This window comes from Adhaeribacter pallidiroseus (genome assembly GCF_003340495.1).
Lineage (GTDB): Bacteria > Bacteroidota > Bacteroidia > Cytophagales > Hymenobacteraceae > Adhaeribacter > Adhaeribacter pallidiroseus.
Genome location: NZ_QASA01000001.1, coordinates 576,714 through 634,384 on the forward strand (window position 1 = coordinate 576,714; position 57,671 = coordinate 634,384).

The following is a 57,671-nucleotide window of genomic DNA, read 5'->3' on the forward strand; positions in this document are numbered from 1 at the left end:
GCGTTTGCCTAAAAACATCGGCCGGGTTTTACTGGGTTTTGGATTAATCTTTTTCGGCTTGTACGTGATAGAAGATTCCGTGGCACCTCTGCGCCAAAGTCCTGAATTTGCCGGTTGGATGCTGGCTTTGGAAAAGCCGTTAAAAGGAGTAGGAATAGGAGCACTAGTTACCTTAATTATTCAGTCTTCTTCGGCTACGGTGGGCATGGTAATAGCCTTGGGTGCTAAAAAACTCATTACTATTACTGCTGGCATTGCCGTAATGTTGGGTGCCGAATTAGGTACTTGCTCCGATACCCTACTGGCCTCTATTGGCCGGAGCCGCCAAGCCGTTAAAACAGGTATATTTCACTTATTTTTTAATATTACTACCATTATCCTGGCCTTAATTCTCTTTACGCCGTTTGGGCAGTTAGTGCATTACTTATCCGGTGAAGCGCCACTAGAGCGGCAGATTGCGAATGCACATGTGTTATTTAATTGTTTGGGTGTTTTTATTTATATACCGTTCGTGCCTTTAACCGAACGATTAATTAATTTTGTTATCCCGGAGCAACACCCAACTACGTCGCCAGCCCATCTGGCTAATCCCGAGAAATAATTAAAAACCAACAGCAAGCTTACTGTTGGGCTGGGCAGCAACTATAGCTTTGCTTATTGGCGCAACGGGCAACAATAGAATAGAATTACTTACGCCACAACAAATATTTAATACAAAAACCTTAGCAAGTTCGTCATTTAAGTTTAAGCAAATGCTCCTGGAACTGCAGCAATTTATTTCCTGGGCTATCCTGGCTTGTACTAGTAATGCAATCTTTATCGAAGGGTAACTTTAAAGAAATACGCTCTTGAGTTGTTTTGTATACCTTTGCCATATTTTAAATGCTTTTTTGATTTCTCCGCATCGTACCAAAGGTTTTTTAGTAAGATCTAAATCAAAGCAGTATCAATGCGCCGTGTATTTTGAATTTATAGAATTCTGAATGGAAGGATTACTATTTACCATCTTTGAAGACTTGGATATTCCGGCTCTTAGCCACGAGGAATGCCAGGATAGCCTTTATTACCTCGAATTTTTACTGGAACAGGAAGATAATCCGGAGAGTTTTATCAAATACCAAATGTTAAAAATAAACCTGATAGACCGATTAAGCGAAATCAGTAAACCAAATAAACTAAGAAATAAAAGAGTTTAAGTTTTCTTTACATGTTTAAGCAATAAGGCAAACAGCCCGAAAAATTTAAAAATTTGCCCTTCGCAAACACTCACTGCTATTGGTATAATGTCTCTTGCATATTTAAACCCTTAAATATTACTATTTAATATAAAATAGGCCTTATTTAATTAACAAATTGATAACAGTGAAATTGCATTTGAGTAAGGGAGAACTCCGTACATTTAACCAGAAATAAACCGCTGTCTACTTGTATTTCTTTGAATTGAAAGCCAATGTACAGTTTAGAGGAGCCAGATCATTTTGGTTCATTGCGGTTTTAGCCAGAATATCCAAAGCAATTTAAATTTTTCCGGAAGTAAATAAACCTGTTAAACCGAGTCTAATACTATTATAAATATTGTTTTTGAGATTGCCGAATGCATAAACATCTTATTGGTAGATAATACTTTATCAGCAAAATTAAAAAATTATTAACTGATAAATAAAACAAGAACAGTTAACATCTATTTTAAGTGCGTACGTCGTGGGATAGTTTAAACGGATAAATTAGTTTTAAACTAGCATTTCGTAAAAAATCAGGACCTAGCCTTTACTACTTTTTTAAAAAATTGCTTCTACAAGCAGAGTGGAAATTTATTGTCTTTATCCAATAGTACTTTATCAAGAATGCATTAAAAGCGTTGGATTAGTTTATGAAACAAACTTTACCAGGTAAAATTAATTGTTACCCGATTAACATAAATAAGAGCTCTTATTTTTGTTTAACCACTTTATTTATTTTATCGGGCTTTTTCACCCTTGCTACTTCCCGGCCGGTTATTTTACCGGAAAAATTCTTAGTTACTAAAAAGGTAGTGCTGGCCGGCACCATTGCCGGCTCTTTACGCGATTACGAAACTAACGAAGCTTTAATTGGCGCTACCGCTGTAATAGAAGGTACCCAAATTGGCGCCTCTGTTAATACCGATGGCACCTTTACCATTAAAAACGTTCCCGAAGGACTGCATACGTTGGTTTTTTCTTTTATTGGTTATAAATCGGCGAAAGTACCCAACGTGCAGGTAAAAGGCGGCACCATTACCCGCGTCGATTACAAACTGGTAACGGACAACAGTACCTTAGCCGAAGTAGTAATCCGCGCGAAAGTAGTGCCGGAAAACACCACCGAACGTTTGTTAATCGACGAAATCCGCAATTCCCGGAGTATTCTGTCGGGTATTTCGAACGAGCAAATTACCAAGAGTTTGGACCGCGATGCGGGCGAAGTGGTGCGGCGCGTATCGGGGGTTACTTTGGTGAGCGACCGGTTCGTAATTATTCGGGGCCTGGACCCGCGCTATACTTTAACGCTACTCAACGATTTGCCGGCACCTAGCTCCGAAAGTGACCGCCGCGCTTTTTCCTACGATATGCTTAATAGCTCGGTGATTGACCGGGTAGTAATTGCTAAAACGCCGGCTCCGGAACTACAAGGCGATTTCTCGGGCGGGGTGGTTAAGGTGTATACGAAAAGCTTCGCGAATGCCCGCCAGTTGCAAATACAGCTCTCCGGCCAATTTCGACCGGGTTCGAGCTTCATGGATTATTACACCTCGCAAAGTGGTAAGTACGATCGTTTAGGTTTCGATGATGGCACCCGGAAACTACCGGCCAACTTACCCGATATTAAAAACTTTCCGGATGTAGAGCGCCAGAATAATGTGGATCAGGCCGCCGTGCAGGCAGCCAATGCGCAAATTGCCAAGTCTTTTCCGAACACCTGGAAATTACTGCGCCGCTACCAGGATTTCGACAAACGGGCCGTGGTGAACTATTACGATTCGTGGCATTTCGGGCAGCAGCGTTTAAACAGCCTCACTTCGTTGAGTTACACGCTCACCAACGAGTTTAACCGCATTAACCGACAATACGGCGAAATCCGGCGCTACAACGATCCGAACGTGCGAAGTTATCCTTTGCAAAGCAGCTTAGATTCTACGTACGTGCAGAGTGCCCGCATCGGGGCTATGCAAAATTTTCGCTGGAATTTTAACGAGCAGCATTCTATTGAATTTAAAAATTTGTTTAATCAACTCGGCCGCAACCAAACCTTAGTGCGCGAATACCGCACCGATGACGATGGTACCTACGAAAAAGAACTGCGCCGTAATATTCAATACAACTTCCGCAGCCGGGGCTTGTACAACGGCTTGCTGGCCGGCGATCACACCTGGGGAAAAACCAATCCTACCAAGCTAACCTGGCGTTTAGGTTACGCCCATACCACCGAGCAGCAACCCGACGTGCGGCGGTTTAATTTAGCGCGTCGCGAAAACTTACCCGGCGTTATGGATTCGAGTAATGCGCCGCAACCACCCGGCTATTACCGGCTCTTTTTAGCCGACCGCTTAAATTTACTCAATTCCCGGTTTTACTCCACTCTTCACGAAAATGGCTATACCGCCGCGGCCGACGCCGAACGTACCCTGGGTAAAAACAACCTAACCGTAAAAGCCGGCTTTTTCAGCGATTACCGCAAACGTAATTACGATACTAAGTTATACACCTATTACCTAACTAATACCAATATTACTGGCCCTTTAGCCGAGGACTTGGTTACGTTTAAAGAAAACAGTTTCCGGCCCGATTTAAACGGCCAGCGGATGTTTGCGCCCCGCAACTTCCGGGCCGATGGTTCCGGCTTTGGTTTTAACGATTACACCGGTTTGCGCGAAGCGCCGGGTTATACAGCTTCGAACGAGCAGCACGCCGGTTACGCTGCGTTAAATATTCCCTTACTGGGGCAATTAATCAATGTATACGGGGGCATTCGCCTGGAATACAATAAATTGGACGTGAGCGGCAATGCTTTTCCGTTTGGCTTGGTGCGGCGTGGCGAAGAAATGGTAGTGGATACGGTAGTACTGGCGGCCAAAGAAAAACTATACGCATTGCCATCGTTGAACATCAGCTACCGTTTTGTGCCGAAAATGTTGGTACGGGCGGCTTACGGCAAAACCCTGAACCGGCAAGAATTTCGCGAGGTATCGCCCACGGTGTATTACGACCTCGACCGGCTGGCTTATATCCGGGGCAATCCTTTCCTGGAAAATGCTACTATCCAAAACCTAGACTTACGCTGGGAATATTACCCGCAGGATGATGAAATAATATCGGTAGGAGCATTCTATAAACACCTCAAAAATCCCATTGAGTACGTTTCGCAGGCCATTTCGGGCTTTGCTAACGACGATATCACTTTTTTAAATACTTCTAAATCTACTGCTTACGGCCTGGAAGTGGAGTTTCGCAAGCGGTTAGCTTTTATTCCGGTTCCGTTTATGCAATACGTATCCGTAATTGCCAATGCTAGTTTACTAAAGACCCAAGTGGTTTTTCCGGATTCCCTTTTTACTAACAGCGCCGGCGATCCGCGTCGTTCCATCCGGCCTTTGCAAGGTTCTTCGCCTTACGCGATTAACGCGGGTATTTATTACGATAATACCAACGCCGGCACCCAGGTTACGGCCCAGTACAACGTAATTGGCCAACGGCTTACCACGGCGGGTAATTCTTTTACCGCCGAGCAATACGAACTGGCCCGCCATGTAATCGACTTAACCATTACCCAGCGGATAACACGTTTTCTGCAAGTAAAATTAGGCGTTCAGGATTTATTAAATCAACCTTTCCGGATTTACCGCGATGTGGTGCCGGATCAGAAATATAAACCTAATAAACTAGCCGAAATTCCCAGGTCGGACCAACCTACTTTTACATCTGACTACCTGGAAGCCACTTATAAGCCAGGTAGTTATTATTCTTTCGGGGTGCAGCTTACTTTTTAAGTTTGAATACCAACTCCCTACTAAAACAACGCTTTAGCTCTAATTTTTTAAAATATTTATCCCAGCCCTCCCTCTTACTTTATAAAACCACCAAAAATTTAAAAAATCTAAACTTTTTTCACTGATGAAAAACAATTTTCGCTTATTAAAGCTGTCTGCTTTTTGCGGATTAGCAATGGCTTTTGGCCTAAACTCTTGTAAAAACGAGCTGGAAACTCCCAAGTCAGCAGCCACTGAAGGTACCAGTGATGCCACGCTGGCTGTAGTAACCGTTGGAACCTGCGGCGCTAATACTTTAATTTCGAGTAACACTACCTGGTCCAGTGGCAATACCTACGTAATCCGGGGAAATATACGGGTTGTTAATTCTTCTACTTTAACTATTGAAAAAGGCACAGTGATTAAAGGTGAATGCGGAGCTAACTTAATTATTGAACGGAACGCGAATATTAATGCGGCGGGTACACCTTCTTTCCCGATTGTATTTACCTCTAACCAACCAGCTAACAAAAAGACCCGGGGTTATTGGGGTGGTGTTATTATTTTGGGTAACGGTATCACCAATCAAGGCACTAAAGTACCCATTGAAGGGCTAACCTCTACCTCCGGCACCGATTATGGTTTTTATGGCGGCACCAACAATGCCGATAACTCTGGTAAACTACAGTACGTGCGCATTGAGTACCCCGGTACCGAAGTATCGGAAGGCAATGAGATTAACGGTTTAACTTTAGGTGGGGTGGGTAATGGTACCATCATCGACCACGTACAAGTTCTATACAGCCAGGACGATGCTTTTGAATTTTTCGGTGGCGCAGTAAATCCGCGTTACTTATACGCTTACGGTAACTCCGATGATGATTTTGATACGGACTTTGGCTACGTAGGTAAAGTACAGTTTGCCGTTGGCGTAAAAACTGTTTCTTCGGAACCGGGAACCGGCGCGTCTAACGGTTTTGAATCCGATAACGATGCTACCGGCACTACCGCAACTCCCCGCACGAACCCCCGTTTTGCCAACGTAACTTTAGTAGGTCCTTGCTCTTCACCCGGCGACCCAGCGGTATTTGGTCAGGCTTTATTACTGCGTCGGAATTCGCAATTAGATCTTTACAATTCCGTTATCTCTCACTGGAACAATGCCATTACGGTGCAGGCTCCTTCTGCCATTGGCAACCCAGGGGTAGATTTAAAATCGATCTACGTGTATAACAACGGCAATCTGTCTCCTTCACCGTTGGCGGGGGTATATCGTTCTGGTAACGAACCTCGTTTCAGTCCGTGCCCAATCCCTTGCTACAGCACTGCTTCGGCTATTGCCTCTGGTTCTGGTCCGAAGTTAATTCCTTACTCTGATGTTACCGGCACCACCCCTCCGGGTATTGGTTTTGTGGCCACTAACTACCGGGGAGCTTTCAGTGCTAGTGCTGCTAACAACGACAACTGGAATTTACGTTCAGAAAACGCGAATTTTAAATGGTTAAGCTTTCCTTGCGAAGGTTATGCGCAATATTAATTTATAATAAGTAGCCGGTAGTTTTTCAGCCATAAGGCTTAAGATTGCTGGTACTTAACAAGTAGGTGGAAGGGTTACAAGCGGTTTTGGCATCGGCAGGTACCAAAACCGCTTGTAGTTTAATCTAATCCTGGCTACTCTTTTGTTTTTCTATTTATTCCAATCTGTTTTTCTTTTATATTATGCGAAATAAATTACTCTTAATGGCGGTAAAGCAGCCAATCCACTGGCGGATTGCCCTGGGAATGGTACTGCTGGTATTTTTTTCGGCCTGTAAAGACGACGAACCAGAATCCAAGCCGCTGCCGCCCACCATTACTTCTATTATGCCGGACAGCGCTTACGTAAACGACACGATCACTATTACCGGAACCAACTTCGACCCGGATCCTTTTAACATGTCGGTGCAATTTAGCGGCGTAGAAGCTTTTAACATTGTGGCGGCCAGTACCACGGCCATGCGGGTAAAAGTACCAAAAGGCGCTACCTCGGGTTTAGTTACCGTAACCATTGCCGAACAGACCAGCCCGGGAGTTAATTTTAAAATTTTAACGGTAATTCCTACTACTATTACTAGTATTTCGCCGCAGAGTGGTTACTACGGCGATACGGTTACCATTGCGGGCACCGGCATTGTGCCGGCTGATTTTACGGCGGGTACTTCTACGGTACTTTTTAACGGAGCTACGGCTTTACCAGCCGCTGCTATTATAAATCCCACGGCCAAACAATTGCAAGTAATTGTGCCCGACGACGCGCAAACCGGCCCCATTGGTTTAAATTTAAAAAACGGGACGGTATTGGAAACCGATACGTTTCGGCTCACCCCACCTTTGCCCACTGTTACAACTTTTACCCCAACCAGCGGGCCCGAAGGCACGCCGGTAACTATTACAGGGGCTAATTTAGGCGTGAGTTCGGCCAACGAAATTCAGGTTACTTTAAACGGAATAAATGCTGTTATTACCAGCCGTACTGCTACACAATTAAAAATAACCGTGCCAGCCGGCATGAAGCCTGGTAAATATCCATTTATAGTGAAAGTACGCAATCACGCCGCTACCAGCCCAACGGCCTTCACGGTAACTGCGCCGCCGGTGGCCAGCCAATACCTGTACTTTGCGCAAGGCAGCGAAATCCGGCGAGCCAGCATCACCGAAAAAGATGGTAAAGTAACGGTAACCCATGCGCCGCTTTTCACCGATTTAGGCGATGTATCCGATATTGTTATTGATAAAGCCGGCAACAAATTATACTGGTCCAGTATTGCTACCAACCAAATTATGGTGGGAAATTTAAATGGCAGTGGCAACCCGCAACTGGTATTTGAAGGCAACGACAACGTAGAAGTAAATTACCCAACGGGCCTGGCTATGGCGAACGGCAAAGTTTACTGGGCAAATCAAGGTTCTTCTTCCATTGCCCGGGCTAATCCGGATGGCAGCAGTCCCGAAATCCTTTTTGATGCCCAAGATAATGTTAACTACGCCCAGGATATCGAAATGGAAGTAGTAGGAAATAAATTGTACTGGACCAACGTAGGCACCGCGCAGATTTTACGGGGCAACGTAAACGGCAGCGGTACCACCGAGGAAGTTTTTGGCCCGGATGATAATTTACAATATCCCTTAGGTTTGAAACTCGATGCCAACTCGGGTAAACTATACGTGGCAGATAGCCCTACGGCGGGCGGAGTAGCGCCCACCGACCGTCTTTTATCTGGTAATTTAAATGGTACGGGCGGATTGACTGCTTTATTTGAATCCGGAGAAGGAGTGGAAGCCGTATTTGCCGTAGCAATTGATACCAAAGGCGGTTATATTTATTGGATTACCAATAATTACAGTGGCAACTCTAAGAACAGGCTCCTGCGTGGTAAGTTGGATGGTTCCGGCAAACCGCAAATTTTAATTGACAACTTAGAAAGTTTCGGCAACGCCATTGCGGTGCAAGTAGAATAGTAAAGCTCTCGTTATTGTTTTAAGTAAACAGACAAAAGTATTAAGATATTAGACACAAGACTTTTTTGATTTTAAATCATTAACGATCAATTATTTTAATAAATATAGACGAAACATTTTATGTAAGTTTAATTTTGTCCTTTTACTTAATATTATCAAATCTGTAATTAAAAAATAGTAGGTACAATAAAAAAGGAGCAGAATTTCTGCTCCTTTTTTATTGTACCAGTTAAGGTAAGTAGTTGTTCGTTTTTAGTTGTTCGTTGTTCGATCGTTAAGAAATTAATGATTAAGTACTTAAACGCAGGTTTTTATCAACTTAATTTTGTCCTGTTACTTAATTGCTTTTTTATTACTGTACTTTAATTATTTTCTTAGATTGAATAACCCCATCAATATTTACTACCACCACGTACATACCGGCTTTCAACTCAGAGCCATTAATAGGTAAAGAATGTTGCCCGGTAGTATACTTTTGAGCCCCAGCAACGGTCTTAATTTTGGTGCCGGATAGGTCAAAAAGTTCTACACTTACTTGCGATGGATTTTTTACTTCGAAGGAAATACTGCTTTGGTTTGCTACCGGCACGGGGCTAACGTTTATACCAACCGCATCGGTTGCTTTCCGGTAAGCGGGTTTGCCTAAATTATTTTTAAATGCGCTTAATTTTAAAAAATCGGCCATAATAGGGGTAAGCGCAGTGTTATCTAACAAGCCCCGACCCGTTATTTGTACCGCATGGCTGCCAGTGTTATCTTCGGCCCCCACCCAAATGTCTTGGGGCGTATGATTACCCGGAGTACCGCCCGCTTTGGTGCTATTTCCATTGGTTAACGGGTTAGAACCGTAAGCCACTACTATTCTCCGGCCGGTTGGAGAACTCGGCTCCGGATAGTATTTATTCTGGAACATTTTAAGCGTATATTCCGGAAACCAACCTTCGTCACCGCCATCGCCGCGTACCAAATTAGTAGGAGTCGCGTAGCTGGCTTCCAAAGCGTTGGACTTTTTAATCTGGCCCGCATAGGTTCTTATTTTAGTAGCATTACCCTGGGCATCTGCTTCGTCGTGCAAACCAGTTACGGCAAACCCACCGCACTCGTGGTCAGAAGTAGTAAAAAGTAACGTTTTGCCATTTACCGGAACGTTCATAAAGGATCTTCCTTCGGCTACGGCATAATCAAAGGCTAATACTTCTTTAATCATGTAATCAGAAGCGTACACGTTGGCCGTACGAGCCGTGCTGGGAGTAGCGGTGTAATTAGCTTCACCACCACCCTCGTAAGTTGGCTTATCGGCATCTACCTGGTACTGGTTGCCCCCTGCACCAGCTACCACCGAAATACCCCCGGTGTTGGCGTGCTCCAAATGGTCGATCCGGCCAGCTTCCACGATCAAAAAGAAACCTTTGGCTCCTCCTTTGGCTTTTAGTACCTTAATAGCTGTTTCGGTCATGTCGGCTAAAGAAGGTTCCCAAGGAGCGCTTGTTTGGCGGTCTTGTTCGTAATTCATGTGCGAATTATTAAACAGACCTAATAATTTATTTTCACTACCCGACGAAAACTGCGACATATCTAATTTCATTAGGGCATCGCGACTATTGACATAAGCATATTTCTTTTGTTTTTTAGCAAAGTCAACTAAGTCTACATCATCGGCCCGGCGACCGGAACCTAAGGTTACGTCAGTGCCCGTTTTTGGATCTTTAATCGGATTACCCTGGGCATCCACCACTGTGGCATAAGGGCTGTTTACTTTGGCTGGCATAAAGAACCGGGAGCCGCCCCCTAAAATTACGTCTAACTCTACGCCTACTTTCGGTTCGGGCAAAATCCAGTCGCGGCTGGCATTATACCGGTAAGCTTCGGTCGGGCTCGCGTTAAATATAGCTTTGTATTCATCCTGAGACGAAGCCAGGTACTGGGCGGCAATGTAGCTTTCCAAATCGCGGTACCAAATATGACTGGCAAAAGCGGCCGGCGTAGCGTGGGTTATGCGAGCAGTACTTACCAGCCCCACGGCATAACCTTGCTTTTTGGCGCTTTCCAAAATAGTTTCAATGGATTCCCCGCTGGAAGGGTCCAGCGAAATTACTTCGTTATCCTGCTTCCCACTTTTACCGGCAGCGTACACTGATGCTCCGGGGGCCGAATCGGTAATCCAGGAATTAAGGGAATGCGTGGTTACCGTAGCGCTGTATTTTAAATTGTCTAACGCTAATTTTTTAAAATTTGGATCAGAAGTAAACCGTTGACCTTCCCGGCCCTGGCCAAGAGCCATGCGGGTTGCTGTTTTGGGCGCAATCCCAAAGCCATCGCCAATGTAAATAATAACGTTGCGGGAATCCGTGCCGGCATTCTTTGCGTTTTTTTGGGCAAATACCCCTCCGCCCGAAAGCAGAAGCAAGCTTACGAGTAATAGTTTCTTTTTCATTAGAATTCAGTTAAGAGTTAAAGTTTGTAAAAGTTAGATCGTTTTAAACCAGAGAAAGCTGACATTGTAGATGCTACTATGGGGTAATAAAAAAAGTACAAGGAGATAAGAAGTAGTTGCTGAAAGAGTTGTACTAGTTTTATTCGAACTTACGTACTTGCCTAAGTTCAATCAACATTTAGATGTTATTAAATTGTGTTTTTTAATGAAATTTCTTAACAATAACTTTATATAGAATTTTAAATGAAGGCTTTATCTTGCACTTTATTTATTGATTTTTGTACACTTTGCTCTTAGATGGCTACTATATCTATTCCCAGTTTTTACCACGCAACCTTTTCCGCATACCGCTTTACTTTACTCTTGGGTTTAATTTGTTTTTTTGAAATATTGTCGCTGTCTGTATGCGGGCAAAGAGGTGAAAAAATAAAGGCAAATTATTATACACTAGAAAACACCGGGAATCCTATTGATTTGTATTTCTCTGCTAAAAAGACCTTTTTAATTACAACCAACGGTATTTATGAACGGGAGGAGAAAAAATTTTTAAAAAAATATACGGCTAGGGGAGCTATCATTTGTGCTTTAGAAGACGACTCCGTGTTCTGGATAGGCACCCCAACGGGGTTGTTACGGGTAAATAAAAAAACATTCAAAAGCACACCCGTGCAACTTCCTTTCGACGACAGGCAACCACAGATTACTACTATTCTAAAAGATTATGCGGGAACAATTTGGGTAGGAGCAGAAGCCTACGGTGTGTATAAATTGCAAAAAGGTACGTTCGAAAAAGTATTAGGTGTTTTTCCGGTTAACGCCGGTGCAGTTACTTCCGACAGTTCCGTTTGGATAGGCACCAATACTGGTTTGCATCAATGGAAGAATAATCAATGGGTGCGGTATAACGAAGAAGGCGTTACTAATTTTGAAATACCGGATAATGTGGTTGATAAATTAAAGGTAGATAACAAAAATAATTTGTGGGCGGTCCTTTCGGAAGGAGTTACGGTATTTGAAGCCAAGTCGCGAGCATTCACGCAGGAGGGGCATATTCCTGCTGTAAAGTTTATCGGGAAGCCCAATAATACTATTTACAGCATTATTTATGTAGAAAACCAAGGCTATGTATTTGCCACAGCCATGGGATTATTACTCTTGCCTGAAAACAAGGGTCAATTGCCTCCTTTAGAACAATCTTCCACATCGGATATAGTGGCTGATAACCAGTTATTATATTCCATTAAAATGCCTGGTAGTAACAGCGCTTTAAATTCTTCGGCTCATCCTTTGTTACTCAAAACCGCAAAAAGAAGTAAGATTTGGCTCATTGATAATCAAGGAATACAAGTATTCACAAACAAGGATTTTATTAAAGTACTGCAAGAATTTAAAAAGATAAAGCCTTGAGTAAATCAATAAATATAAAATAGTTATTGTTTTAGCGTCAAGTACAAGAGGGCAGGGATAAATAACGTGCGTTCGACCCAATAAAAGTAAAATTAAAAACAGAGCTTTTTCTCCTCTGGATTTGTCCTTCAGGAGAAAATTCTTTTACTTTTTAGCGAAATAGATTCCTCCCGAAGGACAAATTCAGAGGAGAAAAAGCCAGATAGCAAACGTTTATTCTTCTAGCAAATACTTCTATTGGGTTTTTGTACCAGCCAGGGTTTATCTCGAACTTCCGTTAAATATAGCTTCCTGAAAATGGATATGAATTACTTAACGTGTTTTAGTTTGCTGCGTCCGGAAGATGTTAAATAAACCGCGAATGCCAGATCTTGATTCCTGAAACTGTAAGAGTTGCCGCTAATTAAGGCAATCTACCCTTGGAAAGCTCGGATGTAAGCGTTTTTTAAAAGTAATTTATAATACTTTCAGCGGCTTAGCTTAATCTTTTGCGTCTTCGGGCAAAAGTTTTGCCTATTATTTAAAAAAACTAAATTTACCCTATGCAAATTGCTGAGGCCCGACATCTTGTTTTAAATAACCATAAAATTGCATGAAAAAGGCCCGGCTACTTGTCTTATTGTTCGTTATTTTCGGTAATTTTTGTTTTGGGCAACTATTACCTGACCCTCGAACTAAAACCATTATAGCTACTGTAGACCTACCGTTAGTTTAATCGATTCTCTGGATACAAATTCAAACTCTTTAATCATTCATCCGGATAATTTAAAAATTGTAAAAACCTATACCGATTCGCTGGGCCAGTTATCTTTCGGCGAAAAAGGGAAAAATGGCGTGGTGCTAGCCGCGTTAAAAAGTAAAACTAACTTATGGCGCCTGCCGACCGTGCTCGATTATTTTAAAATTTCGACCCGCGACCGGTCCTTAAAAGTACTGGTTGATCAAGCTTTGATTCATGCGCAGTTGTTTTTAGCAGATGTAACCTTAATCGAACGGATAGAAGTAACTAAACAAGAGGCATTTGCCCCGTACCGGTACAGCTTTAATCCCGATGAACGGTATTTAAATATTGTAACCCGCTAGGCAATCACAAAATAGCTGCTAACTTTCGCAATAAGTTTTTTGAATTAAACTCTTTTTTTGCTTCTGTAATTGTAAATCTGATTCCTGATTCCGGCTGGGTTCTTATACCTCCTTTTTGTTTTCTGCGTAAACAGAAGCCAATTTTAAATCAGAACTTATGGAAAAAAGACCAATAGGAAACTCCGGACTAACAGTAGCGCCCTTGGCATTTGGCGGCAATGTGTTTGGCTGGACCATCGACCCAGCTACTTCTTTTACTTTGCTGGATGCTTTTACCGCTGCCGGCTTTAACTTAATTGATACCGCCGATGTGTACTCGAATTGGGTGCCGGGCAACCAGGGCGGTGAGTCCGAAACCATTATTGGTAACTGGCTGAAACAATCGGGTAAACGCGATCAGGTAATTATTGCTACCAAGGTGGGCGGCGAAATGAGTCCGGGTAAAAAAGGGCTTTCTCCGAAACATATCCGGCAATCCGTAGAAGACTCTTTGCAAAGGCTGCAAACCGACTACATCGATTTGTACCAGTCGCACTACGACGACCCGGCCACGCCCTTGGAAGAAACGCTGGGAACTTACGGCGAGCTCATAAAAGAAGGTAAAATACGGGCCATCGGGGCTTCTAATTACACGGCCGAGCGGCTCGCCGAAGCTTTGCAAATAAGTAAACAAAACAACCTGCCGCGCTACGATAGCCTGCAACCCGAATACAACCTCTACGAACGTCAGGGTTACGAAAAAGAACTCGAGCCGCTTTGCCGGGAAAATAACATTGGCGTCATTAATTATTTTGCCTTAGCCAGTGGTTTTTTAACCGGTAAATATCGCTCCGAAGCCGATTTGGCCAAAAGCAAACGCGGACAAGGCAACAAAAAGTATTTAAATGAACGCGGCTTCCGTATTTTAGCGGCTTTAGACGAAGTAGCCCAAAGGTACCAAACCAATGCGGCCAGCATTGCCATAGCCTGGCTTCTTGCCCGGCCGGGCATTACGGCACCCATTGCCAGCGCCACCAGCCCGGAACAGTTACAAGCACTTACCAAAGCCGCTACGCTGCAACTGGATAAAGAAGCGGTGGAAATGCTGGATAAAGCCAGTGCAACCTAAGTAAAATTAGTATTTGCCGGTTGTGCGCCACCCGTATTACAATTGCTGCGGGTTGGCGCAACAACCGGTATTTTTTAAATTTTATACCTTAAGCATGCCCATTTCTTCCAAAATTTCTACGGCGCGTAAGGCACTTAGCTCTTTGTCTTTAATTTCCAGCATAATATCCACGTCTAAGCCATCGAGTTGCTGCAAGAAGTCCCGAAATAAGTCATCTACAATGCTGGCGGTGTGTTTGCCTTTGCGCTCTCCCGGCGACTGCGACGAGTAGTCCATCATCATTACCCCGTCTTTTTCCTGCCAGGTGGCGGCGGCCAGGTGCAAGGCTTCTGTCATAGTTTCGCCGTTGTTCAAACACTCATGATGAAAATTATCGAATAAAATCGGGATGCCGGTTTGCTCGTGTATTTCCAAACAATCGCTTAAGCTGTAAGACCGATCGTCGTTTTCAATTACCAAACGTTTCCGCACGTTTTCGGGTAGCAGGAAATAGCTATCTACAAATCGCTTAATAGCTTCGGCTTTATCGCCGTACACGCCGCCCCCGTGAATTTGTAATTTAGCGCTTTCATCCAATTCCATAATGTCCATGATGGCGCATTGGTATTCGAGTTCGGCAAAGCTGTTGTTTAAAGTATTCTGGTTGGGCGAGTTCAATACCACAAACTGATCCGGGTGCATGCTAATCCGCATTTGGTGGTTTTTAATGTATCGTCCTAAAGCGCGTAGAGTCCCCTTAAAATGGTTTTGCCAATTATACTGGTTTACCGGATGCGAGGCAAAAGGTACCATATCCGAGCTCATTCTTAAAAAGAGCAGGTTGTGTTTTACATTAAACTCCAGTAGTTTTTTGAGGCAGGCAAAATTATTGGCCGTAGTTGTAATCAGGCGTTCTTCGGAGTAAGAAGCCAGCCGGAAAGTGGTGGCCGGTGTACAGTCCATTCCATTGTTAATGCACGGATACCCAATTTTCATAAATGCGTTTTTTAAAGAAAGCTTAGCTTCTTTACAAACGCACTTTACTGGTTTTGGTTAGTTTTTCTGGGAGATATACCCTAACGTGTTTCCTTGCTTTTACCAGATAACAATCTCAACAAACACTTGATCCTGATAATCGTTGAAGTCCCTGATTTTCTTATATTCGAGTGTCTTTATGTCTAACTCCCAAATTGAAGAATTCTCGCTCCAAGGGTCATTCAATAATTCTATGGTCTGATTGTCTTTTGGCCTAAGATCGTGTCTCCATCTTAAATTCTTATCTTCTATCTTTTTTGTTTCTTCTGAAGTCCAGATTATTATTTTTTCTCCTGTTATTACAGCCCATTCATTATTTGTGTCTATCAGTCCACAAGTTGGGTCGCCATAAAACTCTTCTTCAACAAGCACCTGATTTGTTTCCTTATCAATAAGAAAGACTACTTCATATTCATTTTTAATTAGTAGCTTATCTGTTTCGTAAAGAATGTTCATGTTTTCCTAAGATTTTACATGCCGCGCAACGGGCCTTTGTTTAAAAGTGCTGTGGTAGTTTTTAACTGTTTTTGGTAGTTAATTTACTTCTATTAACGTCTTTCTTATGGGATATACTCCAAAAACTTAAACCAAAAACTAGTCCGATAGCCCCAGCATCTAGGAATACCACATAAAAGTTACTATACAAGAAAAAAGCCCATCCAATCATTAATGTAAAAACAGTTAATGCATAGAAGGTCGAACAAATGGAAAATGTAATTAGATTATATTTATATAATGCCTTGGTAATTAATTTTTCGGGGAGTTGAATGAATAATCCATAAGCAATTAACAAGAAGAAAAAAGACCAAAATCCAACTGTTAAAGTGTCACTACTTATCAGGCTCCCATGTTTAAAAAATCCCCAAATGGAATGAGTTACCAAAGAAACTAACCATCCTAATAGCAAGGATATAAGAGAATGGGAAGAATAATTTTTTAAATATTCCATTTGTAATTTACTGTCAACTCGCAGCTAAGCATTTAAGGACGACGGAAGCCTTGGTTGCGGTCCAGGAACAGGCTGTCGTATTTTTGGCGGGCGGCTTGGTCGCGTTTCAGCTTCTCGGCGGCGGCTTTTTCGTCCAGAATAGCTTGGAGTTTGCGGCGGTCGCGGCCTTCTTTGGAGAGCTGGTCGTAAATAAAACTGATGGGGTTGGCGATAGAAGCCGGCGGTGGCGTAAATACTTTTTCTTCGTACAACGGCTTCGGTTCGGCGGGTTTCACAGCTACCCGTGGTTCGGGTTTTTTCTTTTGGTTGCGTAAATACCGGTTTACCTTTTCGTAATCCGGACCAATCGTTACCTGAATTTCTTCCAGTACCACGTTGCCTTCTTCCAGGCTAATCTGAATAGTGGATTCGTCGGGAGTGTTGCTGGTAACCGGAAAAAGCTTGGTTTTATAACCCACCGAGCGGAAGTAAATGGTATCGCCTAATTGCGTAGTAATCCGAAACTTGCCAACCTCGTTGGTTACCGTGCCGCGCCAAAGCCGTTTACTGATTACCGTAATATTGACAAGTGGTTTTTTGGAAACTGCATCGAGTACGGTTCCATTAATTTGAATATCGGTGCTTTGTTGTGCCTGCGCTTGTATGGTGAACAATAACCACAAAATCGGAACTACCAGTAAAAAAATAAGTTTACGCTGCATACAAACTACAAAATAACCGCTCTTTTGATTAGACGCAAAAAGATACGGTTATGTCACTCCCCGAATTAAATATTTTTTAAATATCTGATTTTACCGGAATAAAACCAAGTGCTGCAATCGGGTTTATCCTTGAAAAATGAGCAGCCATTTCTGGTTTGGTAAAGTGTAACGAAATTCTATTCATGGATTTAATAACGCGTTTAACCGTTGTTAGGAACAAACTTTTAGTTGAAATAAGCGCAGGTTTCGATGATTTTAGGCTGGAGAAATAAAAAAATTTAAAAAACCTTGGGGTTTAAAACAGAAAAGGCTTGTACAACATCTGTACAAGCCTCTTCTGTTTATTAAATTTTTTTAGTTTGAACCAGTAGTGCCACCACCAGTAGTTCCGCCGGTAGAACCACCAGATGTAGTACCACCACCTGCTGTGGAGCCACCAGCAGTAGAGCCACCAGCGGTTGTACCAGTACCACTACCGCTGCCGGTAGAACCAGTAGTAGTGCCAGCGGTAGTACCGCTAGTAGTGCCGCTGGTAGAGCCTCCGGCGGTTGATCCTCCGGTTGTAGTACCACTAGTTGACCCGCTAGTAGATGTACCAGAAGTAGTAGCTGCATCGCCAGAAGTAGAAGCTCCTTGGTCGGTGCCCATATCGGAGCCAGCTCCCATACTGGAGTCCGCGCTCATGGCTCCGCTTTCGGTACTTTCGGTAGAGCCGGTACCAGAGCCACCGCTTTCAGAACCCGAACCGCTACCAGAGCCGCCACATGATGTAAACGTTAAAACGCCTGCACAGCCCAATAACATTATTACCTTTTTCATAGTTGTTAAGTTTTAAGTTTAGTATTTAATTAAGAAGTAATCTTTTTTTAAGTTCAAGGCTTCTTACGGAATTTAGGCTAGTGGGTAAATGAAAAAAACATAAAAATCTAATTTTTGCGTATTAATACGGATGCTTTCTCTCGTGAAATAGCATTTTTACTAGCTAATTTTTACTATTATTAAAAGATTTCCGGCAGCTTATTAAATGATTTACGGGTTTATTGGTGAAAAATTTTAAATAATTACAATATAAGTGCTCAGCCGTTTTCTAAAGCTATCCGCTATAAATACAATATAAAAGCTTGTTCCGGCAACTTGCCGGAACAAGCTTTTACTTATCCTTAGTTAAATAATAATTTGTATAAAAGAGAGTTTGATTAGGTTTTCTGAAGTTCAAACACCGTAATTTCCGGCAGAAAACCAACGCGGCCCGGGTAGCCTAAAAATCCTAAGCCGGTGTTTACGTAGAGGTGTTGCATGCCTTTTTGGTATAAACCGGCCCATTGCTCATACACGTATTGCACCGGGCTCCATTTTATGCCCGGTAAATTAATCCCAAACTGCATGCCGTGCGTGTGGCCCGAGAGCATCAAATCAATATCGGAGTATTTCTGGTTTACCTCACCGTCCCAGTGCGAAGGGTCGTGCGAAAGTAAAACCTTGAACGGCGACTGCTCGGAGCCGGCGTAAGCTTTGGCCAGATTGCCGTACCGCGGAAAGTTCATGCGGGTGCTCCAGTTTTCCACGCCCAGTACCGCAATGTGCTGCCCGTTTCTCTGGATAGCCACGTTCTCGTTTAAAAGTAATCGCCAGCCTATTTCGGCATGGTGCTTGGCCAAAGTTTGTAAGTTCTGCGTTTTGGCCTCCCCGCTTTCCCAAGTTACATAATCGCCGTAGTCATGGTTGCCAAAAATAGAAAACTTGCCGTCTTTGGCCTGGATTTGTTGCAAAGCCGGTATATGCGGTACTACTTCTGAGGCAATGTTGTTTACTAAATCACCGGTAAAAAACACTAAATCAGCATTTTGTTTATTAATTAAAGCTACGGCTTTCTGGAGCGGGTGCGTGGAGTTGAAACTGCCCGTGTGCAAATCCGAAATTTGTAAAATTTTATATCCGCTAAAAGCATCGGGTAAGTTAGGAAAGCGTAGGGTAACCCGTTTTACCTGGTATTGGTAAGCGCCCCGTACCATGCCATAAATAAACGCCGTTAAAGGAATAGCTCCGGCCATTAAAGCTAGTTTGTTAATAAATTCGCTACGGGTAATTTTTACGGCTTCGCTGGTTTCGGTGTCGGGGCCATTAAAGAAGTAACTCGCGATGTACTTCATTAGCCGCATGGCATCATCCAACACTAAAAACAATACTACCGCCAGTTTGCTGGCAAATAAAATAAATACGGTGCTTACCAGGTACGTGCGAAAAGCCGTGGGCGGCGTGCCGCGCGTCAGACTAAAAAAGATAATGGTACCGGAAGTAAGTAAGAAAAAACACCAGTAAATAATAAAAATTATTTTTTGTGACCGGGGGGATATATGTTGCGTAACCGTCCGGATTGCCTGAAAAACGTACCAGTCAACTACAAAAACTAATAAAATAGCAGTGGCTATAAATAAGAAACGTTGCATCGATTGTGGAAATAATAAATGTAAGTGTATGATTTAACTAAGTACCGGCCGAAAAGTTGAGATTTTACCAGTTTATTATTATCAGGTGCGGACAGGATGGTGTAAATTTAAATTTCTTTCATTTACACACATGTTGATTTCCGAAACATCTCATAACTACGGTCAAGTACCATCCCTGGCCATCAAAAGCTGGGCCGAAGAAGACCGGCCCCGCGAAAAACTACTGCTTAAGGGCAAAGCAGCCTTGAGCGATGCTGAATTAATTGCTATTCTAATTGGTTCGGGCACGCCGAAGCTAACGGCCGTAGATGTAGCTAAACTAATTCTGGCAGCTGTCAGTAACGACCTGAACGAACTGGCCAAATTGTCGGTAAAAGATTTAATGAAGCATAAAGGTATTGGCGAAGCCAAAGCTATCACTATTGTTAGCGCCCTGGAGTTAGGCCGCCGGCGAAAAGAAACCGCCGCTGCCGCCCGCACAACTATTACCTGCTCCACCGATATTTACAATTATATGAAGCCGCACTTGCTGGATTTACCCCACGAAGAATTCTGGGTGATTTTGCTTAACCGGGCCAACGTAGTGATGAAAAAAATACCCGTGAGCATTGGGGGAGTAGCCGGCACCGTGGCCGACCCGAAAATTATATTTAAGCACGCGATTGAACACCTGGCCAGCGCTATTATTTTGGTGCACAATCATCCTTCCGGCAATTTAAAACCCAGCGCCGCCGATATAGCGCTTACCAAAAAAGTAAAAGAAGCCGGGGCTCTGCTCGATTTACCAATTCTGGATCACCTCATTTTTGCCGATCAATCGTACCACAGCTTCGCCGACGAAGGGATTTTGTAATGGTTACAGGTTGCAAGTTGCAGGTTGAAAAGTTGTAAGGTTGTAAGGTTGGAAGATTAAAAAGTTGAAATTTTAAATTTTTTAGGTTTTTATCCGGAAGGCGCGAGTAATTGCGCCTTTTTTTTTGTTGCTGGCAGGATGATTTTTTTAAATTTTTAATCAGTAACCTGTTTCAATTTATTTTAAATCCGGGGAGATACTTTATGCAACTAATCCTCCGGAATATATTTCGTTTACTACGCCGCTACTACTGCATCTTCTCCCTGTTTTTAGGGAAGATGCCCTGCGGGGCAGAGGGGTTTACCAGATTCTATTTATATTTGTAGCTTTTAAATGGAATGACTATGTCTAAACCGCTGCGGCTTATTGTTTTAATTGGATTAGTGGTGATTATCGGGTATTTTTTAAAAGAAGCCGTATTTAGCGACGATGCGTACCTGGCAACCATTAAAAAAGAACGGCTGGCGAAAAATCAATCTTTCAAAAGTTCTTCTTCGCCCCTCGCGGAAGCCAATAGAGCTACTTTCGACAGCCTTTCTTATTACGCCATTAACCGCAAATTTCAGGTAGATGCGGATTACGAGTTGGTGCCGAACCCCGATACGCTTAAATTACCCATGACTACCGGTACTACCGAGCCTTACTTGCGGTTTGCTAAAGCTACTTTTAACCTCGAAGGGCAGCGGGTCGGCCTCACGTTATTTTTAAAAGTAGGGGCTGCCGATTCCACTTTCTTCGTGCCTTTTACCGACAAAACCAACAGTTCCGAAACCTACGAAGGGGGCCGCTTCATGGATATACCCAAACCCGAGCCAGGTGAAAAGTTAATTACCATCGACTTTAACAAAGCGTATAATCCTTTCTGCGTGTTCAATTACGATTACAGTTGCCCCATTCCGCCGGCCGAAAACCGTTTGCCTTTGGAAGTGCCGGCCGGTGAAAAATCCTACGCGAAAAAATAAAGTATCCGCCGCATAATCTAAATTCCTAAATTTGTTCTTTTAATACAGTTGATAGTGCAGGGGCTACAGACCACCGCTTATCAACTATCGACCGTGGACTATCGACTAAATTTATATGCTGATTTCATACAACTGGCTGAAAGACCTGATTAACCTAGATAAACCCGCCACCGAAGTAGCCGCTTTGCTTACCGGCGCGGGTCTGGAGGTTGAAGGGCTGGAAACCTACGATCTGGTAAAAGGTGGGCTGCAAGGCATCGTAATCGGCGAAGTGCTCACCTGCGAAAAACACCCGGATGCCGATAAGTTACGGTTAACTACCGTGGCTATTGGCGCCGAAGCTCCCAAGCAAATTGTTTGCGGTGCCCCGAACGTAGCCGCCGGCCAAAAAGTAATTGTAGCCACCGAAGGTGCAACCTTGTATCCCGCTACCGGCGAACCGTTCCAGATTAAAAAATCAAAAATCCGTGGAGTTGCTTCCGAAGGCATGATTTGCGCCGAAGATGAAATTGGCCTGGGTAGTTCGCACGCGGGCATCATGGTCCTCGATACTGATTTACCTAACGGTGCGCCTGCGGCTCAGTATTTTAATTTGCAATCCGATGAAGTGTTCGAAATAGGCTTAACTCCCAACCGGGCCGATGCTGCTTCGCATTTAGGGGTAGCCCGCGATTTACAGGCGCTTTTAAAAATCCCTTACAATTTACCAAACGTCGAAAAATTTAAAATTTCGAATAACAATCGCCCCATTGCGGTAGAAGTACAGGATAACGAAGCTTGCCCCCGATACGCGGGTTTAACTATTTCGGGCATTAAAGTAGCCGATTCGCCGGATTGGCTCAAACACCGATTGCGGGCTATTGGCTTATCGCCAATTAACAACGTGGTGGATATTACCAACTACGTACTGCACGAGTTGGGCCAACCCATGCACGCGTTTGATGCCGATAAAATTACCGGTGATAAAATTATTGTAAAGAAAGCCGAAGAAGGTACCAAGTTTATTACCCTTGATGGCGTGGAACGCACCCTACGGGCTACTGATTTGATGATTTGCAATACGCAGGAACCTATGGTCATTGCCGGGGTTTTTGGCGGTAAAAATTCGGGTGTAACATCCCAGACTACTACTATTTTCCTGGAATCCGCTTACTTCCAACCGGCTTCTATCCGCAAGTCGTCGCAGGTACACGGTATTAAAACCGATTCGTCGTTCCGGTTTGAGCGCGGTACCGACCCCAATATGGTGCTGCTGGCCCTGAAACGAGCGGCCTTGTTGGTGCAGGAAATTGCCGGAGGAGAAGTCAGTTCCGAAATAGTAGACGTTTACCCGCAACCTATACAGCCTTATAGCATTAGAATTAACCTGGCCCGGGTAAACCGTTTAATCGGGCAAGCGATTGAAACTGCCCGCATCAAAGAAATAATTACCGACTTAGGCATTACTATTACCGAAGAATCCGAAACGGATTTAGTGTTGGCGGTGCCGCCGTTTAAAGTAGATGTGCAACGCGAAGCCGATATAATCGAAGAAATTCTCCGGATTTACGGTTATAACAACATTGCGCTTAGCCCTAACCTGGCCACCAGTTACCTGGCCAAGTTCCCGAAGCCGGATCCGGAAGTATTGAAGCAGAGCATCGGGCAAATGTTGGCGGGAACTGGCTTTAGCGAGATTATTACCAACTCTCTAACGAACTCCCAATACTACGATGCGCCGGGTGCGGAAGCAGATGCCTCGCTGGTGCGGATTGTAAATTACAACAGTGCCGATTTAGACGTAATGCGGCAAACCCTGGTATATTCGGGTCTGGAAGTTTTGCGGCACAACATCAACCGCCGCCAGAAAGATTTAAAGTTGTACGAATGGGGCAAGGTGTATACCAAAGCAGGGGAGAAGTATCAGGAACAAACGCAGTTAGCCTTGTTTGTAACGGGCAATGCTGTAGGCGAAACCTGGCAGCAAGCTTCGCAGAAAGCTACTTTTCACCAATTGGCCGGAGCAGTACAGAATATTCTTACCAAACTTACCCGCGCTACTTTGAACGTACAACCCGTGCAGCATCGTTACATTAAAAATGGCGTGGCGTATTGGAGCAATAACGTGCCAGTGGCGCAAATGGGTCAGTTACCGGAAGCAGTAAGTAAGAAAGTGGATGTAAAAGAGCCGGTTTGGTACGCCGAGTTAAACTGGGATTATTTAGTTCAGCATTATACCAACCAGTTAGAAGCCGAAGAATTAGCTAAATTCCCGGAAGTACGCCGCGATTTATCGTTGGTGATCGATAAAAATGTTACCTTCGATCAGATTAAAACCATTGCCTGGCGCACCGAGCGCAAATTGCTGCAGCAGCTAAATGTGTTTGACGTGTACGAAGGCGATAAAATAGATACCGGTAAAAAGGCCTATGCGCTCAGTTTTATCTTGCAGGACAAACAACAAACCCTGACCGATAAAGTGATTGATAGTACCATGAACCGGTTAATGCAACAGTTTGAACGCCAATTAGGAGCTGTAATTCGTAAATAACTATGAGTACCGGCCGCGAGTTAGAACAAATGGCAATTTTAGAAAAACGGGTAACCCAACTAATTGCCAGTTACCACGAAGTACGGGAAAGCCTGGACCAGGCCCGGTACGTTATTCATAATTTACAGTCCATCATTGACGCGAAAGACGAGGAAATAAAAAATTTTCAAAATAGAGATAATATTTCTAAAATTGTAAACACGATAGCAGCAGAGCCTGCCCATTCAACAGAATTAAAACTGAAGATAAACGAGTATATTAGAGAGATTGATAAGTGTATTGCTTATCTGAGAGATTAAACCTGGTTGTTTAACCGGCATAAATAAATTGTTTGTTGTTAAATATAAAGAAAGTATTATTCCATTTTAACTAAACCTTTGCCCTGACTGACGGGCGAAAAAGAACAGGCAACCCAAAAACAACCAGAAATACGCAGCGGAATGAGTGAATTGTCTATAAAAATCAGGATAGCTGATCGCGATTATCCAATGCGGGTAAATGAGGAAGAAGAAGAAAGGCTGCGGGCTGCCGGCCGACTACTGAACGAACGCATGAAAGCGTTCCGGGAACAGTTTGGTACGGCCGATAAGCAGGATTTGCTGGCGATGGTGGCTTTAGAAACCCTAGCCGATAAATTGCTCACGGCCCAGAGTAAAGCCGAAAGCGAGAATACCCTGGCCGATAAACTCACTCATTTAAATAAGCTTTTAGCCTCTCTTAAATTAGAATAGCGGATAAAACAACGCTATATTCTTGTTTATTCTTTGGTTGTCGTCTGTTACAGCGGCCTATTGCTATAGTTTTTACCTAAACCCTAAAAATTATAGTTATGTCTACCACTCTTTATATTATCATCACGGCTTTAGTGGCGCTCGGCGTGGGCGTCTACATCGGCCGGGTGTTATTAAACCAGGTGTTCCGGAAACAACAGGACGCCGCCCGCGAAAAAGCCAAACTCATTATTAAAGAAGCCGAACTCGATGCCGAAAGCATCAAGAAAAACCGCATCCACGAAGCCAAAGAAAAATTCCTGAGCCTGAAAGCCGAATTTGAAGAAGATTCTAACAAAAAGAAACAAATTATTATTCAGAACGAAGCCAAAGTAAAGCAGCGGGAACAACAGGTAATTACCCAACTAGAGCAAGTAAAACGTAAGGAAACCGAATTAAATACTTTAAAAGAACAATTAACGGTTCAGGCCGAAAATTTAAAAAAACGCAAAGAAGAAGTCGAAAAAGAACACCAGTCCATTATTGGGCAACTGGAGCACATTGCTAATTTATCGGCTTCCGAGGCGCGGGAGCAACTCGTAGAAACTTTAAAAAACGAAGCCCAGATTCAGGCATCTTCTTACGTGAAAGACGTGGTAGCCCAGGCCAAACTAACCGCTACCAAAGATGCCAAAAAAGTAGTGTTGGAAACCATTCAGCGTACGGCCGCCGAGCACGCTATCGAGAACTGCGTATCAGTATTCAACATCGAATCGGATGATGTTAAAGGTAAAATTATTGGTCGCGAAGGCCGCAATATCCGGGCTTTAGAAGCCGCTACCGGCGTAGAAATTATCGTGGATGATACCCCGGAGGCCATTATCATATCGGGTTTTGATCCGGTACGTCGCGAAATTGCCCGTTTAGCTTTGCACCGCTTAGTATCCGATGGACGCATTCACCCGGCCCGCATTGAAGAAGTAGTAGCTAAAACCAAGAAAAACATCGAAGAAGAAATTGTGGAAATTGGCGAACGGACCATTATTGATTTAGGTATTCACGGCTTGCACCCCGAATTAATTAAAATGGTGGGCCGCATGCGTTTCCGGTCGTCGTATGGCCAAAACTTACTGCAACACTCCCGCGAAGTAGCTAACCTGTGTGCCACCATGGCCGCCGAACTAGGCTTAAACGTGAAACACGCGAAACGCGCCGGCTTGCTGCACGATATAGGTAAAGTAACTCCTGACGAACCGGAATTGCCGCACGCTATCTTGGGGATGGAATTAGCCAAAAAATACAAAGAACATCCGGATGTAGTAAACGCCATTGGTGCGCACCACGACGAAATGGAAATGACCGCTATGATTTCGCCGATTGTGCAAGCTTGCGACGCTATTTCGGGATCACGGCCGGGTGCCCGTCGCGAGATTATGGAATCGTACATTAAACGTTTAAAAGAACTGGAAGAAACCGCCATTGGCTTTGAAGGCGTAAACCAATGCTACGCCATTCAGGCCGGTCGCGAACTGCGCGTAATGGTAGATGCCGATAATGTTACCGACGAACGCGCGCAACAACTTTCGTTTGATATTTCGCAGAAAATCGAAAAAGAAATGCAATACCCCGGCCAGATTAAAATTACGGTTATCCGGGAAATGCGCTCGGTAAGCTACGCCAAGTAATAGGGGCCACAGTTAACAAAATGTAGAAAGGCCGGAAAATTTAAAAAACGGCATTCACAAGAGACCTTTTTTGCTTTCGGGCAATCAAGTTTTCTGCTGAATGCCGTTTTTTTATGTGGTTTTTGTAACGTCATCGGTGCGAAGAGGAGGGCTTTATTTTTAAAATTACCAATGTCCTACCTGCCTCCTTACTCTTGTACAAAGCCTTCTATTAGCGATTGGTACCAGTACAATCTTCGTTATTTTACTCCTGGATTGCTTGGATTCGTTAGGCGGGCATCGTAATATTGTGCAGCCTAGAAAATGAACATAACCTTAGACGAGATACAAGTCCCCATCGCTTCGGAAATGCGTGAGTTTGAAACCAAATTCCGCCAGTCGATGCGCTCCAAAGTATTGTTGCTCGATAAGATTATGAGTTACATTGTGAAGCGCAAGGGCAAGCAAATGCGGCCCATGTTCGTTTTCTTTTCGGCCAACCTGTTTGCCGGTGGCATATCCGAAGCTACCTATCGTGGCGCCGCCCTCATCGAATTACTACATACTGCTACCCTGGTCCACGACGATGTGGTAGATGATGCCAATTACCGGCGCGGCTTTTTTTCGGTAAATGCGCTCTGGAAAAACAAAATTGCGGTTTTGGTAGGTGATTATCTTCTTTCCAAAGGCTTACTGCTTTCGTTGCATAACAATGATTTTGAGTTGCTCAAAATAGTGTCGAACGCGGTGCGGGAAATGAGCGAAGGCGAACTGATGCAAATGGAGAAAGCCCGTAGTTTAGATATCACCGAAGAAGTTTATTTCGAAATTATCCGGCAGAAAACCGCCTCCCTGATTGCTTCTTGTTGCGCGGTCGGTGCCGCTTCGGCGGGTGCTGATCTGGCCAGCATTGAAAAAGCGCGTTTATTCGGCGAAAAAGTGGGCATTGCTTTCCAGATTAAAGACGATTTATTTGATTACGGCACCGCGGAAATCGGCAAACCGGTGGGCATTGATATTAAAGAAAAGAAAATGACTTTGCCCCTCATCTATGCCTTGCAAAAAGCCAGTTGGCTTACTAAGCGGCAGATGATTTACAACGTTAAAAACAACAATGGTAAAAACCAGGTAGTGGCTAAAGTAATAGACTTTGTGAAAAGCTCCGGGGGCCTGGATTACGCCATTACCTTAATGAACCGCTTTGCTAATGAGGCTCTGGAAATCCTGCACACCTTTGAACCTTCGCCATCGCGTACCTCCCTGGAGCAATTGATCCGGTTTACCATTGAACGGAATAAGTAAAAAGCGCCAGTTGCACTATAAAAATTTAAAAAAACCGGGTGTTTAGGCTTAAGTAAGGGCTTTTTTAGTTATCCAGAAATACAAGGGCCTCTCTACCGCATAATATAACAAAATAGCCAAAGCATTCAGCGCTAAAAAAATAATCCATTTATTGGGCAACAGATGGAAATAAAATACTTCATAGGCTATCCCGCTGTGAATCAGGAAAAAAGCATACGAGCTTTTACCTACTATTTGAAAAAAATTAGTGCTTAGCAGCCGCGACAAAATGGTATTTTCAGTAATTAAGCCAAATAATAAAAGACCAATAACTACGGGCAGACAAAAATTATTGATCCCTATACTGTACATAATAGCTTTATTATTTTCTACAAACCAAACCTGATCGCTGGTCCAGGCAATTAGTCCAAAACCCAAAAGGGTGAGTAAAAAGCCAGCCGTGGTATAGTAGTTTTTCTGAGGCAAAGTGGCCAACTCCCGATAATAGTGGGCCACCAAATAGCCGCAGTAGAATTCAAAACAATGGCCAAAAAAGGTAAAATCTAACATGAAGCCGAGAGAATCCACAAAAGAAGTGGCGTAATAGGCTTTGGCAAAAACCACTAAGGTACTGCCAGTTAGAATTAACATAGTTATGGTTACGAAGCCATTCCGGCGAAACATAATAAAAAGAATGGGAGCCAGAATGTAAAAACACGCTTCTACTGTTAAAGACCAACCCGGCCCAATGCCGCTAAATTTATAAGCATCAAAAAATCCTTTTAGTAAGGTGATATTTAAAAACCAGTGCAGCAGTTCAAAATCTTTTTGCCACAACAAAATAAGAAGTGTCCATAAAAAATAAAGCGGGTAGATGCGGGCAAATCTTTTTACTAAATAGGTATTATAACTGGTTGAACCGGAAAATTTATTGTACTGGTAGGTAATCAAAAAGCCACTCAACACAAAAAATAAAGTTACGCCAGTGTAACCAGCAAAAACCATTTTGTGCCAAAAAACCGAGCTATTCGGATATGGAAGCGCGTGATGGAAAAAAACGAGATAAGCGGCAATGGCCCGTAAACCAGTAAGTGCCGGGAAATATTTTTTTAAATTTATCACGGCTTTATCCTGCAAAAAACCTGAAACTCTTGCTTTAAGCAGATAAGTCTTTAAATTTTTTAAAGACTTATCCGGTGAAAAGACTAAAACCAGCCAACATTCATTAAATGGCAGTAAGGTAAGTCTTTACTCTTTTACCAATTTATCGATGGTTTGGTTAAAATCCTGCACAAACTCGTCGTAGTATTTGCCGGTGCCAGGTCCGGAAAAGCCCGTGTGAATTTTTCGAACGTCGCCTTTTTTATCGATGAAAATAGTGGTCGGAAAACCCAGCACGTGGTTGAGCATGGGTAAGGTTTTGGCGGCTTCGTCTTTGTCGCGGCTGCCGGCAATTAACAAGTCGTAGCCCACTTGCAGGCGGTCGCGCATTCTTTCTACGCGCGGTTTAGCCTGGTTAAATTCCGGACTTTGCTCGTAAGCCAAGCCAATTATTTCGAGGCCGCGGTTTTTGTTTTTTTCGTAGAAAGGCGCTAGAAACTTGGTTTCATCCATGCAATTCGGGCACCAGGAACCCAGTAATTGCACCACTACTACTTTGTTGCGGTACTTTTCGTCGGTGAGCGATACTTTCTTGCCGTTTAAATCCGGAAACGCAAAACTGATCTTGCGGTAGCCTTTTTTCAAATAAGTTAAAGTATCTGCCGAAGGTAACTCGGCTTTCTCGTTGCGGATGCCCTTCCAGGAAGCGTAGCCTGATTTACCCGCCCAGAAATCGCCTTTTAACTTTTCGGTGCCGTCGGGTTTGGCTTTAAACAAATAAGCGTGCGTGCCATCAAAAGTAGAGAGGCGTAGCTCTTCGTTGTCTACTTCGCCGGCCAGGTAGCGGTAGTCGCCGGTGGTACTTAAAAAAGTACCTTTCAGCTGGTTGCCTTGTTGTTCAAACACGCCAATGGCTTGGTCTTCGCTGCCATCGCTGTTTTTAAAAACCACATCCCATTTGCCGGTGTAGTTATAAGTCGCTTCTTTCGGTTTCTTCGAGAATCGGTAATCTTTGCCCAGTTCGGCACTAAAAGAAACCTGGTAAGGCTCTTTTAAGTGGTAACGCGTCCATTTTCCTTTTAGTCCGTCCTGCTGGTCGTTGATGTGGGCTTGTAAATCAGCATCAAAAATATGCAGCGGAATGTTAACGGAATCGCCGGTGATGGTAATTTCGTTGAGTAATATTTTTTCTTCACCGTTAATTAAATAAGCGATGGTTTTACCAGCATCGTTCTGACTAACCTGCATTAAAAAAGGTAGTTCCTGGTCCGAAACATTGAGTATTCCCCGCCACATGCCCGGCTTTAAAACTTTCGGCTCGGGTTTGCACGCAAAAGCCAATAGCAGAACCAGTAGTACTAAAGATTTATAGTAAAATTTAAAAAAAGCAGAAAATTTCATAATGCGGAAATGAAAATTAAGCATTTACAACAAAGTAATGGGGTATTTGTTGTAAAAGTAAAAAAGAAATAATCCGTATTTTATAATTGTCTACTAAGTTACTAGAATTAAAATTCTCCGGTTATAATAACAAAATTTGCGCGAGTCCATAAGTGCGGAACCAGAACATTGGTTTTGTTTAATCTGGTTTATATGGGTTAAAATTTAAATAAGTTTAAAATCAAGGACTTAAGTTGAGTGGTATTTAAAACCAGAAACTAAATCGCACGTTTTAATTAAACCAATAAATTCCGGCGTGGCCTAACCAAACCGCTCGTCCGGAACACGAGGTACTGAATCAAAATACGTTTGTTATTTGTTATGATTTTAAATAGTAAAATAGGTACGGCTTAAATAGTACTTTTATTTGGGGTTATATATATTTGCGCCAATTTAATGGGCATTGGTCCTAAATAAGTTCCGGCCGAGATAAAACAATTTTCACATCAGTAACCAATAATTATAAATATGGCTTTTGATATAGATATGATTAAGGCAGTGTATGCCGGCTTAGGGGATAAGATTGCGGCTGCCCGCCAGGCAGTTGGCCGTCCGCTTACCCAAACAGAAAAAATATTATACGCTCATTTATACAACAGTCCGGCTACCCAGGCCTACGAACGGGGCAAGTCGTACGTTGATTTTGCGCCCGATCGGGTAGCGATGCAGGATGCTACGGCCCAGATGGCTTTATTGCAGTTTATGCAAGCGGGTAAACCGCAGGCCGCGGTTCCTTCTACGGTACACTGCGACCACTTAATTCAGGCGCGGGTAGGGGCTAACGAAGACTTAGCGATTGCCAATAACGAAAATAAAGAAGTTTACGATTTCTTAGCTTCGGTTTCTAATAAATACGGCATTGGTTTCTGGAAACCCGGTGCCGGTATTATTCACCAGGTAGTACTGGAAAATTACGCGTTTCCGGGTGGTATGATGATTGGTACCGACTCGCATACACCTAACGCGGGTGGTTTAGGTATGATTGCCATTGGGGTAGGAGGGGCTGACGCCGTAGACGTTATGGCCGGGATGGCCTGGGAATTAAAATTTCCGAAAGTAATCGGCGTAAAGTTAACCGGTAAATTAAACGGCTGGACGGCTGCTAAAGACGTAATTTTAAAAGTAGCGGGTATTCTTACCGTTAAAGGTGGTACCGGCGCTATTGTGGAATATTTTGGCGAAGGGGCCAATAACCTATCGTGTACCGGTAAAGCTACCATTTGTAACATGGGGGCGGAAATTGGGGCCACTACGTCGGTTTTTGCCTACGATGAAAAAATGAAAGCGTACCTGGAAGGTACCGAGCGGGCCGATGTAGCCGCCTTAGCCGACCAGGTGGCTGAACACTTACGTGCCGATGACGAAGTTTACGCTGATCCGGAAAGCTTCTACGATCAGTTAATTGAAATTAATTTATCCGAACTGGAGCCGCACGTGAACGGTCCGTTTACCCCGGATGCGGCCTGGCCGATTTCGGAATTTGCTGCGGCGGTAAAAGAACACAATTGGCCCGCTAAATTAGAAGTAGGTTTAATTGGTTCGTGTACTAACTCTTCTTACGAAGATATTACCCGCGCTGCTTCCATCGCCAAACAAGCGGTTTCTAAAAATTTAACTGTTAATGCCGAATATACCGTTACGCCGGGTTCGGAATTAGTGCGCTACACCGTAGAGCGCGATGGTTTGCTGGATACTTTTGCCGAAATGGGCGGGGTAGTATTAGCGAATGCCTGTGGACCGTGTATTGGCCAATGGGCGCGCCACACCGACGATCCGAAACGCAAAAACTCCATTATTACTTCTTTTAACCGGAACTTTGCCAAGCGGAACGATGGTAACCCCAACACGCACGCGTTTGTGGCTTCCCCGGAAATTGTAACGGCTTTTGCCATTGCCGGTGATTTAACTTTCAACCCCTTAACCGATACCCTTACCAATAAAAACGGCGAAGCCGTGAAGTTAGATGAGCCTACCGGGATTGAGTTGCCGCCCCAAGGTTTCGACGTGGAAGATGCCGGCTACCAGGCCCCAGCCGCCGACCCGAGCCAGGTACAAGTTATCGTGGATCCAAATTCGGATCGTTTGCAATTACTCGAAGGCTTTGCCCCGTGGCCGGGTACCGATTTAACGGGTTTACGGTTATTAATCAAAGCCCAGGGTAAATGTACCACCGACCATATTTCGATGGCTGGTCCTTGGTTGAAATACCGCGGTCACCTGGATAATATTTCCAATAACATGTTAATTGGCGCGATCAACGCTTATAATGGCGAAGCCAACAACGTGAACAACCAACTGGATGGTACATCCGGCGAAGTGCCGGCCGTAGCGCGCGCCTACAAAGCAGCCGGTATTGGTACGGTAGTAGTCGGTGACGAAAATTACGGCGAAGGATCTTCGCGGGAACACGCGGCCATGGAGCCACGGCACTTAGGCGTTGTAGCGGTACTGGTAAAATCATTTGCCCGTATCCACGAAACCAACCTGAAAAAACAAGGTATGCTGGCCTTAACTTTCGCGAACAAAGAAGATTACGACCAAATCCGGGAAGATGATACGCTGGATATTGTGGGTTTAACCGAGTTTGCGCCGGGTAGTCCCTTACACGTAGTATTGCACCACGCCGATGGTACCACGCATACTTTTGAAGTATTGCATACGTACAACGAAGGGCAGATTGCCTGGTTTAAAGCCGGCTCGGCGCTTAACTTAATCCGGATGCAGGAGCAAACCACTTCTGGTCCGATGCAAGGTTAATAATGTTAAATACATAAGTAAATAAAAAAGGCCCTCCCGGAGGGCCTTTTTTATTTTTATACTTCGTCGTTTTTTTAAATTTTTGGTTACAAGCGAGTTGAAATTTTAAAAAAGACGCAAAATTACTTGATCAACTCTATTCGTCGGGTAACCATCCCATTTTGGCCGCTCACCCGCAGGTAATAGATGCCACTAGCCAAACTGGTTAAATCATACAGATTAAGTCCGGTTTGATAACTTACTTTTTCATAGACTCTTCTGCCGAGAGCATCGGTTAAAGTTACGGTTAATCCCTGGGTAGCGTTAATGCCTTCCGATACCGCAATGGTTAAAGTTTGCGGCGTGGGTATGGGATAAATTTTAAAATCGGAGGCTTGCCATGGCTGTATGTAATCCACGTACTTTATTTTAATTATTTTGGTAAGAGAATCCACGCAACCATACTGGTTCGTAACCCGCAGGGTTACCGAATAATCTCCCGGCTGGGTATACTGAACGGTTGGGTTCTGTTCCCGGCTTTGCGTGCCGTTGCCAAAATCCCAGTGCCATTCTTTGGCCTGCCGCGAGGCGTCGGTAAACTGCACTTGCCCTTTAGCACTGGCAGGTACAGGATCGGGGGTAAAAGTAAAATTAACCGGGGTGTTGGCCGGAACAATAGTTACAGGAGTTAAAGCGCTTTCGTAAAGCGAATCAACGTTGCTGATGTAATACCTGGCGGCGGTGGTAATCGGTGGGGTAGTAAAAGCAGCTCCGGTTCCCAAGAGATTTGTCTTTTCTAAATCGGCGTAAAACCGGAACCGTTGACCGCCCGACGGACGAATGGTAGCAGTTGCGCCGATACAAACCGAATCGGTTTGCAGCACCACCACGTTACCGGTTTTTATTTGCTGGTATTTACTTAAAGCAGCTTGGGCTTGTTGTTTTAAATTGGGTAATGATTCCGCGCCTAATACAGCGAAGGCCAAGGTGGTACTTTCGCCCGGAGCTAATTTGTTTAAGGCGGCTCCTACTACCTGGGCAACATCGCTGCCTAAGTTTCCCGAATTTTGATAAAGGCGATCTGTATTCCGGAGCGCCGTAAATTTTTCGGCATCCGTAAAACCATCCCGTAAATTAAGTGCCTGGGCATCCTGCGCCGGATTATTAATGGCGTAAGTGGTAACGGCTTGCGGCGTGAGCAAACTTACTCCGGCGTATACGTTGGGCAGGTTCGGCTGATAGGTGTATCCCGTGCGCGTAACCGAATCCCAGGCGGCCGTGTTGTTGGTGTAATTGGCAATATCCCAGTCGGCAAACAGGCCGGCGTGCAAGTTGGTCAGCGAATCCTGGGTTGTATTGGTAATCTGATATTCCAGAATAACATACTGATTATCCGGGGCATCTTGCCAGGCAAAAGCTCGTTGTTTTACTTTAACCCCTACCATACCCGCAGCCGAGGATTTATCCTGAAATACTCCGGTCGCTTCTTCGTCGGCGCGCTTGCCTTCCTTTACAAACTGAATACCCGCTACTACCTGAAAGTCGTCATCTGATTTTAAAGCTTCGTTGCGGAGATTATCGGCTACTTTTTCGGGCGAAGTACCAATCATTAATCCGCCTTCGCTAAGCAGAGGACCAAAATTTTTAAATTTTACGCCTTCTCCATTCCCGGTATCCAGGTCGTTAAAACCAAAGTTACCGTTACTCGTCACCGTGGCATCTAAATCGTTTACAGTCAGTGTAATATAATTAGGATTCAGCGTAAGGGTGAAATACTGATAATCGGTGTACACGCCATCTGAAAACCCGTAACGGAAAACTACCGGCTGGTTAAAAGGAATATCGGGCCGGATAAGTACCTGAAAGGGCAATTCCAGATTCGTTTTGGAAGCTAGAGTAGCCATACTGCCGGCTGCAAAGGTACTCCGGATAATGGAAACGTAAGGTGAGGGAGAACTAAGCGTAACAAATAAATCTTCGGTGGGTGCCAGTATATTTTGGAAGGTACCACTAACGGACATCGTTCTACTCGCAAAAGCCCGCTGATAATCAACAATATTGTGGGTGTTTCGCACGGATTTGGGGGCACTAGCTGCTAATGCCCGGTATGCATTTACCCGGCCGTAGCCAAGCTTTTCCAGAAAATTTAGGTTATTGCCGGCACCGTAGTTGTTGTCGGCGGTTACCCGGAGCCGTTCCGCAATTTGCCGCGCGGTGTAGTCTGGAAAATGGTGCCGGAGTAAACCCGCTGCTCCCGCTACCACCGGCGAAGCAAAAGAAGAACCGCCCACCGCGGCGTAGGTATTTGTGCCATTGTTGCTGGTAGTGGTTACCTCAATACCCGGCGCGGTTAAATCTATTTGGTAGTTAAAGGTTTGGCTCGGGTCTTTTACATCGTTTTTATTAACCGCGCTTACCGCGAGTACATTTTCGTAAGAAGCCGGGTAAAAGGACGTTTCTTTGGGTGTGTTACCAGCCGCGGCCACCACAACCACATTTTTATTAATAGCGGCATAATTAATTACATCCTGCTCATACTGCGAGTACGGGTTATCGCCGCCCCAGGATAAATTAATTACCTGGCAACCACGATCAGCGGCGTACACGATACCTTCGTAGCCTTTAAAATTGCCATTGACCTGCGACGAGAAAACTTTAACTGGCAAATACCGGCAATTAAAGCCAATGCCGGCAATGCCTTTGTTATTATCCGGATCACCGGCTGTCATGCCGGTTACAAAAGTACCGTGACTATTCGGTCCCGATGGGTCATTATCGTTATCGGCCAGGTCCCAGCCCGAGAAGTTATCCGTAAATCCATCCTGGTCGTTATCCCGGCCATCCACGGGGTCGGCGTAGTTGTGCTTAATGGTGTTTTTTAAATCTTCATGATCGAGGCGGGTGCCAGTGTCCAGTATGCCAATTACTACAGAAGAATCTCCTTTTTCAATGTCCCAAGCCCGGTAAGCCTGCACTTGCTTTAAATAAAACTGCTTACCCGTTACCGAGTCGGCCAAAGGATCCGTTGGCTGATAAAGCAACTGGGGCTGGTATACGGGCTCTACGAAATCTACAAAGCCGGTTGCCAGCAGCATTTGGCGCAACTGGGTAAAAGAAAGATCGGGCCGTTGGTGTTGGATTTCGTACCACAGTGTTAAATCTACCTGCCCTGGTTTTAAACGGGGAAACGTTGCGGCTTTTGGAAATTTCGGCTGAAAAGAACGGGCTTTAAGCTGGGTTAGTACTAATTGTAAAGGGTCAGCCACCTGGCTGCCTTGTCGGCTACGATTTGCTGCTGCGGCATACTGGGGCTTTAATTTAAGGTATAAAGTATTGGATTGTATTTGCCCCGAAATAGGAGCTGAATCCGGAGACAGTATTTTTTGAGCAACAACACGTAGGCTAATAACCCACAAGTTTACTATTAAAATAAGAATAAGCAAACGAGTAATCATGCAAATATATAAGAAAACGAAATAACGAAACAACCCAGAGCAGCCGTAAAAATAGCGCGATAGTAAGTTAACGTAAATACAAATTAGAAGCTTCTTAAAATTAACAACCGTTTAGGATGTATCTAAGAATTGTTTTGGACCTAACTGGTAAATCAATACTCTTGTTCGTAATTCTTCTCAGGTACGTATTTTAATTTTTGAGAAGAGATTCTGGCTATTAGCGGTTCGTTTAAAAGTTACAATTTAAATAGCCTTCATTTCCGGCCAAATAACTTTGATTTTTTAAAAAGAGCAGTACAATGAAGCTGGTGTTCTTTCGAAAACGAAAAGAAGGTTTTTATTTATTTAAAATTTTCCTTTTTAAGGATTATAAAATTGTTGGTACCAAAGTATGCTGTAGAATTACTCCCCATAAAGCTGATCATTGGTCCCTTTTTAAGGCGCCAATGATCAGCCGCAATAGCTAGTAATCTTCTTTTTTACCCCAAAAAAGCAACAAGTTAGGATAAGTTGTTACCATTTATAAACTCAAATCCGGAGTAGCAGACAAAATTTTTAAAAAATTAGTTATCCGACGGGTTTAAATCAATATTCTCCAGTTCATCTATATTTTCTTCCATCAACTGCTTTAACTCTACATCTACGTCATTCATTACCAACAAGGCAAAGAAAATAGCTTCGTCGCTTTCTAAACCTTGTTGTGCTAAATTAGCGGCTATTACTTTCCAGCCCGCCTGGGCCAGAGAGTTCAAACCATTCTCGAAAGATTCGGCCGAGATGGTTTTTAAAACTTTATATTTCTTCATATAAGACGTTTGGTTTTGTTTGGAGGTTTTAAAGATTGCTTACGAGAATTTAATTCAAGAAGTCTATTTAAAGTGGCTTGTTATAGAATCATGGAAATGGTAGTATGCATAAAAATATAATCAGGTAATCCTTTTTAGGTATTGCAAACATGTTTTTAATTGATTTTGCCGCGGCTATTATATAATTAAAGATTCTTTGCTGTTTTGTTCTGCTTCGGTTAACCAAGTTCCTGATTGCTAATTTTCTACTTTTAATTTGAACTAAATATCATGTATGGAGCAGGTTCTGTTTACACGCAAAGCAACTGGTAATCCGGCATAAGTTCTAAAATATACTGGTTGATTCAGGAATAATTGTGATTTGTGCTTTTTACTTAGTAGCTTTAAAAGTTGAGCATATTTTAAAAAATTCATTTAATATTGGAATTTTACAGTTAAATTTTAAACTATAATTCTAAAAATTTAGTAAATTATTGCTTTGTGGGTATAATTAATAAACAAAAACTTTCTAGCGTATGAGTGATGTTCGGAATTATGAAATGTACAAAGGAGTTTTTCAGGGCTACAACTTAAATCCGGCTTATTTGGACGAAGTGTTTAGTCCGGCAGGGGAAGTGCTGCCGCATTATAGTTTAGTGCTCGACCAATTTCAGCACTTTACCGCCGAAGATTTTAAAGAATTAAACGAGCTGGCTAAAGTTTCGTTTTTTAACCAGGGGGTAACTTTCGCGGTTTACTCCGATAAAGCCCGGGGAGTAGAACGTATTTTTCCTTTTGATTTATTTCCGCGCATTATATCGGCCCAGGACTGGAACCATTTAGAACGGGGAGTCATCCAGCGCAATATGGCTATAAACCTGTTTATTCAGGATATTTATCATAAAAAGCAAATTTTGCGGGATGGCATTGTACCTCCGGAGCTTATTTTTAGTTCGAGCCATTATACCAAAGCCATGCTGGGGTTCAGCCCGATTGGTAACATTTATAACCATATTTCGGGCACCGATTTAATTAAACACAGCGACGGCGAATATTACGTGCTCGAAGATAATGTACGCTGCCCATCGGGGGTGAGCTACGTACTTTCGAACCGGGAAGCCATGAAAAAAACGCTGTTCAACCTTTTCCGGAAGCATAATATTTTGTCGGTGCAGGATTATCCCCAGCAATTATTAGCCATGATGCAGTCGGTGGCGCCCGAAACAGACAACGAACCAACGTGCGTGGTGTTAACGCCGGGCGTATATAATTCAGCTTACTACGAACATGCTTTTCTGGCCCTGAACATGGGAATTCCGTTGGTAGAAGGCCGTGACTTATTCGTGGACCGGAATTACGTGTACATGAAAACCATTTACGGCCCGCAAAAAGTAGATGTGATTTATCGCCGGATCGACGATCCGTTTATTGATCCTTTAGCTTTTAATCCCAATTCGGTGTTGGGAATACCCGGGGTTCTGGGCGCTTACCGCGAAGGAAATGTAACGCTGTTAAATGCTCCCGGCACCGGGGCCGCCGACGATAAAGCCGTTTACAGCTACGTGCCCGATATTATTAAATATTATCTGGCCGAAGAACCAATTTTAAATAATGTGCATACTTACCGCTGCGAACTGGAATCGGATTATAACTACGTGCTGGAACACATGGAAGAACTGGTGGTAAAACCCGTGGATGAATCAGGGGGGTACGGCATTCTGGTGGGCAGTTGTTCGACGCGCGAGCAACGCGAAGAATTAAAAAAAGCCATTAAAGCCAACCGCCGGAAATACATTGCCCAACCCATTATGTCGCTGTCGCTGCATTCTACTTTTATCGAAGACGAAAACAAGTTTGAAGGCCGGCACATTGATTTGCGCACCTATACCTTACTCGGTAAAGACAAGCAATTTGTATTAAAAGGCGGTTTATCGCGGGTGGCCCTTACCAAAGGCAGTTTAGTTGTCAACTCGTCGCAAGGCGGCGGCTCCAAAGATACCTGGGTATTATCTAAATAGTCCATAGTCGACGGACCCTAGACCACGGATTTTTTAACTGGGTGGTTAGATTGTTGAAGTGTTGGATTGTTGAATTGATGAATTGTTGAATTGATGAATTGTTGAATTGATTACTTGTTGAATCAGCAGTAAACCAAGAAAATCCGAAAAATTTAAATTTATGCGGCCTTTCAACTTGCCAACCATACAACTTTTTAACTTTTCAACCTGCAACCTGTAACTTTTAAACCTTACAACTTTAAAACCTTTCAACTTTACAACCAACCTGCAACTCTGATTATGTTATCAAGAATTGGTAATAGTTTATTCTGGATGGGGCGCTACATAGAGCGAGCCGAACACGTGGCCCGGTACACGAAAGTACATTACGTGTCGTCGTTGGATGCGCCGTTGGCCCAAAACAAGGAAATTGCGCTGGAATCTATCCTGGATATGGTGGGGGTGCAAGCCGCGTATTACCAAAAGCATGCCCAGCTTACCGACGATGATATTCTGTACTACATTACCCTTGACGATAGCAATCCTTTCTCGATTGCGGCGAATATCAACGGCATCCGGGAAAATGCCCGGGGTACCCGCGACAGCATTTCGATTGAGTTATGGGAAATTGTGAACCGGTTTTACCACAACGTAAACAATTACAACGCTGCTAAATTGCAACACAAAGGCATTTTTAATTTTTCGCGCGAAGTAGAAGAGTTTTGCACCTTGGCCAAAGGCTACGTTTCCAATACCTTAATCCGCAACGAAGTGTGGATGTTAATTTCGTTGGGCATTCACCTGGAACGCGCCATTCAGATTTCTAAAATTATTCTGAATAAATTATACGATGTAGCCAAGATTGACCCGTCGCAACAAGGTGGTACCCTTTATAGTTACCAATGGACCATGCTACTGAAAAGCGCCGAATCGTTCGATATGTTTCAGCGCCATTATAAAAACAATGCCACACGCCGCAATATCCTGGATTTTTTAATTTTTAATCCGTCTTTCCCCAAAGCGCTTACTTATAATTTAAATTATTTGCAGAATAACATTCAGGCGATTGGCTTTCAGGAAGAAAAAACCAAAGGTTCGCTTACTTTTAAGATAGGAAAATTAGCTACGCAACTGCAATTTTTAACGATAGAAGAAGTAGAGGAAAATGCCATCGAGTTTATGAACAAAACGCTGGAGAAACTTTTTAATCTGGCCCGGCTCCTGGAAGAAAAATACCTGATTTTTTAAAAAAAACGCTGCTACCGTTCTGTTCTAAGTACTTGGGCAAAAGTAACTAGTGCTTCACCAATTTAGTTTGTAGAAACAGGGGTAGCCTTTCTGCTAGCCGGAAACCTCTTTTTAGCCTAAATTTTTAATTCATAATTTCTGATTTTTAATTCGGCGGAGCACTGGCTGAATGTTTTAGAATAAGCGTCTGGTTTGAAAGAATTATAAATCGAACAACGAACAACTAATAACGACCAACTACTTATGGCTACCGAATACCACATTAACTATCATACGCACAATAGATACGATGCTCCGGTTACCGAAGCTTTTTTCGAGTTTTTAGTAGCGCCTTGCCAAGACAATACGCAGAAAGTAAGCAGTCTTACGTTTAGCAATTCGCTGGGGCAGGAGTTATACACGCACGGCAATCCTTTTAATTTTAACATTCATTGCCTGCGGTCTACGAAACACTTTAGCGATTTTAAATTTTCGATGAAGGCGACCGTGGAAAAAAGCCAACCCTGGTTTGCGGTAAACTCTTTGCCTTTTGCGGAGGAGCAAGCTATTTTGGCCGATCGTAAATTTTACATCGATCACCACCTGTACCTGGGCTTTACCCGTTTCACGAGTATTTTAGAATCTTACCACAGTCGACTTTTAAATCGTCCATTAAAACAACCGGTGTTTGACTATCTCACAAAATTAAACCAATATGTATACGAGTTGCTGGAGTTTGATCCGGTACCTACCAATGTACATACTACGGCCAGCGAAGTGTTTCATTTAGGAAAAGGCGTTTGCCAGGATTACACCCATTTGTTCTTGTCTATTGCCCGGCTCAACCGCATTCCTTGCCGCTATGTGTCGGGTTATTTAAACCAGGGCGGTAACCTGGTGGGCTCGGCGGTGATGCACGCCTGGGTAGAAGCCTTTATCCCGGGTTACGGTTGGTTTGGCTTCGACCCCACCAATAACCTTTTAGCCGGCATCGACCATATAAAAGCCGCGCACGGGGTAGATTACAGCGATTGTAGTCCAATTCGGGGAATTCTCAAAACCCAGGGCCAAAACCATACCTCGTACTACGTAGATGTGTTGGTCAATCAAATGCAGGAATCGGCGCAGCAGCAGTAAAATGAGATTAAAATGATTATTGTTCGCATAGCTAGGTTTCTAATTTCGATGCAACCCAGCTGATTCCTTAAAATTTAAAAAAACTACTTTTTTACTTTCAAAGATTCTTTCCAAACAGGTACAAAATCATACGTCGGGTAAAACTCGGTGGTAAAGGCTCCCCAGGCGCCTTGTTCAATAGCCAGGTTTAAGGTTCTGAGCTGTGATGCCGGAATTTTAACTGTTACTACCTGCCCAATGCCCATCATTACGTACCACGAAATTACCCGTGCCGATTTGGGCGGAAACTTTTCCCGGAATTTATTTACCGCCTGAATTTTATTCAACGAGTCCAGATTTTTATCCTGCTGGTGTTTCAGGAAAATAGAAATTAAAATACTATCGTTGGGAGTGGTCGGCGGCTTTTGAGCAGATGCAGTAAAAGCAAATAAACAGAAAAGGGAACAAGTTATAAACACGTTCATTTTTTTAAAATTAAAGAAGAAAAAGCACTGTATAGTAGGTAGAAGCATTGGGTTTTTAAAATTATACTGCGTTGTTAGCGCTTAATTTTCAAGTTTTTATTCAGCTAAAACCAAAAAAAAACGTAGGCAAGTACATGCTTTGGTGTCCGGCAAGTGGCCTGTACCAATAAGCTGATAATGCTATAACGTTTACGAAAATGAATGATAAAAAAAGAGCCATTTCCTGGGTAATTGGTTTAATTATACTGGCGGTAATACTAGGCGTTGGTTTTGCGGTTTTTAAATTTAAACAATCTGGTAAAGAAGTGGCTGATTATGTTGTGCCCAAAATATCCTTCCAACAGATGCAGCTAACCAACTTAACGCCCGAGCGCGCCGACGTAAAGATGCGGATGATTATCGATAATCCGGGACCCATTGGTTTTAAGATAGATAGTCTGTTTTACATTGTATCCATTGCCGACCAGGAGGTGGCCCGTACTACTTACCCGGATACCCTACGTTTAAAAGCCAAGGATAGTACCGAGCTTACCTTGCCACTCACTTTATATTACGACAAACTGAAAGACCTGACCGACCGGTTGGCCAACCAGGGCCAGGATAGCGTAATGTACCGCGTAAATGCAACTATATTTTCGGCCACCAAATTGCTTCCGAAAGATAAATTTGATTTAAAAGTCGAGAAAAAGCTGCCGTTAGTTACCGTACCCGACGTAAAAATAACGAACCTGAAAGTTAAGGATTTAAAGCTGAAGGGAGCCACGATGGAGGTAGAGGCAGCTGTGCGCAATCGCAACGTTTTTCCAATCAGTTTCAAAAATCTGGCCTATACCGTGCAAATCGAAGACAACGAAGCCGTGGAAGGCAACAAACCCGGTATTGTTAAAATACCGGCCAAAGGTTCTTCCAGCTTTACTATTCCGGTGCAGCTTACATTTAAAGAAATGGGTAAAACCGTACTCGATATCATCCGGGAAGGCAAAGATGTAAACTACAACGTCAAGCTAAAAACCGAGCTAACTTCCGAGTCGGATATAATCAAGAATAGCCAGATTAATATGAATACCACCGGTAAGTTAAAAACCATCACCGATGCCATAAAAGAAAAGGTAGAGGAGAAAAAAGCGGAGAAGAAAGAAGAAAGAAAAGAACGTAGAGAAGAACGCAAAGAGGAACGCCGCGAAGAAAGACAGGAGAAACGGGAAGCAGCGAAAAGTTAAATTAGAGTGAGAAAATAATAGTTGTTAGTCTATGAAAAGCAATTAACCAAAAGCCGGTAAATGGTAGGTTTACTAACCCTATATGTTACAGGTTGCCGAAGGTATAGGGGATTGTGTTGTAAGACATGTCGAAAAAATGCAGAACCGGCTTAGTAATCCGCATGCTGCTGGTTTATACTTGTACTAACCACCATTTTTTAATGTGTAACTAAGAGGAACTTTTAAATTTAAAAAACACAAAGACAGATTTATTTAAAACCAAAAGCCGGCTCATATAAGCCGGCTTTTGGTTTATTTTTTAAAAAAAATCAAAAATTTAATCAGCTCCATCGGTTTTAGCCCGGTTAATGGCATAGTTGCCGATTTTGTTGCCAGTTTCTAAGCCCGCCTGGCAATCGGCCCGGTAATGGATACCGCCGTACATGCGGGAATTCGACGCTTCCTGGGCCATCGCTGTAAAATCGGCGGCTTTTTCCGGCACTAAATAACCCAGTACCGTAGCCGCCGCGCCGCTAAAAGTAGAATGCCCCGAAATATACGCCGGGAAGTTAGGTACCCCGGTTAAAGTTTTAATTTTCGGATTTAACTGGCACGGCCGGGCGTTGAAGTAGTAATATTTCGTGTTCCAGCACATAATAGCCGCGTCCATTAACGAGGCGTTGAGTAAAGCGTAATTACGAGCCCAACGTACTTCGCTGTAGCCTTTTTTAACAAATTCTTCGGTAGCAATGGCATTCCAGTGACCGGGTGGGGTATAAGTGCCAACCCCATCGGCCCAATAATTAACAATGCGCATGCGGTCGCGGGTTGGATTTTCCGTATAGTTTAATATCTCATCCAGCTCTTTTTTCATTTGTTCGGAAGTGGCCGATGGGGGAGGACCGGGCCGTAAAGTGGCTACCGTTTCGGTACCGAAAAGCAAAGGTTTTACATTCCCGAAAAACGGTAACATCGGCGGGCGTTTAGGCGTTTCTAACGAATACCACGGCGTTTCGCCCTTGGCTTTGCAGTCATCTTCCAGTTTGGTCCACAAGGTTGGGTTACCGCCAGCTGTACCCATGCCATCGGTTTTAGCACGCTGAATAATTTTGCGGGCCACCCACCGACCTAAGGAATCGCCGGCTACTATATCGCTTTTTACGTTGGCGCCACTCCATAAACGGTAATTTTTTTCTTCTTCCGCCATCTTCTTCAGATATTCCAAATCCGCCGGAAATAATAATTTCATCATTTCTACGGAAGCTCCGGCTATTACAGCGTCTTCGGAAGGATAAGCTGCTAATTCACTCTTGGGGATAGCCGTTTGAATAGAATTATCTACCTGGTAAGGAGCCGGACGATTAAATTCACTTTTAAAATGGTGCGCCATTACCAAGGCATCGTACTGCGCAACGCTCACGTAAGCATAAGCGCGAGCCGCATACGGCGGATTAGAAAAAGGAAAAATAGGATAAGCAAAAGGGTTAGCGGCACTGGGTACCGGGTAGGTGTTATCTTCTTTTTGGTAGGGCGGTAAATTATGCTTGGCTACTAATTCCCGCATAATTTCATTCCACCGCAATACACTTCCAGCTTTCCAGTAGTTTATAATCCGTTTTTGTTCTGCATTTAAATTAGTAGTCATACCTTTTAATTCCTGCAGTTCTTGCTGGTAGGCCGTCGAGTTGGTAGGCTGCGGGGCAGGTACCGGAAAATCAGATGGCGAGGTTGCAATCAGGGTGCTCCAGTTGCCGGCGTTAGCATCTGTTTTCTGGGGTTGCAAAGCCGGATATCCTGCATTATTTTCTTCAATTTCTTTATCGCAGGACACTAAATGGTACGCGCAAAAACAAGCACTTATGTAAATAAAAAACTTTTTCATTGGTATTACAGGATTGATTTATTTGGCAGATTTAGGAGATAAGTTAAAAATATAATCTACGCCGGCCATAAAACCGGTAGCTTGCCCCACGTTGCGACCAGCCACGGTATGCCAGGCGTTGGCGTGGAAGCCTAAGGCCGGTATCTTGGCCAAATAATGTTTGGCTTCTACGCCTACTTTGGTGCTGTTCATCTGATTACTCACAAAAGGCATGTCGTTTTTGCGAATATCAAAACCGCCAAAAGTAGTCATGTTATCCACAAAGGCTTCGGCAATTAGGCGAGGGGTGCGATAACCGGTGCGGAACTGAAAATTACCGGCATCGGGCATTTCTACTTCGTGCGAATTAATCTGGTGATCCGTGTAATAAGCAGAACGATCAATTTCTACGTTGCTGCGGTGCAGATAAGCGCCCGAAAGAGTAAAGAAGAGTTTGCTCACCTGCACATCCGCAATTAAACGGCCACTTAAAACCCGGCTGCCTAAACCAATGCACATGGGTAAGAAATCAACGTTGTACTTGTTAGACGGGGTGGAGTAACCTCCTACCGCAAAAAGCGAAATATTCTGTTGGCCCAACTGTTGCTGCCAGGCCTTGTATTTTACAAAAACGCCCACGTCCTGAAAGCCGCCTAAACCATATAAGGTACCCTGGGTAGCCTTAACTTTAATGTAAGGCAAAGAAGCCATAATGTTTAAATTGTTTTTTAGACCGTAATTCAACATCAGCATTGCCGATTTAGTGGATACTTCGCCTAAATTAGCATTATCGCGTTTAAAAGTGCCTTCCCAATAATTAGTCCAGCTGTTGTAGCCAACGGAACCGGCCACGCAAAGCTTACGCTCGCCCATCATTAGGGCATCTTGTTCGGTTTGGGCCTTAGCCACGAGGGAAGTAAAAACAAGCAGTAAAAAGGTAATTTTAAGATAAAGGGGGTAAAAGTTTGTTTTCATGGATGATTAATGGATCATTAAGATAAAAATTACAAAAAAATGGCGGTAGAAAAGAAGTTTACTTTTGAGAGGAAGCAGGAAAAATCATAAACCAGAATAAAAAAGTATAAAACTTTACGTGCATCATCATTAAAATACAAAGGTGTTAACCAAAGTCAACAGCATCTTTTTAGAGCTATATGGTTTCTAAATTAAGAAAAAATTAAGTAATAGTTAAACTTACCGCCAACAAAAAATTAAAAATATACTAATAAATGCTAAAATATAGCCAAAACAAGGCTTTGAACCGGAAACATTATGGAATATATTACGTAGCAAATTTTTTGCTGAATAGGGTATTGAATCCGGGAAAGCCTTATTAAAGCTTTTTGTACGGGATCAACCATCCGGCAAGGTGTTCTAAAGAGAAACGGTTTATTAAATAGTTTCCCGTTCCAGCCACTCCAGCTCACCCGGTAGTTCCCGGCAATTAAATTCCAGGTGAATGACCCGGCGGTGTTTATCGTTCTCGGTTTTAGCCGAAGCGTGCAAGGTTAAAGGCTTGAGTAAATGCACTCCGCCCTTTTTTACGTTACAGGTTTTTATTTCGCCTACCTCTCGCAATGCGGCTATTTCCTGGTCGGTTAGAACGGAGAAGTGGGTTTTAGGAATAACTTTTAACGCCCCGTTCTTTTCGTTGGTATCGTCCAAGTGAATGCGCACGGTGTAAGCCGATTGCAGGTACTCCAGGGGCGGAATGACGCTGGTTACGTGATGTTTATGCGTCCAGCCGCGGAAGCCATCGGTATCTACTTTTGTTTTTACGTTGATCGGTACATCCTGGTGCCAGGTAACAAACCAGTTTGACTGCGGGGGTTTATCGAAGTAAATAGCCTTGGTTAAAAAATAATCTTTCCCGAATCCTTCTTGTACCAGGGTGCGCAAATTACTGTTAAAAAGTACTTGCTTTAAATTGGGAAGCTCCTGTAATAAACACCGGATGGCGAATAAATCTTCGGTTTTTTTAAAACGCGTTGGGTCTTCGGTGGCCCGGGTTATTATGGAAAGCACGCGGCCCATTTCTTTGGAAGTATAGATATTATCCAGAATAGCAAAGCCCCGCTTTTTTACCTTGGTCAGGCTGGCGCCCAGTTCCACCAGCTTTAATTCCCGCTCGTACAGTTCGGTGGTGTTCTGGGCTTTATCGTAAACCCGCCGTTTAAGCCGTTCGGGTTTTAGTACTTTAATGCAATCGCCAAAACCTAGGATTTCGCGCTCTAATTCAAAATTAATTTGTACGGTTAGCTGAATAATAATGCCGTTGTTTACCGTTTCGATTAATTGCTGCGATTGGTGAAAAGGTTTGGTTAAAACGTATGGCGCATTTTCGCGGTTAATGTACAACACCACTTCTTCCGGCGCTTCCTGCTGGTTTACCGTTACGCCTACCACGTGTTCAAAGTAACGAGCCAGATCTATTGTGTTATTTTCTAGATACTTTTCCGTTGATTCCGCTACTGCATTCATCCGGTCTAGGGCCAGGTTCATGATTGGCTGGTTTTTACCCCGGGTACCCAGCACAAACCAGCGGTTGCGGTATTCTTTTAAAAAATAAGGATGAAAGGTAAAGGTGTTGGCTTCCCGGGCTTTAAACGATTGATACGTAAGGGTAATACCTTTCTTTTTCAGAATGGCCTGGTAGATAAAATCCAGGTATTCCAGGCCTTTCAACCCTTCGTTTTTCTCCAGATCGATAATTGGCGCTTGTTTGGTTTTGGCCGTATGGATGCGGTCTTCGAGGCGTTGCACCATGCCGTTTAACTCGTTAAAATGAGTAAACCCTTTAAACTGCCGCAGTATTTCTACTACTTCGGTTAGTTTACCTAAGTCCTGGTCGGTTAAGGGAATGTTGGTAATGGAGTAATCCGGATCTTCGTACACGTAGTATTTTTTATCCACCACCACAATGGGCGCATGGTAGCCCAACTTTTCGCTGCGCATCATCTGCAAATCCATCTGAATCGATCGACGACTGACGCCCTTGTCGATGCCTTCGTATTCGTACAAAGCTTCCGAACAAGCTTCCACTAAATCTTCCAGAGTCCATTGGCGATACTTATTGCGCAAACAATTATCAATAGTGCGGTACCGGATTAAGGCATTGCGGTTTACGGGCATGAATATAAATTTTACCAAATATATTAAAATTAATTTATACTGCGCAAAAACACTGCGCAGTGCCGCTTTACCTTTGAGGCATAATTTTAAAAAATGAGAAAGCGGATACAAGAAAAACTGCGCGCAGTTGAAAAAGAGTACGGGGTAAGTATTTTGCTCGCCTGCGAAACCGGCAGCCGGGCCTGGGGGTTCTCCTCGCCCGATAGCGACTACGATGTCCGGTTTATTTACCGGCATCCGGCTAGTAATTACCTTGCCCTGAATGAGCCACAAGACCATATCGAATACCTGAAAGAAGATTTAGATCTGGTGGGTTGGGACGTTCGCAAAAGCTTGAAACTTTTGCTGAAATCGAATGCAGCCATGTTCGAGCGGTTACAATCCCCGATTATCTACCAACAACAAGGTAATTTCCGGAAACAATTACAGGCATTAGCTCCAGCTTATTTTTCTGGCCAAGCCGGATTGCACCATTACGCCAGCATGGCTTTTAACTACTATAAGACCTGTGTTCCGGCGGAGGCGGTTAAACTAAAAAGTTACTTTTATCTGTTACGGACCACTTTAGCTAGTCTATGGATTGTAGAGAAATGCCGCATACCTCCAATGTGGTTTCAGGAGCTTTTGCCTTTGGTACAAGATGCCCGAATAAAAAATAAAATAGATGAATTGCTCCTGCTGAAAGCCGAAATGAACGAAACGTACCTGCACCCCAAAGAAGCAGCGCTGGAACAATATTGCTGGCAAATTTTAAATTATTGCGAACCGTTTAAAAATGCGTTTACCTCACCACTTGGGGCTGTTCAAAAACTAAATAATCTGTTCCGGACCATTATAACCGAACCATGGCCTTAACCATAGAAATTTTAAAAATTAAAAAATACCTGTTATTTGAATGCATTAGCGGCAGCAAAGCTTACGGCCTCCACACCGTTGCGTCGGATACCGACATAAGGGGCATATTTGTGTTACCCCAAAACGAATATTATGGTTTAAACTACGTGGAGCAACTCAGTAATGAGAGCAACGATGTGGTATATTATGAGCTAAAGTGTTTTGTAGAACTGCTGGCCCGTAACAACCCCAACATGCTGGAATTACTAAACACGCCCCAGGACTGCATCACATATAAACACCCACTTTACGACCAGTTTCAACCCGAACTGTTTTAATCGCGGCTTTGCCAAAGCACTTTTGCCGGTTATGCCCTCACGCAAGTAAAGAAAGCCAAAGGCCTGAACAAGAAAATTGTTAATCCCATGGAACCGGAACGTAAATCGGTGCTGGACTTTTGTTATGTGGTGCAAGGCCAAGGCTCCGTAGCACTGCGGCAATTCTTACAGGTAAAAGAAATAAACCAGGAAGATTGCGGCTTAACTAAAATTCCGCACATGCCCGATTTGTATGCTTTGTTTTATAGTCCCGAATTTAAATTTAAAGGCATTGCGCCCCGCGAAAATGCCAACAATGTTTCGCTTAGCTCTATTCCCAAAGGTTTAGAGCCCATGGCGGTGCTATCGTTTAACAAAAATGCGTATTCTACTTACTGCAAAGAATACCAGGAATACTGGGAATGGGTAGCAAAGCGCAACGATGCCCGTTACCAGAATACGTTGTCGCATGGAAAAAATTACGATGCCAAAAACTTGATGCATACGTTCCGGTTACTCGCCATGGCCGAAGAAATTGCCCGGTCAGGGGAAATTAACGTGCGCCGCCCTGACCGGGAATTTTTACTTAAAATCTGCGTCGGCGCTTTTGAATACCCCGAACTGGTAGCCATAGCGGAAGCCCGCATCGCTAAAATGGACGAGTTATATGCGCAATCTAAACTCCCGGAAGTACCGGATTTAGCTAGCATCAATCAAGTTTTGGTGCAGGTTAGGAAAGAATTTTATAAGTAAAATCTTCTACGCAAAAAGACTGCGCACAGCTTCTGTTTTTTGCTTTATCATTTACCTTATTCTTCATACTCTTCTTAAAAAATGGGTTTTTAATTTTTTCTATGGAAAAAGAAGATGTAGGATGAGGAGCAAAACCAAAAAAGAATGGAAACTAAACCGTTAACCGGGAATGATTTACTAACCCTCGGCTATCCCGAAGGAAAAATTATAGGCATTGCCTTAAAAACTTTACAAACGCATTTTACCAACAGTACTTTAAAAGAGCAAACCCAAATACTGCAAGCGGTTTTAGCAGCTCCTGCTGCTTATCAAGATCACCCTACCTTAGCGCCAATAGCCACTGTTTTATTAGAACCCAAATTTGAAAAATACCTGCCGTTACCGGATTCTTATTTACCATTTGCCGTGTACGACAAAGCAGGCATTGAAGAAGGCGCTTTAAAGCAGATGCGTACCGCCATGCGTTTGCCGGTAGCGGTGGCTGGTGCCCTGATGCCGGATGCTCACCAGGGTTACGGCTTACCCATTGGTGGCGTATTAGCTACGCAAAACGCCGTAATACCGTATGGGGTAGGTGTGTATATTGGCTGCCGGATGTGCCTGACGATTTACCCGGTGCCCGCTAGCTTTATAGAACAACAGCGGCAACCGTTAAAGAAAATTTTGTTGGCGAACACCCGTTTTGGTCGTGCCACTTTTCATAAACCATTGGAACACGCCGTAATTGACCAGCCGGAGTTTACCGAAATTCCTGTATTACGGACCTTAAAAGACCGGGCTTTTGCGCAACTGGGTTCTTCGGGCGGGGGTAACCATTTTGTAGAATTTGGCATTGCTGAGATTCCAGCTGGTCCGAACGAATGGAATCTCGCCCCGGGCAATTACCTGGCTATTCTCTCGCACTCTGGTTCGCGGGGGATGGGTGCTACCATTGCCGGCCATTATACCAAGTTAGCTATGGCCGCTTGTCCGTTACCGCCCGAAGCAAAACATTTAGCCTGGCTCGATTTAAATACCGAAGCCGGCCAGGAATACTGGCGGGCCATGAATTTGGCCGGTGATTATGCCTCGGCTTGCCACCACCAGATTCATCAGCGATTAGCAGCAGCTTTAGCACTGGAACCACTCGCCAGAATAGAAAACCACCATAACTTTGCCTGGAAAGAAAAAGACGCCTCTGGTAACAACTTAATAGTACACCGCAAAGGTGCCACCCCGGCCGGCAAAGGAGTACTGGGCATTATTCCGGGCTCAATGGCTACCCCGGGGTTTATTGTCCGCGGTAAAGGAGTAGTGACCTCGATAAATTCGGCTTCGCACGGGGCAGGGCGTACCATGTCGCGTACCAAGGCTAAATCTATGCTTTCGGTAAATCAGGTGCAACAGTATTTGCAGGCAGCCGGAGTAGAAGTGTTAGGTTCCGGCCTGGATGAGGCACCCATGGCCTACAAAGATATTCACCAGGTAATGGCGGCGCAGCAGGATTTAGTAGAAGTAGCAGGCACTTTTTACCCCAAAATAGTCCGGATGTGCGGCGACGAGCAGTATAAAGAAGTGGATTGATTTTGATATTTCTAAGTAATAAAATTTAAAGCAATAAATAACTTTATTATATTAAATAATCTATATATTTTAGGGCCTTAATTTTAAAACCGTAAAATATTTAATCAAAGAAGATTATGCCAAGGGATTTGTACGTCTTGGAATTTTTTAGTTTGCTGTTATTAATAAATGAATTGGTCTGAAGAACAGGTTTTAGCTTTATCACCAGATACTTCCTCCACAAAGTCGGGTAAAGATTTAGCCCGACCGGAAAAGTGGCTAACTTTGGCTACAGAGGATCGTGCCCTTTGGGGCGAAATCAAAGGGAGTGGCAGTACTCCTTACCGCACCCAGATAGATCTGCAGAACATTGCTTTTAAATGCTCTTGCCCCAGCCGCAAATTTCCTTGCAAGCATGGACTAGGTCTTTTTTTAATTTATGCCCGCAAACCCGAGGTGTTCACGGCAGCAAATCCACCGGAGTGGGTTGCCGAATGGCTCGGCAAAAGAACAGCAAAGACCGAGAAAAAAGAAGAAGCCCCCGTAAAAACCCCGGACCCGCTGGCCCAAACCAAACGGGCAGAAGCGAGAGAAACAAAAATTTTAACCGGCCTGGCAGAAATTAGCTTATGGGTGAAAGATTTAATTCGGAACGGCCTATTGGTCGTGCCGGAAAAAAGTTATTCTTTCTGGCAAAACCCAGCTGCCCGCCTAGTAGATGCCCAAGCTCCTGGGGTAGCTAACTTAATCCGTGAATTAGGTATTATTTCGTACGTTCAGGAAGGTTGGCAATCGCCATTACTTCACAAATTAATTCAGATTTATTTGCTGGCTCAAGCTTATCCTGCTATAGCAAACTTACCAGAAACTGTGCAAGCTGATTTAAAAGCCCTGGTAGGTTGGACTCAGAATCAGGAGGAGTTAAAAGCCGGCGCCGGCTTAAAAGATACCTGGCTGGTACTGGCCAAGCAATCTACCGAAGAAGCAAATATTCTTACCCAATCCTACTGGCTTTACGGACAAAATACAGGAAGATCCGCGATGGTGCTTAACTTTTACCATTTGTCTAAACCGACTGATTTAGGATTACTGGTTGGTACCGCCCTGAAGGCAGAGCTACTGTTTTATCCGGGAAGCTTCCCCTTACGCGCCTTAATTAAAGAGCAAAGCCAGACGATGGAAATGCCGGAGTTAGAAGAATTTAATCCATTATCCGTTATACAGGATCAGTTTGCAACAGCAATTGCGAGTTATCCCTGGCAAAATAATTTACCTTGCCTGGTAAAAAGTTTGAATCCTTTCTTTTATCAAAATCAATGGTATTTGAAGGATGAAGAAAACCGATACCTTACTCTTGACAAAAATTTTAAAAAATCGTGGCAACTTTTAGCCTTAAGCGGCGGAACCCCACTTAATCTGTTCGGGCTTTACCGGCCGCAATCCTTTTTACCTTTAGGCGTGTGGCACAATAAAACGTATTTACCTTTATAATTTATGGATGTTTGGGAAGAAGCTGTAAAGGTTGCTTTGGTAGGTACAGAACGCCAAAAACTTAGTTCGGAATATTTACCGCTGCCGGTACAGGATTTACTTAGCCAACTAGGTCCTGATGATCCAGAAGAATATTTCTTAAAAACAGCCGCCTTGCTTTTAAACTATACGCAAGCGGGTGGCAACCTTCCGGTTTGGCAAACCAGCGTGCCTCAACCAGCTGAATCAGATCATAAACCGGTTTGCTCTGACAAAGCCGTACAAACCTTGGCAACTATTCTGGAAGAAGGCTTTCCTACTTTAGTATTAGTTTGGTTGCAACAATGTACGCAAGCCCAACAGCGAGTGCGGGAAGATTATATTCCGGTATTGTTGGACGAAGGCAGAAAAAATGTAAACCTCCGTGCTTTGGTGAAAGAAGCGGTGGGTAACCGGGGAAAATGGCTGGCCAGTTTTAACGCCGATTGGCAGTATTTACTGCAAACCGAAACTGAAATTTGGGAACAAGGCAAACCGGAAGAACGCAAACAATTACTAAGGCAAATCCGGCAAGAAGATCCCGACCGGGCTCGGGAACTTTTAACTTCCAGTTGGAAAGAAGAAAATGCGAATAGCCGGGCGGAGTTACTCAGCATTTTTGTTAAAAATTTATCCTGGGCCGATGAAGCCTGGCTTAAAGATTTACAAACCGATAAAAGCCAGAAAGTAAAAGAGGCAATTACCCTGCTGCTTAGCCAACTACCCGAATCAACATGGGTGCAAGAATTAGGAGAGGAAGTTAAAACCTGGATTACTTTAAAAATAACCAAATCCTTGATTGCTTTCTCGAAAGAAGAACTGGAAGTAAAAATACCCGATACTTTCCCGGCTATTTTAAAAAAGAAAGGAATTCAAGAATTAAGCAATAATAAAAATATTCCCGATCAGGATTATTGGCTGAGCCAGGTTTTATCCTTAATCCCACCGGCATTTTGGGAAACACACCTTCAGGCGGGCCCGGAGAAAATATTATCCTTATTTTTTAAAAATAAATTATTACAAGCTAACCTGGCCGCTCTTATTTCGGCTACTATCCGCTTTAAAGATGCTCGCTGGGCAAAGATTTGGTTAAACGTAAAACTACCAGAATACGACGAATTAAGATTTTCTGCCTATTCCCTGGTGCCTCAACTATTAAATTTGCTACCCGAGGCGGATCAGCAAGATTACTTAAATCAGGTTTTGCGTAAAAAAAAGCTGGACTACCGGTTACATACCATCGACTTCTTGTTGGAACTTAATTTTAACTGGGATGCCCCTTTCTCCATGAAAGTAATGCAGGAATTAGCAAATACCTATACCGAGCAAACCATGTACCAAGGGTTTTATCGCCTGTTCGAACTGCATTTGCTTTTGCACCCGGAAATACTTCCGCATCTACACGCTATAGAACCAGCCGACCCCAATCTCAGCTCGCGGTGGCACGCGTTGCAAAATAAATTAATCCGGGCTTTGGAAATAAGATTAGACCTCCAGACCTGCTTCCCTAACTAATTTAAACTTAGCACTCACTAACAGGTACAAACGCCGGCTTTTTTCCGGCATTATTCCCAAAATCAAGCAACATTATAAATAATACCTCATGCAACAAGTACAACGTGCTCACGCGGAGCACCAGTTTGCCGAAGAAATTGAAGAACTTAAAAAAGTTGATTCTCACCCTTGCCCACCAAATTGGCAATTGTCGCCGTGGGCCGTGGTTACTTACTTAATCGGTGGCACATTAACAAATGGCTTTCGGATTACTCCTAAATACATTGGTAGCCGCCGGTTAATGGAAATTGCCGTGGCTACCTTAACCACCGACCGGGCCTTATTGCTGTACGGATTACCGGGCACAGCCAAGTCGTGGGTTTCCGAGCATCTGGCTGCCGCTATTTCCGGCACTTCTACTTTACTGATTCAGGGTACGGCTGGCACCGGCGAAGAAGCCATCCGGTACGGCTGGAATTACGCCAAGCTATTAGCCGAAGGACCTTCGCCCAATGCCTTGGTAGTAACGCCCATGATGCGGGCCATGCAGGACGGTAAAATTGCCCGTATAGAAGAATTAACCCGGATATCGGCGGATGTACAGGATACGCTTATTACCATTCTATCGGAAAAAATGCTGCCGGTACCCGAATTAAACATGGAAATACAATCGAACCGGGGTTTTAACGTAATTGCCACCGCCAATAACCGCGACAAAGGCGTAAACGAGCTTTCCGGTGCTTTAAAGAGAAGGTTTAACACCGTTATTCTACCGGTGCCCGATACCATGGAAGAAGAGGTAGAAATAGTAACCCGGCGGGTAGAAACTTTAGGCCGGGCACTAGAATTACCGGCCGAGCCACCCGCCTTAGAAGAAATTAAACGCATTGTTACTATTTTCCGGGAGTTGCGCAGTGGGGTAACGCTGGATGGTAAAACCAAACTTAAAATCCCGACCAGCACCATGAGCACCGCCGAAGCCATATCGGTGATTAACAGCGGCATGGCCTTGGCAGGGCATTTCGGGGATGGCGTTCTGAATGCCCACGATGTAGCCGCCGGTTTAGTTGGGTCGGTGGTAAAAGACCCGGTACAAGATAAGGTAGTCTGGCTGGAGTACCTGGAAACTGTGGTTAAAAGCCGCGATGGCTGGAAAGATATTTACCGGTCGTGCCGGGAGTTAGTTTAACCACATGAGCGTAACTGTTTTTGGCATCCGACATCATGGTCCGGGTTCGGCTCGCAGCCTGAAACTGGCTTTGGAAAAATTGCAACCGGACATGGTTTTAGTGGAAGGACCGCCCGATGCCAACGAAATTTTAAAATTAGCCTATCAGGAAGCGATGAAACCGCCGGTAGCCTTACTGGCGTACCTCCCGGACAAACCCGAAGAAGCGGTGTTTTACCCGTTTGCTGCTTTCTCGCCGGAATGGCAGGCCATTAAATACGCCCAGCAAAATCAGGTACCCGTAAATTTTATGGACCTGCCGTTGGCCCATAGATTTGCTTTAGAGGCCAGCAAACCGGAGCATAACTCTACTTTACCAAAGACGCAAGCCGACGAACCTGGTAATTATCCTCTGGATTACTTAGGCCAAGCAGCGGGTTTCGATGACGGTGAATCGTGGTGGGAGCACATGTTTGAGCAGCGCCGTGAGTCCGAAGAAGCTTTTGAAGCAGTGCTGGAGGCCATGCAGCATTTAAGGAAAGATCTGAACCGAGCAGAATCAGAAGAAACTTTGTTGCGGGAAGCCTTTATGCGCAAAATAATCCGGGATGCAGAAGCAAACGGATTCCAGAATATAGCCGTGGTTTGCGGTGCCTGGCACGCCCCGGCCTTAGTAGAAATGCCCTCTAAAAAACACGACAACGATTTACTAAAAGGCTTGCCCAAAGTAAAAGTAGCTTCTACCTGGATTCCGTGGACTTTTAGCCGCCTGACGTTTTACAGCGGGTACGGAGCCGGGGTTACCTCGCCGGGTTGGTACCAGCATTTATGGGATTACCCGCAGGATACCGGCATTACCTGGATGACCAAAGTGGCCCGGGTTTTCCGGCAGAAAAAGATGGACACTTCCGTAGCGCACGTAATTGATGCCTTTCGGCTGGCCGAAACGTTGGCTGGGCTCCGGCAACTATCCCGGCCGGGCTTAACGGAACTGAACCAGGCTACACAGTCCGTTATTTGTTTTGGTGATGCCTGGATGCTCGACTTACTTTTTCAGGAGTTAATTGTTGGCAAAAAAATGGGCCGGATACCCGAAGATGTTCCCCAGGTTCCGCTGCAAAAAGATTTGGAACGGTTGCAAAAAAAGTTACGCCTGATGCCAAAAGCATTCGAGCAAAGCTTAACACTAGACTTGCGCCAGACTACCGATTTAGAACGAAGTAAAATGCTACACCGCCTTTCTATCTTGGGTATTCATTGGGGAAAGCCCCAAAGAGCATCCGGGAAAGGCACATTTAAAGAACAATGGTCGCTTAATTGGGAGCCAGAACTGTTAATTAAAATTATTGAAATGGGCGTATGGGGCAATACCCTGGAAATCGCCGCTACTAATTTCATTGTTCAAAAGGCCCGGGAGATTACCAACATCAGCGAAGTAGCCGAATTACTGGAAAAAGCTATTCCCGCTGATTTAGAAGTAGCTGTGGCGCAACTTATGCAACGCATCGATGCTTTAGCTTCCGTTTCCGGGGACATTACGCCACTCATGCAGGCCCTTATTCCGTTGGCTTACGTGAGTCGTTACGGAAATGTACGCCAAACGGACTTAAATCTGCTGATTAACTTGGTGCGCAGCTTAACCATTCGGGTAAGTATTGGATTACCGAACGCCTGTTATGGCTTAGACGAAGATGCTTCCGGCACGCTGTTCGAAAAGATCTCAGAAGTACAGTCGGCGTTAAGTCTTTTTCAAGACCTGGAAATTGCAAACCCCTGGAAACAAGCATTACAAACCTTACTAAACAGCCACAATGTTCACGGATTAATTGTAGGCCGCGCTTGTAGGTTGCTGGCCGATGCGCAAGAAATTAAAGAAGAAGAACTGGGGGTAAAGT

43 protein-coding genes (2 of these 43 cut by a window edge) are annotated in these 57,671 nt (G+C 43.9%); 28 read left to right on the plus strand and 15 right to left on the minus strand.

All coding sequences use genetic code 11. The features are described from left to right. The 5 genes from AHMF7616_RS02105 to AHMF7616_RS02130 all read left to right on the plus strand — a co-directional run. Positions 1–601 carry the 3' portion of a Na/Pi cotransporter family protein gene (locus AHMF7616_RS02105; protein ID WP_115371377.1) on the plus strand. 377 nt of this gene lie to the left of the window's left edge, so the window shows 601 of its 978 coding nt (coding positions 378–978); its start codon lies off the left edge, out of view; it ends in the stop codon at positions 599–601. Positions 602–983: 382 nt separating this feature from the next. Beyond that, a complete protein-coding gene (locus tag AHMF7616_RS02115) occupies positions 984–1,196 on the plus strand; it encodes a hypothetical protein (RefSeq protein WP_115371379.1) in 213 nt (70 codons plus the stop codon). Between the two features lie 674 nt (positions 1,197–1,870). Beyond that, positions 1,871–5,005: a TonB-dependent receptor gene (locus AHMF7616_RS02120; RefSeq protein ID WP_115371380.1), complete on the plus strand. Its 3,135-nt coding sequence runs from the start codon at positions 1,871–1,873 to the stop codon at positions 5,003–5,005. Positions 5,006–5,129: 124 nt separating this feature from the next. Beyond that, positions 5,130–6,521: a hypothetical protein gene (locus AHMF7616_RS02125; protein WP_115371381.1), complete on the plus strand. Its 1,392-nt coding sequence runs from the start codon at positions 5,130–5,132 to the stop codon at positions 6,519–6,521. 182 nt (positions 6,522–6,703) lie between these two features. Continuing rightward, positions 6,704–8,482 (plus strand): IPT/TIG domain-containing protein, encoded by a 1,779-nt coding sequence (locus tag AHMF7616_RS02130; RefSeq protein WP_115371382.1) that lies wholly within the window; start codon positions 6,704–6,706, stop codon positions 8,480–8,482. A 352-nt stretch (positions 8,483–8,834) separates the two neighbouring features. On the opposite strand, the gene AHMF7616_RS02135 is transcribed toward AHMF7616_RS02130, so the two are convergent. Beyond that, positions 8,835–10,916 carry an alkaline phosphatase gene (locus AHMF7616_RS02135; protein ID WP_115371383.1) on the minus strand — a complete coding sequence of 694 codons (2,082 nt, stop codon included), beginning with the start codon at positions 10,914–10,916 and terminating at the stop codon, positions 8,835–8,837. Between the two features lie 390 nt (positions 10,917–11,306). On the opposite strand from AHMF7616_RS02135, the gene AHMF7616_RS02140 reads away from it, so the two are divergent. The 3 genes from AHMF7616_RS02140 (at position 11,307) to AHMF7616_RS02150 (ending at position 14,514) form a co-directional block, all read left to right on the plus strand. After that, positions 11,307–12,323, plus strand: coding sequence for a hypothetical protein (locus tag AHMF7616_RS02140; RefSeq protein WP_147275590.1), 1,017 nt, complete (start codon positions 11,307–11,309; stop codon positions 12,321–12,323). A gap of 834 nt (positions 12,324–13,157) precedes the next feature. Continuing rightward, entirely contained in the window at positions 13,158–13,406 is a 249-nt protein-coding gene (locus AHMF7616_RS02145) for a hypothetical protein (protein ID WP_115371385.1), read from the plus strand. Between the two features lie 157 nt (positions 13,407–13,563). After that, the gene (locus tag AHMF7616_RS02150; protein WP_115371386.1) at positions 13,564–14,514 is read left to right on the plus strand and encodes an aldo/keto reductase; all 951 of its coding nucleotides are present in this window, start codon (positions 13,564–13,566) and stop codon (positions 14,512–14,514) included. Positions 14,515–14,595: 81 nt separating this feature from the next. On the opposite strand, the gene uvsE is transcribed toward AHMF7616_RS02150, so the two are convergent. The 6 genes from uvsE to AHMF7616_RS02180 all read right to left on the minus strand — a co-directional run bounded on the left by uvsE (position 14,596) and on the right by AHMF7616_RS02180 (position 19,625). Beyond that, positions 14,596–15,489, minus strand: a complete 894-nt coding sequence (uvsE, locus tag AHMF7616_RS02155; protein WP_115371387.1) for a UV DNA damage repair endonuclease UvsE — start codon at positions 15,487–15,489, stop codon at positions 14,596–14,598. Positions 15,490–15,588: 99 nt separating this feature from the next. Beyond that, complete coding sequence (locus AHMF7616_RS02160; RefSeq protein ID WP_115371388.1) at positions 15,589–15,984, minus strand: hypothetical protein; 396 nt, start codon at positions 15,982–15,984, stop codon at positions 15,589–15,591. Positions 15,985–16,045: 61 nt separating this feature from the next. After that, entirely contained in the window at positions 16,046–16,477 is a 432-nt protein-coding gene (locus AHMF7616_RS02165; RefSeq protein ID WP_147275591.1) for a hypothetical protein, read from the minus strand. Between the two features lie 32 nt (positions 16,478–16,509). Beyond that, entirely contained in the window at positions 16,510–17,178 is a 669-nt protein-coding gene (locus AHMF7616_RS02170) for a carboxypeptidase-like regulatory domain-containing protein (RefSeq protein ID WP_115371390.1), read from the minus strand. 354 nt (positions 17,179–17,532) lie between these two features. Continuing rightward, a complete protein-coding gene (locus AHMF7616_RS02175; protein WP_115371391.1) occupies positions 17,533–17,997 on the minus strand; it encodes a hypothetical protein in 465 nt (154 codons plus the stop codon). Between the two features lie 377 nt (positions 17,998–18,374). After that, positions 18,375–19,625, minus strand: a complete 1,251-nt coding sequence (locus AHMF7616_RS02180) for a metallophosphoesterase (RefSeq protein WP_115371392.1) — start codon at positions 19,623–19,625, stop codon at positions 18,375–18,377. Between the two features lie 130 nt (positions 19,626–19,755). On the opposite strand from AHMF7616_RS02180, the gene radC reads away from it, so the two are divergent. The 7 genes from radC to AHMF7616_RS02215 all read left to right on the plus strand — a co-directional run bounded on the left by radC (position 19,756) and on the right by AHMF7616_RS02215 (position 27,646). After that, positions 19,756–20,478, plus strand: a complete 723-nt coding sequence (gene radC / locus AHMF7616_RS02185; RefSeq protein ID WP_115371393.1) for a RadC family protein — start codon at positions 19,756–19,758, stop codon at positions 20,476–20,478. 344 nt (positions 20,479–20,822) lie between these two features. Further along, positions 20,823–21,440, plus strand: a complete 618-nt coding sequence (locus AHMF7616_RS02190) for a DUF1684 domain-containing protein (RefSeq protein WP_158546077.1) — start codon at positions 20,823–20,825, stop codon at positions 21,438–21,440. A 115-nt stretch (positions 21,441–21,555) separates the two neighbouring features. Then, entirely contained in the window at positions 21,556–23,970 is a 2,415-nt protein-coding gene (gene pheT, locus AHMF7616_RS02195; RefSeq protein ID WP_115371395.1) for a phenylalanine--tRNA ligase subunit beta, read from the plus strand. 2 nt (positions 23,971–23,972) lie between these two features. Next, positions 23,973–24,269: a hypothetical protein gene (locus AHMF7616_RS02200; protein ID WP_115371396.1), complete on the plus strand. Its 297-nt coding sequence runs from the start codon at positions 23,973–23,975 to the stop codon at positions 24,267–24,269. A 141-nt stretch (positions 24,270–24,410) separates the two neighbouring features. Further along, positions 24,411–24,701, plus strand: a complete 291-nt coding sequence (locus AHMF7616_RS02205; RefSeq protein ID WP_115371397.1) for a cell division protein ZapA — start codon at positions 24,411–24,413, stop codon at positions 24,699–24,701. 98 nt (positions 24,702–24,799) lie between these two features. Next, positions 24,800–26,365, plus strand: coding sequence for a ribonuclease Y (gene rny / locus AHMF7616_RS02210; protein ID WP_115371398.1), 1,566 nt, complete (start codon positions 24,800–24,802; stop codon positions 26,363–26,365). Positions 26,366–26,668: 303 nt separating this feature from the next. Next, the gene (locus AHMF7616_RS02215; RefSeq protein ID WP_115371399.1) at positions 26,669–27,646 is read left to right on the plus strand and encodes a polyprenyl synthetase family protein; all 978 of its coding nucleotides are present in this window, start codon (positions 26,669–26,671) and stop codon (positions 27,644–27,646) included. A gap of 48 nt (positions 27,647–27,694) precedes the next feature. Here the strand turns inward: AHMF7616_RS02215 and AHMF7616_RS02220 are convergent, their stop codons facing one another. Further along, positions 27,695–28,747 (minus strand): acyltransferase family protein, encoded by a 1,053-nt coding sequence (locus tag AHMF7616_RS02220; RefSeq protein WP_158546078.1) that lies wholly within the window; start codon positions 28,745–28,747, stop codon positions 27,695–27,697. 126 nt (positions 28,748–28,873) lie between these two features. Then, entirely contained in the window at positions 28,874–30,127 is a 1,254-nt protein-coding gene (locus tag AHMF7616_RS02225; RefSeq protein ID WP_115375421.1) for a peroxiredoxin family protein, read from the minus strand. Positions 30,128–30,634: 507 nt separating this feature from the next. Here AHMF7616_RS02225 and AHMF7616_RS02230 point away from each other — a divergent pair. Further along, the gene (locus AHMF7616_RS02230) at positions 30,635–32,923 is read left to right on the plus strand and encodes an aconitate hydratase (protein WP_115371401.1); all 2,289 of its coding nucleotides are present in this window, start codon (positions 30,635–30,637) and stop codon (positions 32,921–32,923) included. A 122-nt stretch (positions 32,924–33,045) separates the two neighbouring features. Here AHMF7616_RS02230 and AHMF7616_RS02235 read toward each other — a convergent pair whose 3' ends face one another. Both AHMF7616_RS02235 and AHMF7616_RS02240 read right to left on the minus strand, forming a co-directional pair. Continuing rightward, the gene (locus AHMF7616_RS02235; protein WP_115371402.1) at positions 33,046–36,357 is read right to left on the minus strand and encodes a S8 family serine peptidase; all 3,312 of its coding nucleotides are present in this window, start codon (positions 36,355–36,357) and stop codon (positions 33,046–33,048) included. A gap of 563 nt (positions 36,358–36,920) precedes the next feature. Further along, the gene (locus AHMF7616_RS02240; protein WP_115371403.1) at positions 36,921–37,163 is read right to left on the minus strand and encodes a hypothetical protein; all 243 of its coding nucleotides are present in this window, start codon (positions 37,161–37,163) and stop codon (positions 36,921–36,923) included. 515 nt (positions 37,164–37,678) lie between these two features. Between AHMF7616_RS02240 and AHMF7616_RS02245 the strand changes: the two genes are divergently transcribed. From AHMF7616_RS02245 to AHMF7616_RS02255, 3 genes are all read left to right on the plus strand, one after another. Continuing rightward, positions 37,679–39,160: a circularly permuted type 2 ATP-grasp protein gene (locus AHMF7616_RS02245; protein WP_233507271.1), complete on the plus strand. Its 1,482-nt coding sequence runs from the start codon at positions 37,679–37,681 to the stop codon at positions 39,158–39,160. A gap of 279 nt (positions 39,161–39,439) precedes the next feature. After that, positions 39,440–40,387 (plus strand): alpha-E domain-containing protein, encoded by a 948-nt coding sequence (locus AHMF7616_RS02250; RefSeq protein WP_115371404.1) that lies wholly within the window; start codon positions 39,440–39,442, stop codon positions 40,385–40,387. A gap of 243 nt (positions 40,388–40,630) precedes the next feature. Continuing rightward, a complete protein-coding gene (locus AHMF7616_RS02255) occupies positions 40,631–41,503 on the plus strand; it encodes a transglutaminase-like domain-containing protein (RefSeq protein WP_115371405.1) in 873 nt (290 codons plus the stop codon). Between the two features lie 83 nt (positions 41,504–41,586). Here the strand turns inward: AHMF7616_RS02255 and AHMF7616_RS02260 are convergent, their stop codons facing one another. After that, the gene (locus tag AHMF7616_RS02260) at positions 41,587–41,967 is read right to left on the minus strand and encodes a hypothetical protein (RefSeq protein WP_115371406.1); all 381 of its coding nucleotides are present in this window, start codon (positions 41,965–41,967) and stop codon (positions 41,587–41,589) included. Positions 41,968–42,164: 197 nt separating this feature from the next. Here AHMF7616_RS02260 and AHMF7616_RS02265 point away from each other — a divergent pair, with 197 nt between their 5' ends. Further along, a complete protein-coding gene (locus AHMF7616_RS02265; RefSeq protein ID WP_115371407.1) occupies positions 42,165–43,187 on the plus strand; it encodes an LEA/WHy family protein in 1,023 nt (340 codons plus the stop codon). Positions 43,188–43,503: 316 nt separating this feature from the next. On the opposite strand, the gene AHMF7616_RS02270 is transcribed toward AHMF7616_RS02265, so the two are convergent. The 3 genes from AHMF7616_RS02270 to AHMF7616_RS02280 all read right to left on the minus strand — a co-directional run bounded on the left by AHMF7616_RS02270 (position 43,504) and on the right by AHMF7616_RS02280 (position 48,159). Continuing rightward, the gene (locus AHMF7616_RS02270; protein ID WP_115371408.1) at positions 43,504–45,048 is read right to left on the minus strand and encodes a vanadium-dependent haloperoxidase; all 1,545 of its coding nucleotides are present in this window, start codon (positions 45,046–45,048) and stop codon (positions 43,504–43,506) included. An 18-nt stretch (positions 45,049–45,066) separates the two neighbouring features. Next, complete coding sequence (locus AHMF7616_RS02275; protein WP_115371409.1) at positions 45,067–46,002, minus strand: hypothetical protein; 936 nt, start codon at positions 46,000–46,002, stop codon at positions 45,067–45,069. Between the two features lie 417 nt (positions 46,003–46,419). Continuing rightward, the gene (locus AHMF7616_RS02280; RefSeq protein WP_115371410.1) at positions 46,420–48,159 is read right to left on the minus strand and encodes a WYL domain-containing protein; all 1,740 of its coding nucleotides are present in this window, start codon (positions 48,157–48,159) and stop codon (positions 46,420–46,422) included. Between the two features lie 93 nt (positions 48,160–48,252). Between AHMF7616_RS02280 and AHMF7616_RS02285 the strand changes: the two genes are divergently transcribed. The 8 genes from AHMF7616_RS02285 to AHMF7616_RS02315 form a co-directional block, all read left to right on the plus strand. Beyond that, positions 48,253–49,014, plus strand: a complete 762-nt coding sequence (locus AHMF7616_RS02285; protein ID WP_115371411.1) for a nucleotidyltransferase domain-containing protein — start codon at positions 48,253–48,255, stop codon at positions 49,012–49,014. Continuing rightward, positions 49,005–49,331 carry a DNA polymerase beta superfamily protein gene (locus AHMF7616_RS26960; RefSeq protein WP_233507275.1) on the plus strand — a complete coding sequence of 109 codons (327 nt, stop codon included), beginning with the start codon at positions 49,005–49,007 and terminating at the stop codon, positions 49,329–49,331. Before AHMF7616_RS02285 ends, AHMF7616_RS26960 begins: the two co-directional genes overlap by 10 nt. An 87-nt stretch (positions 49,332–49,418) precedes the next feature. Continuing rightward, positions 49,419–50,063, plus strand: a complete 645-nt coding sequence (locus tag AHMF7616_RS26965) for a hypothetical protein (RefSeq protein ID WP_233507278.1) — start codon at positions 49,419–49,421, stop codon at positions 50,061–50,063. A 144-nt stretch (positions 50,064–50,207) separates the two neighbouring features. After that, positions 50,208–51,626 carry an RtcB family protein gene (locus tag AHMF7616_RS02295; RefSeq protein ID WP_115371412.1) on the plus strand — a complete coding sequence of 473 codons (1,419 nt, stop codon included), beginning with the start codon at positions 50,208–50,210 and terminating at the stop codon, positions 51,624–51,626. A gap of 168 nt (positions 51,627–51,794) precedes the next feature. After that, positions 51,795–53,096 (plus strand): SWIM zinc finger family protein, encoded by a 1,302-nt coding sequence (locus AHMF7616_RS02300; protein WP_115371413.1) that lies wholly within the window; start codon positions 51,795–51,797, stop codon positions 53,094–53,096. Positions 53,097–53,099: 3 nt separating this feature from the next. After that, positions 53,100–54,629, plus strand: a complete 1,530-nt coding sequence (locus AHMF7616_RS02305; protein WP_115371414.1) for a DUF5691 domain-containing protein — start codon at positions 53,100–53,102, stop codon at positions 54,627–54,629. Between the two features lie 88 nt (positions 54,630–54,717). Next, on the plus strand, positions 54,718–55,797 hold the full coding sequence (locus tag AHMF7616_RS02310) for an ATP-binding protein (protein WP_115371415.1): 1,080 nt from the start codon (positions 54,718–54,720) through the stop codon (positions 55,795–55,797). 4 nt (positions 55,798–55,801) lie between these two features. Further along, positions 55,802–57,671 carry the 5' portion of a DUF5682 family protein gene (locus tag AHMF7616_RS02315; RefSeq protein WP_115371416.1) on the plus strand. 347 nt of this gene lie beyond the right edge of the window, so only the first 1,870 of its 2,217 coding nucleotides appear in the window; the start codon lies at positions 55,802–55,804; its stop codon lies off the right edge, out of view.

Excerpts from the sequence above, each read along its gene's own strand:
- AHMF7616_RS02295 (WP_115371412.1), top strand. The coding sequence starts at position 50,208 with ATGGAAACTAAACCGTTAACCGGGAATGATTTACTAACCCTCGGCTAT.
- AHMF7616_RS02300 (WP_115371413.1), top strand. The coding sequence starts at position 51,795 with ATGAATTGGTCTGAAGAACAGGTTTTAGCTTTATCACCAGATACTTCC.
- AHMF7616_RS02225 (WP_115375421.1), bottom strand. The coding sequence starts at position 30,127 with ATGAAATTTTCTGCTTTTTTTAAATTTTACTATAAATCTTTAGTACTA.
- AHMF7616_RS02255 (WP_115371405.1), top strand. The coding sequence starts at position 40,631 with ATGGCTACCGAATACCACATTAACTATCATACGCACAATAGATACGAT.
- AHMF7616_RS02180 (WP_115371392.1), bottom strand. The coding sequence starts at position 19,625 with ATGCAACGTTTCTTATTTATAGCCACTGCTATTTTATTAGTTTTTGTA.
- AHMF7616_RS02230 (WP_115371401.1), top strand. The coding sequence starts at position 30,635 with ATGGCTTTTGATATAGATATGATTAAGGCAGTGTATGCCGGCTTAGGG.
- AHMF7616_RS02245 (WP_233507271.1), top strand. The coding sequence starts at position 37,679 with ATGAGTGATGTTCGGAATTATGAAATGTACAAAGGAGTTTTTCAGGGC.
- AHMF7616_RS26960 (WP_233507275.1), top strand. The coding sequence starts at position 49,005 with ATGGCCTTAACCATAGAAATTTTAAAAATTAAAAAATACCTGTTATTT.
- AHMF7616_RS02285 (WP_115371411.1), top strand. The coding sequence starts at position 48,253 with ATGAGAAAGCGGATACAAGAAAAACTGCGCGCAGTTGAAAAAGAGTAC.
- AHMF7616_RS02250 (WP_115371404.1), top strand. The coding sequence starts at position 39,440 with ATGTTATCAAGAATTGGTAATAGTTTATTCTGGATGGGGCGCTACATA.
- AHMF7616_RS02215 (WP_115371399.1), top strand. The coding sequence starts at position 26,669 with ATGAACATAACCTTAGACGAGATACAAGTCCCCATCGCTTCGGAAATG.
- AHMF7616_RS02280 (WP_115371410.1), bottom strand. The coding sequence starts at position 48,159 with ATGCCCGTAAACCGCAATGCCTTAATCCGGTACCGCACTATTGATAAT.
- AHMF7616_RS02165 (WP_147275591.1), bottom strand. The coding sequence starts at position 16,477 with ATGGAATATTTAAAAAATTATTCTTCCCATTCTCTTATATCCTTGCTA.
- AHMF7616_RS02240 (WP_115371403.1), bottom strand. The coding sequence starts at position 37,163 with ATGAAGAAATATAAAGTTTTAAAAACCATCTCGGCCGAATCTTTCGAG.
- uvsE (WP_115371387.1), bottom strand. The coding sequence starts at position 15,489 with ATGAAAATTGGGTATCCGTGCATTAACAATGGAATGGACTGTACACCG.
- radC (WP_115371393.1), top strand. The coding sequence starts at position 19,756 with ATGTTGATTTCCGAAACATCTCATAACTACGGTCAAGTACCATCCCTG.
- AHMF7616_RS02310 (WP_115371415.1), top strand. The coding sequence starts at position 54,718 with ATGCAACAAGTACAACGTGCTCACGCGGAGCACCAGTTTGCCGAAGAA.
- AHMF7616_RS02190 (WP_158546077.1), top strand. The coding sequence starts at position 20,823 with ATGTCTAAACCGCTGCGGCTTATTGTTTTAATTGGATTAGTGGTGATT.
- rny (WP_115371398.1), top strand. The coding sequence starts at position 24,800 with ATGTCTACCACTCTTTATATTATCATCACGGCTTTAGTGGCGCTCGGC.
- AHMF7616_RS02275 (WP_115371409.1), bottom strand. The coding sequence starts at position 46,002 with ATGAAAACAAACTTTTACCCCCTTTATCTTAAAATTACCTTTTTACTG.
- AHMF7616_RS02125 (WP_115371381.1), top strand. The coding sequence starts at position 5,130 with ATGAAAAACAATTTTCGCTTATTAAAGCTGTCTGCTTTTTGCGGATTA.
- AHMF7616_RS02265 (WP_115371407.1), top strand. The coding sequence starts at position 42,165 with ATGAATGATAAAAAAAGAGCCATTTCCTGGGTAATTGGTTTAATTATA.
- AHMF7616_RS02260 (WP_115371406.1), bottom strand. The coding sequence starts at position 41,967 with ATGAACGTGTTTATAACTTGTTCCCTTTTCTGTTTATTTGCTTTTACT.
- AHMF7616_RS02160 (WP_115371388.1), bottom strand. The coding sequence starts at position 15,984 with ATGAACATTCTTTACGAAACAGATAAGCTACTAATTAAAAATGAATAT.
- AHMF7616_RS02175 (WP_115371391.1), bottom strand. The coding sequence starts at position 17,997 with ATGAAAAAGGTAATAATGTTATTGGGCTGTGCAGGCGTTTTAACGTTT.
- AHMF7616_RS26965 (WP_233507278.1), top strand. The coding sequence starts at position 49,419 with ATGGAACCGGAACGTAAATCGGTGCTGGACTTTTGTTATGTGGTGCAA.
- AHMF7616_RS02200 (WP_115371396.1), top strand. The coding sequence starts at position 23,973 with ATGAGTACCGGCCGCGAGTTAGAACAAATGGCAATTTTAGAAAAACGG.
- AHMF7616_RS02115 (WP_115371379.1), top strand. The coding sequence starts at position 984 with ATGGAAGGATTACTATTTACCATCTTTGAAGACTTGGATATTCCGGCT.
- AHMF7616_RS02205 (WP_115371397.1), top strand. The coding sequence starts at position 24,411 with ATGAGTGAATTGTCTATAAAAATCAGGATAGCTGATCGCGATTATCCA.
- AHMF7616_RS02150 (WP_115371386.1), top strand. The coding sequence starts at position 13,564 with ATGGAAAAAAGACCAATAGGAAACTCCGGACTAACAGTAGCGCCCTTG.
- AHMF7616_RS02170 (WP_115371390.1), bottom strand. The coding sequence starts at position 17,178 with ATGCAGCGTAAACTTATTTTTTTACTGGTAGTTCCGATTTTGTGGTTA.
- AHMF7616_RS02120 (WP_115371380.1), top strand. The coding sequence starts at position 1,871 with ATGAAACAAACTTTACCAGGTAAAATTAATTGTTACCCGATTAACATA.
- AHMF7616_RS02135 (WP_115371383.1), bottom strand. The coding sequence starts at position 10,916 with ATGAAAAAGAAACTATTACTCGTAAGCTTGCTTCTGCTTTCGGGCGGA.
- AHMF7616_RS02305 (WP_115371414.1), top strand. The coding sequence starts at position 53,100 with ATGGATGTTTGGGAAGAAGCTGTAAAGGTTGCTTTGGTAGGTACAGAA.
- AHMF7616_RS02270 (WP_115371408.1), bottom strand. The coding sequence starts at position 45,048 with ATGAAAAAGTTTTTTATTTACATAAGTGCTTGTTTTTGCGCGTACCAT.
- AHMF7616_RS02235 (WP_115371402.1), bottom strand. The coding sequence starts at position 36,357 with ATGATTACTCGTTTGCTTATTCTTATTTTAATAGTAAACTTGTGGGTT.
- AHMF7616_RS02130 (WP_115371382.1), top strand. The coding sequence starts at position 6,704 with ATGCGAAATAAATTACTCTTAATGGCGGTAAAGCAGCCAATCCACTGG.
- pheT (WP_115371395.1), top strand. The coding sequence starts at position 21,556 with ATGCTGATTTCATACAACTGGCTGAAAGACCTGATTAACCTAGATAAA.